Genomic DNA, 53,766 nt, shown 5'->3' with positions numbered 1-53,766 from the left:
CAAATCTGTTAATAGAATCATTTATGCTTTAGTTTATACATTAAACAATGGAGAGGTACCCAACAAATTTACACAACTTTCTTGACATCAGCATTTTTACTTATAGGGATCATTTTCAGTAAGTTCATATCATCTCCTATCATCCTCAAAATCAAAACCCAGCTGGAATTCTTTTCTTTTTTGAATAAAAAGATCTATCGCTTCATCGAGTTTGTTCGACGAAAATAATCTTTCGAAAGTTTTTTTAAGATCACTTCCAACAGCAATTTTACCGTTTTCAAGTTCTCTTATGTATAAACACCCCAATATATCAAAAGATATACCAATCTTTGTTTTTAAAGCGATTTTTATAGCCTTTTTTAATTCTTGATCTATATTTTTTTTAATGCTGATCATCTTTACCCCGATTATTCATAGACTAACATAATTCTAGCAGAGTGTTGAAAATTTTCCCAGGTATGAACCCCGATTTTCTAATCGGGGTGAATTATCGGGGTTTATTTTCTGCAAAGCTAAACCTATAAAAGATATTATACACCAACAAAACAATGAAAATTTGTATTTATACGGAAATTCTACTTTCTCACAGGCAAAGAGATAATTCCTGTACGAATTTTTTTAAGGATGAATAATAAAAGTAAATAAGTTATAATAATGGCATTCTTAGGTGAGGTTATAAAATTATATTTTCAAAGAAAATTATATGAAATTAACTGTTAAATCTATTTTAATACTTGTTGCGTTTCTTATTATTTTTATTAACTTTGTAGATGGATCAACTTCTTTAAAAAATTGGACTTTGGCAAAACCTTTAAGCAGCTATGAGGGAGATGCGTATCAACCTCAAATATCGATAAACAGGAATGGAGACGCAATTGTAGTTTGGGCTCAGCAAGACGGATATTCGGAAAGATTTAAAATCTGCGGAAGCTATTATACAAAAAATAATTGGAAACAACTGAAAGAAGTTAAAACTTTGCTAACCGATGGCATTAATATCGCGGATTTGCCAAAAGTTGCAATTAATGATATGGGAAATGCTGCTCTTGTTTTTACACAAAGTCATAAAGAGGACGATTTATCTTATGGTCAGATTAACGTATTCTCCGCTTTTCTTTCGGGTAAAGAATGGTCACCTTTAAAAAAAATCAGTTCCAATATGACATGGGATGGTGTTTTTTCGCCGGCAATCGCGATTGACCCAAAAGGAGATGCGTTTGCCGTTTGGATGCAAACAACAACTCCTAATAAACATATTTTTTCCAATCATTATGCTAAAGGTAAATGGGAAAAATCCGAACTTATAAGCGATATTAACGTTAAAGATTCTTACAATCCACAAATAGCAATTAACTCAAAAGGAGATGCGTTTGTTGTCTGGGATCAGCTTGACAAAGACGTGTATAAAGTCTTTGTCAACTCTTCCTCAGGCGGCCGCTTTCAAACCCCTAAAACAATAAGCAATAACACTACAGGACATGCTTACGACCAACAACTGGCAATTGATAAAAATGGGAATGTTTTTGTCGTTTGGACACAATGGAAAGACAATTTTTATAAAATTTATACAAGTACCTGCTCTCTTGGAAATTGGACCCCTCCAAAAGAAATCAGCTCAAATTCTTTGGGAAGTGCGTATTCTCCGCAAATTGCCGTCAATTCAAGCGGGGATTTTGTAGTTGTCTGGATGCAATGGGAAGGAGATTATTATAGAATATATGCCAGAACTTTTTTTGAAAACTCTTGGCAGAAAGAAGAAATTATAAGCAATAATAAACTCGGAAATGCGTATATTCCAAAAGTAGTCATTGATAACAATAACAATGTTATTGTCGTTTGGAAAGTATTGGATGGCTCATTATATAAAGTCTATGCAAATAATTATTCTTCAGGGAAATGGGGGGAAGAAAAATTAATTAGCAACAATACACTCGGAAATATTGATCAACCTCAAATTGTTATGGATGAAAAAGGAGATGCCATTGTTGTCTGGACCCAATCTGACGGGTCATACTATAGAATATATTCAGCGCAATATAAATAAATATCTCCCGTCAATAGTTTAACCCCAATTATTCTTTATGAAGTATTTTTTTTGCCTGTAAGAATTTATTAAGACATATGAAAGAAGTTTAAGGCTTTCGTTATTAAATCTGTCATACTTTTTCTTTAATGAGGTTAAAATTATTCTATCGGCGACTACGAGAAGAGGAGAAGAATCATCAAATGGTGAGTTCGGTTGATAGGAGACTGATTGCCTCGCTATACTTGGCTGTGGGATGTTTAACCTTTTCAACCTTTCCAGCCAGCCTATTAATCCCTCTTTTGATTCCTCAATCATTTTTTTTATGCGAGAGGTTGTAACAGGAAGACCGAAACGTTTTATATCATTTGCACATCTTTCCAAATCAGCAGTTAATGTAACATCTAACATCCGTAAAGATGCTATTAAATTATCAAGAGAAGACCTCTCTACTGCTACATCTATTTCAAATGAAATTATTTTAAATTTGATCATTTTAACACTTGATCTTACTATACTATTTTATCGATTTAAAAAATTCAGAATTTCAAATTATTAACCCCAATTATTAGGAGGAATTTTAAGCCCCGATTATCATAATCGGGGTTAATATAAAAAAGGTTAATCTATGCCTCTTGCTTTTTCGTAAAATTCTCTGTAATCTTCCTTGTTTGCGCTATTACGTAAAGCCATCGCAGTGTTTGGATGTTCGTTTAACATACCTGTTATAGCATAAGGAATTATATAGCCCCACTCTATCTTTTCCCTTAAAGGGATAAACTCTTTTGATATAAGATCAAGAACAGGCCTGATATCAAATTTCGGATTTTTTAAGAAACCCAAAAGCAATTCCATCGGACAGTTTCCTGCCGCCCTGCCAATGCCAAAAACCGTGGCATCCAAATAATTTGCTCCATGAATAATCGCCTCTATGGTATTTGAAAAACCAAGTTGCTGGTTGTTGTGACCATGAAATCCTATCTCTTTTGTTTTTATTATTCTTTTTGCCTTCTTTACTAGATGTTCTACTGTCTCCTGGTATAAATAACCAAAACTATCAACTATATATATTACATTCGCGCGGCTCTCTCTCTCAAATTGATGTAATGCCTCATCCAATTCGCTGTCCTGCACTTTTGAAATAGCCATAATATTAACAGTTGTTTCATATCCCTTATCGGCAAAATGATTGACCATCGCAATTGCCTTGTCCGTATCTTTTACATAACACGCAACTCTTATCATATCAACAGGGCTCTCACTTGCAGGTTTAACATCATCTATATCTACTCGTCCAATATCAACCATTACTGAGATCTTAGTTTTTGATTCAACTCCGTCAATTACCTCTTTTATATCTTCATCATCACAAAACTTCCATTGCCCATACTCTTTAGGAGAAAATAATTTTCTGGAATTCTTATATCCCAATTCTATGTAATCAACCCCTGAAGAGGAAAGAGCTTTATAAACTTCTTTGACGAATCGAATATCAAAATTGTGCTTATTTATAAGCCCTCCATCCCTTATAGTGCAATCAAAGACTCTGATTTTTTCTCTGAACATGCAAATCTCCTTTGTTTTATTATATTATACCAAAATTCAGGGGATCAGGCAGGCATTTTAATCTTTCGCAACAGTCACTAAAATAGACTTACTTGATTGTCTTCTTCACGTTTAAACCTGGATTTTCCGATTTTTTTTAATGTAAATGCTTCTTTTGATCTTGAAGAGTTTTCTCCTAAATTATTTTCTACCATCTCAAGGGTCGAATATATCTCTTTTGACCGTAACACAACTTCCACAGGCAACCCGGCTAACCTTGCCACTTGTATGCCATAAGATTTGTCTGCAGGCCCGTTTATAATTTTATGTAAAAATGTTATATGATCATTCTCCTCTTTAACTGCTACATTAAAATTTTTCATTCCGCGATGCTTGTCCGCAAGCTGGGTAATTTCATGATAATGGGTGGCAAACATTGTTCTGGCCTTAATGTTTTTATGAATATATTCCGCAACTGCAGCGGCAATTGACATGCCGTCAAATGTAGAAGTCCCCCGCCCTATCTCATCAAGAATAATAAAACTTCTATTAGTTGCATTGTTTAAAATATTGGCAGTCTCTGTCATCTCCAGCATAAAAGTAGATTGGCCTGAAAATATATCATCCATGGCGCCTATCCTTGTAAAGATTCTGTCAGTAACGGACAAATTTGCCTCTTTTGCTGGAACAAAAGATCCCATCTGTGCCATAATTAAAATCAGGGCCGCCTGTTTCATTATAGTACTCTTGCCTGCCATGTTGGGGCCAGTAATTAATAAAAACCGGCTCTCTTCATTTATCTCAATATTGTTTGAAATAAAATTATGTTCCCCTATGCTCTTTTCGACAACAGGGTGCCTGGAATCTATCAAATGAATATAAGGATGTAAATTATCAGCATCAGAAGAAAATTTCGGTCTGCAATATTTTCCGTATGATGCAATATCCGCAAAAGCAATAAAAACATCAAGGGCAGCCAAAATATGCGCTATCTCCTGTAACCTCAATGTATATTTAGAAACCTCCTCTCTTATTTCACAAAACAAATTATATTCAAGTTCTTTTATCTTTTCATCGGCGTTTAAAACAAGAGCTTCCTTCTCTTTTAACTCCGGAGTAATATATCTTTCACAGTTTGTAAGAGTCTGTTTTCTTATATAATTTTGAGGAACCTGGGACAGATTGGAAGTTGTAACTTCAATGTAATAACCAAAAACTCTGTTAAATCCGACTTTTAAAGATTTAATGCCCGTCTTTATCCTTTCACTATTTTCAAGTTCCGCAATAAAGCTCTTCCCCCCACGCGTCACTGTTCTTAACTCATCGAGTTCCAGATTATATCCATCCCTAATTAATCCTCCATCTTTTATTTGAAAAGGGGGATTGTTGACTATCGCCAAATTTACAAGTTCTTTGACTTCCGGAAGATCAGAAATACAAGAAGCTCTTGATAAAACAGATAAAGAATCTTTGGAACAGGAAAACGTAGGGATGGCTTCCAAAATAAGGTTTTTTATAAATGGGATCTCGTTTAAGGAATCTCTTAGCGCGACCAAATCTTTTGCGTTGGCAGATGATGACGCAATCTTGGTGGTAAGCCGCTCTATATCGAAAACTTTTTTTAGTTTTTCCGAAAGTTCAGCGCGCAAAATCGTATTTTCTTTTAAATCAGAAACAGCATCAAGTCTCTTATTTATTTCATCAACGTTCATAAGGGGCATAAGCAACCAATTCCGCAAAAGACGGCTCCCCATGTTTGTGCAGCAATGGTCCAACACCCACAAAAGGCTCCCCCTGAAAGATTTGTCTTTCATTGTTTGAACAAGTTCAAGGTTTCTCCTTGCGCTAGAGTCAATAAACATGTATTCCCCTATCCTATATGGAACAATTTTATTTATATGTAAAAGAGCTGTTTTTTGAGTCTCTTCAAGGTAATCTACAACATAAGCAGCGGCAGATAATCCAACCGAGTAGTTATCTATCCCAAAAGAAGCAAGAGAAACAACATTAAAATGTTTTTTTAATCTGTCTGATGCCGTCTGTGCATCATAATTATCCTTAAATTTACTGATTCTTAGAGCAAGATTTTCCGGAACTTCCTCCTGCCACATATCGGAAAATAAGATTTCGGAAGGATTTATCCTGTTTATCTCATCAAATAAAATCTTATTCTCTTCTATTTCCGTTACTTTAAATTCTCCAGTTGAAACATCGACATAAGAAATTCCAAATTTCCCTTTTTCATAAGATACCGCCAAAAGATAATTATTTGCCTTTTGTAACAACATAGAAGATTCAATAACCGTTCCTGGAGTGTAAACCTTTATGATTTCTCGTTTAACAAGCCCTTTAGCAAGCGCGGGATCTTCAACCTGTTCGCAAATTGCCACTTTATAGCCCTTGGTAACAAGGCGGGCTATATAGTTTTCTGCCGCGTGGTAAGGGACTCCGCACATCGGCATTTTGTTCTCTCCCTGCCCCCTACCTGTCAAGGTAAGTTCAAGTTCACGTGACGCGAGATCAGCATCTTCATAAAACATTTCATAAAAATCACCGAGACGGAAAAAAAGGATAGAATCTTTATTTTTAGATTTAATCTCAAGATATTGCTTTACCATGGGGGTTTGTTGATCCATTTTTTAACTTCAGATCTCCTATTTATACAGCGTTGCGGATGAATTTTATAATAAATAATTATAACATAAAAATACCCGTCTACCGGCAGGTGATTACTTACAGCAAGTTATTTTGTAAAGCTGTTTTGAGAGTGCGATTTTTTAGATACCATTCAAAAATATCTCTTGTAATAAGAGCAGAAACCCTATCGCCATGGGCTCCATGCGCAATAAAAGCTACAACAACAATTTTTGGATTATTATAAGGGGCATAAGCGACAAACCATGCATGTGCGACGCCCCTGTTTTCTGCCGTCCCTGTTTTTCCCGCCGCTTCCATGCTAGCAACAAAAGCATTAATCCCTGTTCCTCGAATAACAACTTTATGTAAAGCATCCCTTATTAATCCCAAGGTACCACTTGAAATTTCAATAGGAGATATTTCATATGGCTTATTTTCAAACACAGCTTCACCGGAAGAAGTGATAATCTTTTTAACAACAAACGGTTTCATTCTCTTGCCCAACGCTATCTGGCCATACATACATGCCAGCTGAAGCGGAGTTACCTGGATATAGCCCTGTCCTATTCCGATATTTATGGAATCCCCCACATACCACTTTTCTCCAAACCTTTCTTCTTTCCATTCAGGGTCAGGAATAAAACCATTTTTTTCCCCGGGAAGATCCACCCCTATTTTTTCTCCCAAACCAAATGCTTTTGCATATTTTTTTAGTTTTGTCGGACCAAGCCTTCTTCCCAACTCATAAAAAACAACATCACAAGATTGAACCAACCCCTCCAAAACAGAAATACTTTTATGCCCCTCAAGTTTCCAGCATTTTGCAATTCGAGTTCCAAGTCTATATGCTCCGCTGCAATAAAACATTTCATCGCTTCGAGTCACTTTTTCTTCCAACGCAGCAGATAGTGTAACAGGCTTAAATGTTGACCCCGGAGGATATGAAGATATAGCCCTATTCATAAATGGGTGATTTTTTTTGCTTATTTCCTCCCATTTTTTACTTGAATCATAAGTAGGGCTTGATGCCATTGCCAGTATTTCACCATTGTTTGGATCAAGAACAACAACAGCCCCTTCTTTATAACCAAGCAAATCCTCAACTTTTTTTTGAAGGTCATTATCTATTGTCAAAACAAGACTATCTCCCGGTATCGGGTTTAATTTCTCCAAAATCCTTACGGGATAACCTAAGGCATCCACCTCTAATCTTTTTCCTCCCGGGGTTCCTCTTAAGTATTCATCATAAACCTTATCCACGCCATCTTTGCCAATTAAATCCCCCAACCTATAACCATCATCTTTAAGTAATGACAACTCCTCTTTTGTAATCTCCCCTACAAAGCCTAATACATGGGCTGCTAATTGTTTGTTTGGATAGGAACGAAGCGGATACTTTAAAACTTCAACCCCCGGCAAATCAAAACTCATCTCGTCTATTTCAGAAACAACAGAAACAGGAACATCTCGTGCGATTAAAATCCCCTCAAAAATAGGGGTTTTTCTCTCCTTAAAACGCTTTAATATAACTCCCTTGGGAATTCTAAGTATATTTCCCAGTTTTTCAAAAACAGGATTGGGATTTTTCGGCAATAGATGAGGCAAAACATATACCATAAAAACAGGTCTGTTTTGAACGAGAATGTTTCCATTTCTGTCAAAAATAACTCCACGAGGAGCAAGAACGGGAATCAAACGAGCAGCATTATCCAAAGCCAACTTGGAATTTTTTTCATAATCTAAAATTTGCAGTTGAATTAATCTAAAAGTAAAAAAAATAAACATCAAAACAAGGAGAAGTAAAAAAATCCTCGATTTATTCATCATTTGTTATAAACCTGTCAAACAAAAAATAACATAAAGGAGTAAATAAAACATTTAGCATAGTAGAAACAATCATCTCCCAAAAAGGAAAATAAGCTGTTCCCGATGAATAAAAATAATGTGTAATAAAAAAAGAAAAGATAAAAGAACAAGGCGTAAATATTGCAGTTAAAATTACAATCAATTGTTTTTCTTCTAAAACAAAAAAAGTCCTAATATATATAATAATAATACCAATAAGAGTGCTTACAAAAGTAAAAACAAAACCCAAAGAAAAAAGGATGTCCCGCAAAAATCCGCCCCAAAAAGCAAAGGAAATTGTTTTTGTCTTATCTTCTTTAACAGCCAAAAAAACAATAAAAATCAACAGAAAATCGGGATTTGTCCAAAATCCCATCCTCCCCTGAAGAAGTAAAACAAATATTAATATAAAAAATAATTTTAAGGTTTGCATACAAATACAACTCTTAACCCGGAAAAGTTAACAATAGGTTTTGCTTCAATAAATTGAAATATGTTGTTTACGCTGTTTTCAACTTTTGAAACATAAGCAAGAGGAACCCCTGGTATAAAAACGTTGCTTGCGGGAGAAACCATGATTTTTTCGCCGAGAGAAACATCTGCTCCTTCAGATACATAATCTATAATCAATTTATCAGCGCCAAATCCACCTCTTGCAATTCCAAACGTTTTTTTATTTACCATAATGACACTTACCGAACTGCGGAGCGAGGTTATAAGCATAACTTTGGAAGAAAAATCATCCACAGCAACAACTCTACCAACAAGCCCTTCTTCAGCTATAACAGTATTGCCAATCCTTACTCCGTTTTTTATCCCAACATTTATAACTATAATATTATTCCAACTTTCACTTGCACGTTCGTAAACAAAAGCAGGGATTAACTTAAAGTTATAAGCTGAATTGTGAGAAAAATTTAAAGCTTTTTTAAGTTCTGCATTTTCGTTTTTTATCCCTTCAAGCACAAGCAATTCAGCTTTTAACTCTTTTTTTTCTAAAGTCATCTCCCTGGATATATTTTCAAATTTATAGGCGGTTGCTAAAAAAATAAATGAGCGAGGGATTACATCTACAATAGAATTAAACACAAATTGCACAGGATAAAATACCCATCTGATTGTTAATTGCACAAATTGCATAAGAGGTGAAGACCCAATAAATTGTAAATTTAATATTAGGGCTAAACTTAAAAATAAAATTAAGAAAAAGCGATAACTCACTGAATCTTTTTTTACGACCCTTTTTTAGGCATCATCAAAACTCTTTTTAAAGTATCTATCTCTTCCAAAATTTTCCCTGTGCCATAAGCAACACAAGAAACAGGATCATCCACAACATAAACAGACATATCAGTTTCCTGCGAAAGGTGTTTATCAAGCCCCCTAAGAAGAGACCCCCCTCCAGCCATTACAATCCCCCTGTCCATTATATCAGAGGCAAGTTCAGGAGGTGTTTTTTCAAGAGTCATTCTAACAGCATCAACAACAGTGGCAACAGGTTCTGCAAGAGCATCTCTTATCTCCGATGAAGTCAATGTTAACGTTTTTGGAAGTCCCGTAACCAAATCCCGCCCTCTTACTTCAACGGTTTTTTCTTCTGCCAATGGGTAGGCAGAGCCAATATCAATCTTAATCTGTTCAGCGGTCCTCTCGCCTATAAGTAAATTATAGTTTTTACGGCAATGGGCTACTATCGCTTCGTCCATTTCATCGCCCGCAACACGAATAGATTTACTGACAACAATCCCACCTAAAGCTAAAACAGCAACTTCAGTAGTTCCGCCCCCTATATCTACTATCATAGAACCTGCCGCCTCAGAAACGGGAAGGTTGGCTCCAATTGCAGCCGCCATAGGCTCTTCTACTAAATAAGCTTCTCTAGCTCCAGCATGCATGGCAGCATCAAGAACTGCTCTCTTTTCAACTCCCGTAATACCCGAAGGGACACCAACCACTATACGAGGCCTTACAAAAGTTGATCTGTTGTGGCTCTTGTTTATAAAATGTCTAAGCATCATCTCCGTAACTTCAAAATCAGCAATAACACCATCTCTCATGGGGCGAACAGCGACAATGTTCCCGGGAGTTCTTCCTAACATCCCTTTCGCTTCATTTCCAATGGCTAAAATCTTATTGGTATTTTTATCTAATGCCACTACACTGGGTTCACATAAAATAATCCCTTCACCTCTGGCAAAGACAAGTGTAGTCGCAGTCCCCAAATCAATGCCCAAATCTCTTGAAAACTTACCAAAAATAGCATCATAAAGACCCATAATTAAATTCTCCTATTCTTTTTTGACCTTGTTAGTCTGACTTAATGATAGCTTCAAATCCTTTATTTTTCAAGTGGCTTAAAAGTCTCTTAGCATCTGCCCGATCTGTAGCATGTAAGAAGACCCGAAAATAGTATCTGTACTTTTCAATTTCAGGGTTAAATTCATTTTTTAAAAGAAGATCTTTCAAGTCAACCGCATTCTTGTAAGCAGAGAAGACCCCTATTTGAACTTTATACTTATAGCTGGGAGAAACCACTTTACTTACAGAAACATTTCCGCTATTGGAATTATTAGTTAGCTTAGATGTTGTACTAGTGGATATTGTATCAAATGTGACAGACTCATTGCTCCCTTCGTTATAATCATTTAAAGAGGCATCAAAGGGTTCTGTTTCCACTTCAAAAGATATAGGGCCTATCTCTTCTAATATTTCACTTGCTTCTTTTGTTAAAGAATCAATAGTTTCAGGCTCTTTTACAACTGGATTCAAAATGTTTTTTCCAAGCAAAAAACTGATCCAGAAACTAAAAGCTATAATTATTATAAGAATAAAGACTAAAAATATATTTTTAATTACTTTCATTTGTATGTGCGGAAATTTTACAATGAATAGAAGACAAGAGTCAAGCGGAAAATTTGACTATACATGTCTCTTTATGTTAAAATTTTTCAAATTTCCCAAAAAGCATAAGGAGAAGGTTTAGGTGTATTTTTTTAACGTTCCAAAGCTAGAATTTAAACAAACTTTACCCCGATTATTCACCCCGATTAGGAAATCGGGGTTCATACCTGGGGAAATTTCCAGCACTCTGCTAAAATTCTGTTCGTCTATGAATAATCGGGGTTTATTATTTTTCTTTATATCAATAATTATTATCTTCTCGTTGCAAAATATTTTACCGGCACAATCTTCTTCTCTTGAAATTTTTCTTAATGCTGACACTATTGCAAACGTAGTTACAGAGGTCGGACCGGCAGTGGTAAATATTGATGTAGTAAAACTAGAAAAATATAGTTTTTTCAACCCTCTCTCACATTTTGACAATGAATTTGGTTTTGACTTGAATCCCAAATATAAAGATTTTTTTAGCGATAAGATTATCCCTTTAAAAGGAGCGGGTTCAGGTTTTATTATAAATAAAGAAGGATATATTTTAACAAACGAACATGTTGTACAGGATGCAAATAAAATTAAAGTTACACTAAAAGACGGCAGAAATTTTGACGCAAAATTAATTGGAAAAGATATAACCCTAGATATTGCTGTAATAAAAATTGACGCGCATGACCTTCCTATTGTGGAAATGGGAGATTCTAACCTGATAAGACCAGGAGAATGGGTTGTTTCCATAGGAAATCCTTATGGGTTTTCCAATACAGTAACAGCAGGAATAATAAGCGCAACAGGCAGAAATTTAAAAGATTTAGGAAAAAGAGATTTAATACAAACAGATGCGGCCATTAATCCCGGAAATTCAGGAGGCCCATTGCTTAATATAAAGGGAAAAGTAATCGGAATCAACGTCGCAATCATAGCTCAAGCGCAAGGAATCGGTTTTGCAATACCAATAAATGTAGTAAAAGATATATTACAAGATTTAATAATAAAGGGGAGAGTCTCTCGCCCATGGCTCGGCATATACATGAGGGATGTAAATGAAAAAATTGCCTCCTACTTAAACCTAGCAGAGACCGAAGGGGTTGTTGCCATGAATATAGTTCAAGACAGTCCTGCGGATAAAATGGGAATTAAACAATATGATGTTGTAAAGAAAATAAACTCAAACGATGTTTTAAATACTTCAGATTTGCAAGAAATCCTCGCAGAGATGCGGCCCGGAGAAAAAATTTCAATGATGGTTTATCGCGGTGGGAAAAATATTAATTTAGAAGGAAGACTGGGCGAAAAAAATAATTAGAATAGAGAGGAGTTATATAAATGACAAATTTTGAATTGGGAAGAGGAAGATCGGTTCGCAGGGTATACGGTTTTGATGAAATATCTCTTGTCCCATCGATTGTAACAATAAATCCTGACGACACAGATGTATCATGGGAACTAGCAGAAAAGAAATTTAAAATTCCCATCATTGCCTCCGCTATGGATTCTGTTGTCAGCCCTAAAATGGCAGTAGAATTAACCAATCTAGGGACATTTGGACCTCTTAATCTTCAGGGAGTCTGGACAAGATATGAAAATGCGGAAAAAATATTAGATCAAATCGCCGCAGTCGAAAAAGATGAATATGTGGCGCTTATGCAAAAGCTTTACGAAGAACCTATAAAAAAAGAATTGATTATTAAAAGAATAAAACAAATTAAAGAAAACGGAGGATTTGCTGCTGCATCATCCATCCCTCAACAAGCAACAGAGTTTGGAAAAATCGTAAAGGATTCAGGGGCAGATATGTTTGTCCTCCAATCAACTGTAATTTCCACAAAACACAAATCACAATCGTCGCCCCCGTTAGATTTAAAAAAATTCTGTGAAGAGATAAAAATTCCTGTAATAGTAGGCAACTGCGTAACTTATGAAGTAGCTCTAACTCTTATGGGAACAGGCGTTAAAGGTGTCATGGTAGGCATAGGCCCCGGAGCAGCCTGCACCTCACGAGGGGTCTTGGGAGTCGGAGTTCCAATGGCAACAGCAATAGCAGATTGCGCAGCCGCAAGAGATTCTTTTTATAAAGAAAACGGAATTTATGTCCCTATAATTGCCGACGGGGGTTTGGTTTCCGGAGGGGATATTTGCAAAGCGATTGCATGTGGAGCAGATGCCGTAATGACGGGATCTCAAATAGCAAAATCAAGAGAAGCTCCAGGCCGCGGATTTCACTGGGGAATGGCGACTCCAAATGCCACCCTCCCCCGCGGATCAAGAATAAAAGTTGGAACTTTAGGAACATTAAAAGAGATACTCTATGGTCCCGCAAAACATGATGACGGATCAATGAATTTAATAGGGGCATTAAAAACCTCAATGGGAACTCTTGGCGCTGAAAACTTAAAAGAGATGCAAAAAATTCAAATTGCAATTGCCCCGTCAATTTTAACAGAAGGTAAAGTTTATCAAAAAGCACAACAACTTGGTATGTATAAATAAAATAACCAGTATTTCACTACAAAGAAGACTGTTAACTTTTTGGTAATTAATGTGAAAAAGGAGAGCTATGGAAAAAAAACATGACTTGATAGTAGTCCTCGATTTTGGCGCACAGTATTCACTCCTTATTGCTCGTCGTGTTCGTGAATGTAACGTCTATTGTGAGGTGCTGCCATACGACACACCGATTTCTGAACTTAAAAAAAGAGATGTAAAAGGAATTATTCTTTCCGGCGGGCCCGCATCTGTTTATGAAGCTTCCGCCCCTATGCCTGATATTAATCTTATTAAAAGCGGAATACCGATTCTGGGGATATGTTACGGGCTTCAGCTTATAGCAAAAGATTTTGGTGGGGAGGTAAAACCGGAGACAAAGCGCGAATATGGTAAAACCCCTATTACAATAGACGACGAATCAAACCTTTTTGCGGGGCTACCAAAAGAGACTGGGGTCTGGATGAGTCATGGTGATTCGGTGCTTAAAATGCCCGAGGGTTTTAAGAGTCTTGCTCATACGGCAAATACTCCAAATGCCGCAATCGGCAATCACGACAAAAAAATTTATGGCGTCCAATTCCATCCGGAAGTAGTCCATACTCCAAAAGGGATTGAAATAATTAAAAATTTCACCTATGTTGTTTGCAGTTGTAAACCCACTTGGACAACAAAGAATTTTATAGAGAGAGCTCTTGAAAAGATAAAAACAACAATAGGAAAAGAGAGAATCCTTTGCGCTCTTTCAGGAGGCGTTGACTCTACAACCGTTGCAGCGCTTGTCCATAAAGCTGTTGGAGAACAATTAACATGTATGTTTATTGACCAGGGTTTTATGCGCAAAAATGAGGCTCAAAAAATAAAAAAGCTTTTTACGGAAAAGTTTCAGATAAACTTTATTCATATAGACGCCTCAGAAAGATTTTTTGCAAAGCTCAAAGGGATAACCGACCCTGAAGAAAAGAGACACAGGATAGGAAATGAATTTATAAGGGTTTTTGAAGAAGAAGCAAAAAAACTGGGAGATCTCCCTTTTTTGGCACAAGGAACGCTCTATCCTGATGTTATTGAATCTGCCGCTCCCGGAACCGGAACATCAAAAAAGGCAGCTAGAATTAAAACACACCACAATGTTGGAGGTCTTCCAAAAGATATAAAGTTTAAGCTGATAGAACCTCTAAGAAAACTCTTTAAAGATGAAGTAAGAGCTCTTGGAAGTGAACTTGGCGTTCCGGAAGAGATTATCTCCCGCCAGCCTTTTCCCGGTCCCGGTCTTGCTATAAGGATTATCGGGGAAGTAACGCCCGAAAGAGTTAAAATCTTGCAAGAAGTCGATGATATTGTAGTTTCAGAGATAAAAACAGCCGGTTTTTACAAAAAAGTATGGCAGTCTTTCGGAGTTCTTCTCCCCATTAGAACCGTCGGCGTTATGGGCGATAAACGAACTTATCTTAATACGGTGGCTATTCGCGCTGTTTCGTCAACTGATGCGATGACTGCTGATTGGGCCCAACTGCCATATGATCTTTTAGAAAAAATTTCAAACAGAATAATAAATGAAACTCCGGAAATTAATCGTGTCGTATATGATATATCTTCCAAACCGCCTGCCACAATCGAATGGGAGTAACGCAAAGTTAAAATGGAAAAATATTTAATAACAGGGTTTTCCGGATTCGTAGCTAAACATTTCATAGAATACCTTGAAAAAAACAACATCAGCGCCTTTGTATTAGGAACTGATTTAGTTGCCCCTGAATTTAATATAAATAATTTTAAATCAATAAAATGTAAATTAAAAAAATTAGACCTTTTAAATGAAAAAGGGTTAAATGATTTGGTTGACAATTTCAATCCAGATTATATTTTACATCTGGCATCTCACAGCAGTGTTAAATTTAGCTGGGAGAACCCGACAATAAGCTTTAGAAACAATACTAATATATTTTTAAACCTGCTGGAGAGTGTAAGAAAAACAAACATAACCTGCAGAATTTTATCTGTCGGTTCTTCTGAAGAATATGGAAAATCCGCAACAGGAGTGCCCCTAAAAGAAGAAACAATACTAAAACCTTTAAGCCCCTATGCTGTAGCAAGAGTCTCTCAAGAGCTTTTATCTAAAATTTATGTTGAGGGTCTCGGCCTTGACGTTGTAATGACAAGATCATTTAACCACTTGGGCCCGGGGCAAAAAAGCAGCTTTGTAATAGCCTCAATTGCCAAGCAATTGATAGAAATAAAGAAAGGAAAAACAAAAAACAAAGCCTTGTATGTTGGCAATATTCACATAAAAAGAGACTTTCTTGATGTAAGAGATGTTGTAGACGCTTATTATAAACTATTAAAAAAAGGGGGGAAAGGAAAAATTTATAATGTGTGCAGCGGAAAATCTACATCATTGGAAAATATAATAAATATGATGTGTAAAATTCTTGATTTAAATATAGAAATTAAAATAAATCCGGAGCTTATAAGGCCCAACGAAATTGATGAAATAGTAGGTTCTAACGAAAAAATAAAAAGAGAGACTGGCTGGATAAATCAAATTTCTTTAGAAAATAGTCTGAAGGATGTTCTAAGTTATTGGACAACCATTTAAAATATTCACCCCTAGATTATCATAATCGAGGCTGACTTCTGGTTTTATCGTGAATAATCGGGGTGAACTTATCATTTTTTCTGATACTACGAATAGACTTTGATCCTTGTAAGAAAAAAAGTAAACCCGACAAAAAAAACAACCACAATCATCGACAAAGCGATAAACTGTTGTAAATTAGCCCGCACCATGGATAATGCTATTGCACCTAATATTATTTGAATTGCATAAAGAGACAAAACTGTATCTCTATGAGAAAATCCCATAAGGTGAATTCTATGATGAGAATGGTCTTTCCCAGGCTGACTGAATTTTATCCTGTGAAAAAAACGATTTGCAAAAACAAAATATGTATCAAAAATAGGGATCCCTAAAATAATTAAAGGTATAAAAAAAGATATTAACTGCAAACGCTCAATCCCCAAAGGAATTGCAATTTTCCACAGGTCATACAAATTAATATTAATTGCAAAAACAGCAAGAATAAAACCCAGCCACGTAGATCCGGATTCTCCCAAGAAAATAGAAGCAGAAGCAAAATTATATTTTAAAAATCCTAAAGTTGCCCCCATTCCAGATGCCGCTATAGTCAAAAGGCCTAATTGCCCGCTGTTTAAAGCCAAAAAACCAAAAAATATAAACATAAAAAAGGAAAGCCCTGAAACAAGTCCATCCATACCATCTAGCATATTCATTGAGTTTGTCATAAAGGTAATAAAACAGGCCGTTATAACAATATTTATCAGATCTAACCTGAAAAAATCAAATGACATACCTGTTAAGTAAATCAGCAAAAATGAAAACGCTAAGTGAGTCCATATTTTATATCTAGCTTTTATTTTTATCCCTGCATCATCAAAAAGTCCAAAAAAAATCAAAAAACATCCGATTATGGAAATATTCCAAAATTGTCCGGGCAAAGCTTCTCTTCCAAACCAATTTGCCAATAAAAATGAGGGGAAAACAACGAAACCGCCCATTAAAGGGACAGGATGTTGATGTATTTTTCGAAACCCCGGGTGGTCAAGAACATTAAATTTATAAGCAAGAAATTTAATAACTGGAACCAGTAAAAGGGAAGATATAAAAGCAATAAGAAAAGATATAATATATTTAAGCATCATAATTCTTTTAAAAAGCTCCTTATATCAAGTTCAATTAACATCAATTCCTTCGTTGAAAAGTAAAGGCTATTAAAATATATCTTATTATTATCTTTATATCAAGTAGAAAAGACCAGTTTTCTATATAATATAAATCATACTTTATCTTTTCCTCTGTCGGCATGTTATAACCACCATGTAATTGAGCCCAACCGGCAAGACCTGGTCTAATCTGATGTCTATCCATATACTTGGGTATAAAACTTTTAAACTGCTCAACAAATACCGGCCGCTCAGGCCTCGGTCCCACAAAGCTCATATCTCCTTTTAGAATGTTAAAAAGCTGAGGGAGTTCATCTAGGTTTGTGGACCGCAAAATTTTGCCAATAGGAGTTTTCCTTGTATCATCTTCTGTAGCAAAAACAGGGCCTGTCCTTTTTTCCGCATCAGGGATCATCGTCCTAAGTTTATAAAGTTTAAATATTTTTCCATGCAAGCCTACCCTATCCTGGGCATATATAGACGGAGCCCCAGGAGATAAAAATTTTACAAGAAAAACAATAATAAAAATTGGCAAAGAAAAAACAATAATTCCAAACAAAGAGAGTAAAAAATCAAAGACTCTTTTTAAGAGTCGATTAAAATAAGTAAATCTTGTATGTTTTAGTTTTACAAGAGGCATTCCATCTATATCCTCAACAGAAGGAGATGTAGTTAAAATCTGAAAAACATCAGGAATGGTCCCTAACTCCAGATCCTTTTCATCGCACAAAGCCGCAATATGAGCTAATTTTTCTCTGCTTATAGTTTTATCTGTAACATATAAAGCCTTTATATTGTTTTCATCGATAATTTTTTCCAGGTTTTCAAGGTTGCCCAAGGTATCTTCGGCCTCCCCATTTATAAATCCTACAAAATAAAATCCATACGATGGATGCTGTTTTATTTTATCCGCAACTGATTTTGCTAATTCTCCAGAACCAATTACAGACGCTTTTTTTGCTCCATAACCTTTTGCCCTAGCTATTATTTCAAGCCTTAAAATAATCTCTCTTGAAATTAGTATAAACAAAAAAGAGAGCGGAAAGCTGCGCAGGATAATCGGCCTTGCAAACTCATATTCACCTCTAAAAAAAGTAAAAACAATTAAGGCAATCCATGCGGTAAAAACAGAAAACAAAACCCCTATAAATTCATCAACGTATAGAAAAAATCCTCTTTTAGATTTATACAATCCCCAAAAATAAAAAGATAAAAGATAAATTATTGAAACAATCAACAGATAATTCCAATAATAACTGAAGGGGAGTAAAAGAAGTCCGGATAAATTTAAAAGATTAAATTTTATAAGATAAGCTGTCACATAAGATAATAAAATGAAAATAATATCAAAAAAAAACTTAATTAAAATGAACATATGGTCTATATTTTATCTTAATTGTCCGATCTCTTCAATAGATTCCCGCGTAACCTATTTAGTTGTTCCAAGTAAGAATTTTTTGACAGCAGAAAACTTCTGAACCCCGATTATTTAAAATCCTAAAAAAATATTTTTAACAAGCCCAATATCCCCTGTTTCCATGGAACTCTGTGAGAGATGCCAGATCTTCCTTTGAAATTTTCAAGGTTTTCAAGATACCATTTAAAATTTCTAATTAAGGCATCTTTATTTGAATGCTTTGGAGAAAATCCGAGTTGCTTTTCTGCCTTGTAAATAGAAACAAAAGAATCTTTAGCGGCTGTTTCATACACCCATTTATAAAGGGGAGACAAACGCAAAAGCTCAAGAATTCTTAATGTCCAAATTAACGGCCAAGACGGAAAAGGGATTATCCTTTTATTAAAACCCGCTTTATCAAGGACTGCCTGATAGTCTTCCTTCATTGTAGCAAAAACTTTTGCGCCTATATTATATGTATCATTTGCTACTTTTTTATCCTTTACCATGCAAAGATAAATAGCGTCACACAAATCTTCAACATCTAAAAGCTGATAACGGTTTTTACCGCTTCCAATCATTGGAAAATTTCGTCCGTCTTTAGCCCAATCGTAAAAAAGGGCAAAAACACCTAATCGTTCCGGCCCTATAAAAGATTTCGGCCTTATTATTGAAACAATCATCCCCTTTTTTCTAAAGGCAAGACATACTTCTTCCGCCTTTATTTTAGCTTCTCCGTAAGGCCCTACCCCATCTAACATATCTTCTTCAAGTAAAGGATGATGATCCGGAATACCATAAACTGCTGTTGAAGAAATATGTATAAACCTATCAACCCTATTTGTAAAAGCTTCTTCTAAAAGATTTTTAGTCCCGTAAATATCTGTAGAAAATATATCTTCTTTTTTATACAAAGGAAGAGCAGCCGCGGTATGAATAACAATATTAACCCCCTTCATAATTTCAGAAATTGTTTTTTTGTCCCTTATATCTCCCCTAACAACTGTTATTTTATCCTTTTCCGGATAATCAAAGTCAACAATATCAAGAGAAATAATATTAGTAATCCCTTTATTTAAAAGGTGTCTTATCAGATTAATTCCCAAGAACCCGGCACCCCCGGTTATTAAAACCTTCATAAAAATACTCCTTTCTTAGGAATTAGAGAACGGATTAACATAACAAATATATTCTATCATCTAACACCAACCCTACCTATAATAAAGAACAAGAAAAACAACAAGAAGCCATGCAAACATATCAAAAATTAATGGTTTGTCAGAAAGCATAATTTTTTCTGCGCTCCCCCCCCCATCTTTTTTATAAACCAGATAAAGATAACGAAATAACCCAAATAAAACAAATGGGATTGTAAAAATCAAGTTCTCGGTATGAAACTTCAAAATTGTTTCAGGAGCCACAGTATATAAAGAGTAAGCCACAACGGTTGAGGCGGCAACAATCGAAATAAATTGATCCAAAAGGAGCGTATTATATTCAACAAGTACTCTTCTATGTTTAATGGATTCTGCATCTAAGATCAAAAGCTCATGCCTTCTTTTGCAAAAGACTATAAAAAGAGCTAAAAGGGAAGCGCAAATAAAAAACCAGAAAGATATTTCAACGCTTACAATAACAGCGCCCGCAACACCACGGAGAACATAGCCTGTGGAAATAATAAAAGCATCTAAAATAACTATCTCTTTTAGGTAAAAGGTATAGGCAAGCATTAAAACAAAGTAAATAAACACAACAATACCAAAAAACAAATTAAACCAAAAAGCCAAAAACAAAAATAAGGGGGTAAAACAAATAAGAAATAAAAGGGCTGGACTTTTTGATAATTTTCCCGATGCTAAGGGTCTTCTGCTTTTATCTGGATGCAATTTATCTTTTTTTATGTCTTTAAGATCATTAATTAAATAAATACAACTAGAAATTCCACAAAAAACAACAAAAGCAAAAACTGCCCTTAAACTCAATTTTAAAACTAAAGCTTTTTGAGCGAAAATAAGCGCGGCAAAAACAATTAAATTTTTAACCCATTGTTTCGGTCGAAGAGATTCAAATAAATAGAAAAATTGATTCATTTTTATTGATTATACCATGTTAACCCCGATTATTTATAGCAAACTCCGATGGCCTCGGGGTAAAATCAGCAAGCGATAATCGGGGTTAAATATATTCTATAACATCAAATAACGATTTTTTAGGATCAAATGGAGGATTAACATATTTTAATATATAATCCTTTGCTTTTTTTATGAACCTTCCTCTAAACAAAACAAAAACCTTCTTATCATAAATAAAAAAAAGATGCATAATAAATGAGTCAAAAGAAACACCATACTTTACGCTTTTTTGTGAAAGCAAATAGAATAAATCTTGAGGAGTTGTTTTCCCTCTTAAATCCAGAAAAACAAAATCGTATTTATTTATGTCTTTTTCTTTATCTCTTTGTGTCCCTACATGAATTACTTTTAAGTTTTTCTCCTCCGCAAATTTCTTACAGAATATTGCCAGTTTATCGTAATGCCGTTTTGTAACCCGATGAAAACCAGAATCAATATAATTATTAAAGAGAATATATTTGTAGCTATCATCGAGCTTTATATTACCTACACATTCAGCTAACTTTGAGGGCTTTGCATAAAACCCATCGGCATTTAACGACAAAAATTTTGCAACTTTATCAACAATATCCTGACAAAGATGTTTTTTAATTTCCAAAGAAGTGGTATCTATAAATAAAATATTATTTTTTAACCTCTTAACAGCAGGGAAAAACTCAAGACGAGTAATTAATAAATCAGCATTTTTTATATCTTCACTTGTTCCTATTAATGCACCGGCACTAATAAAATAAAACTCCATTTTTGAGGTCGGGATCACTTTTAGATTAAATCCCTTTTCTTTCAAAAAACGAACCAATGGCTCAAAAAAGAGATGATCGCCAAAGTGCATATACTCGTAATCAGGAAAATACAACACAATCTTTTTAAATGAAGAAATAAGGTTTCTATCCCCAAGGAAAAAAAGATTATCATCTACTTTATGCTTTTTCAGCCCCAGAATATTGATGAAATTAAATCCCTTTTTTATGATACTTGAAAGTTTCAAGAATCCTCCTTTATAACAGAAAAAATATCTTTCACCTTACCAAAAACAGAATCTACTGAAATAGCCATCATACATTTGCCTTGTTCACATACATACGCACACCCCTTTACCCCATCAACAGGATTGTAACAAGGAGAACAATCTAATGTAGATTGGACAGCTATATGTTTGTCTAAAAAAGGATTAATCAATTCTGCATTCGTGGGACCAAACAAGCCAATCGTAGGAATATCAACAGCCGACGCTAAAAAAAGAGGGAAAGAATCATTCCCAATAAACAATTTGGCTCTTTTTAGAATCAAAGCGCTTTGATTTATTGAAGTTTTGCCTGTCAGGCTTATAAATCTTTCTGAATTGACCGCAGAAGCAATCTGTTTGGCATATTGAAGATCATTTTTGTCACCAAGCATAACAACAGTAGTTTTTAATTCGACTATTATTCTTCCTGTTAGCTCTGCATAGTTTTCAATTGGCCATTTACGGGTTTCCATCTGCGACCAGAGATTATTCCCTCCTCCAGGAGCAATTACCACATAAAAATCCTTAATATTTAAAAAATCTTCTTTATTCTGAGGTTCAAAAATCAACTTTAAATCTTTTTCTTTCCACCTTAGATTAGAAAATTCTAATTTAATAAGTTCAAAAGATCTTAATATTCTATGTTGTTTTAGGTCAAATAAAACGTGTTTTTTCAGAAAAATGTTTAAAAAAGGAGAAAGAGAATAAGAATATATTATATTTCCAAAAATCAGTCTTAGAATAATGTTTAAAAGCCCCGATCTATGAAAAATAAAAACAGAACTATATTTTTTTCTAAATTTAAAAAGCATGATAAATAGTTTTATTATCTTAAAAATTTCTAAGAATAAATTTTTTGAGGTTAAAATAGGATCTATTTTAATAATTTTATTAGTAAAAGGATTATTCTGCAAAACTTGGGGACAGGAGGTAAGATAATCAATTTCAATCAAAGGTTCATTTTTTTTTAATACAGTTATCAGAGGAGTAGTAAGTAAAACATCTCCTAAGCTTCCTAATTTAATTAATAAGATCTTATTCATGTATTAACTAACTCATCTACTTTGGGCAAATTATGCACAGAATTAAACAAATCCAAAACTTTTTGCGCTGATTCTTCCCAGGTAAAAAGCTTTACCCTATTAAGGCCTTTTTCTATTAATAAATTTCTTAAATTTTGATTTGATAGTACTGAATTTAAAGCATTAACAATATTTTCTATATCATAAGGATTGATGTAGAAAGCCGCATCTCCACAAACCTCGGGCATTGAAGAAGTATTTGAAACAATCACCGGACAACCGCAAGCCATAGCCTCAAGTGGAGGAAATCCAAATCCTTCATAAAGCGATGGAAAAACAAATACTTCTGCAGAAGAATAAAGTCTTTTTAGGTCATCATCTGAAATGTGTCCTAAAAATCTTATGGCGTCATCCTTAAAATTAAATTTTCTTATTGTGTCGAAAAGTGACGAATTAGCCCAACCTCTGGCGCCTACAACAACAAGCTGAACCTCAGAATCAACTCTTTCCTGATATTTTTTAAAGGCTTTTACCAATGAAATAATATTCTTCCTTGGTTCAATAGTGCCAACTGTTAATATATATTTACAAGAAATATTAAATTTACCTTCGATTAAGTTCCTCCTCCTGGTAGCGCCAAAAGATAATTCAATTCCATTATGAACTACCGAAATACAATCTCTTTTGATATTAAATAATCTGATAAGATCATCTGCAGTAGATTGGGAAACAGCCATAAAACAATCCGATATTTGTATGGATTTTCCGGCAAATAATCTATTCACATATAAGTTATAAAAAGTCATAGTCTTAGGAAAAAAGCGCCAAACAAAATCATGAACAGTCAAAATTTTTTTACACGGCAAGAAAAACGGCAAAATATTTTGCGTCCCCCAAAAAACATCAATTTGATCTTTTTTAATTTGTCGAGGCATTGCTAACAATAAATATAATGTACCAATTTTTGAAAAGAACTTGCTTCCGACTCTTTTATGCCAACGCAAATTTTTAAAAGGAAGAGAAAACTCCTTATGAGAATATAAAAAATACTCATTTTGTTTATCAATCTCTTCTAAAGCGTTAATTAAACCATACAAATATCTTCCGATCCCTGATCTTTGTGAAGATAAAGGCCTTGCGTCAATTCCTATTCTCATATATCTCTCTCCAAAATCATTGTTTTGTAGCAATCTGCTTTATAAAGCCAGGTACAAAGTTTAAATAATTTGAGTTTTTGTATTTATTAAAATCATATTCCTTAAATAGAGATAAATTTGATTTCATATCATTATTACTTAAGGTTTGTCTGCTTAACAAAAGAACATCGTTCTCGAAAAATATTGGCTTATATTTACTGTTAAATACTATTTTTTTCAAATTATTTGCGCGCTTATCTAATTCATTAGTTCTCTCTCCTCCATCATAAAAAACAACTCTAAAATTAATCAGTATATAATCCGGATCATACTTTGCAACATCAGCAGGGTTAAAATTGTAAGTAACATATATGTTCTTTCTGTCAGAACAGTAAAAGCTTGATATCGAATGAGTTAAAACAGACGCATCATAAGGAATTAATTTTACAACGCTAAAAAAGGCCTTTTTATTGTCCAAAGGCTTTAATCTTTCATAAGAACCCCTCATATAAAATGAAAATAAGGAGAAAATCATGTTAAAAATTAAAACAAAAAAAGTTAAGCCATATATTATTAGTTTCTTGTTTTTCAAAAAAATGTTCAACTTTTCCATGGCAAATATATAAGCAATAAAAATATATGGAATAACAGGCAGGGCATAATGATCTGCGTAGTCCAATTGAGGTAGTTTAGAAAAATATGAGTATGCAATAGTAACCAGGGGTATAAATAAAACAGATAAACTCATAAAAGGCAAAAAGAATAATGGTAAAAACAAACAAATTAAAGCAATTAATTTTCTCATATAAAAAGGCGGAAAAAAAACAGAAAAAGGTTCCCTGAGGATTTTGGTTAAGATCACAGATAAACTTGATCCTAAATAATCATATCTTTCCCAAAGGAGATTGCTTTGTCCCCCACCAAATAAAACCGGCATAATAAACTTAACAACAAGAATAAACCCTAAAACAGAAAACACAACAAGCCATAAACCCTGTTTTTTTCTATGGAAGAAAAACATATACAAACCAAAAGCGATACCAAGTAAAAAAGTTTCTTCTTTGATTAAGAATGTAAACATAAATAAAAACAGAGATAACCATACTTTATTTTTCATAAGAAGATAAAACGAGAAAACAAAAAATGGCAATGCTAAAATTATTTCATGAAAATCCCAAACTATATTATGCAAAAACGGAGCATAACAAATAAATGTCAAGCCAATCAAAAATGAGAGTTTACCATTTTTTGAAACTTGATTTACTATAAAATAAACACCTATTACAGAAAATAAAAATGATAAATATGATGCAATGATTAGAGTATAATTTGATAATAAAGGATAGAAGGGCAAAAGAATCAAAAGAAACGGGGAAAAGTGCATAGAAAAATGGTTTATCCCTTCTATAGAAGAAAAACCTATATTCCCATGTAACGAATTAAATAAAATATTATTAAAAATAGCAGCATCAATTGATATTTTATAAGAAAAATAATGGATAAAAATCAAATATCCAATTATTACTGCATAAAAAGAAAAATATAAAACTTTTGCTTTTTGGCTCATGATGACTAAGTTCCTTTTGAATATGGTCTTTCTTTAATTAGTTTACTTTGCACCTTAGGTAAAGCAAGCAACATACCCCATATTATCCAAAAATAAAGGAAAGTAAAATCAGGAACAGATGTAAACATCATAAAAATCTCAACTAAAAATGCAAAAAGAACAGCTATTATGATTTTTGAAAAAAACGGAAGATCATCCTTATGCTTTTTATAAGTTTGCCAAGAGTATTTTGAAATAAAAAAAACCATAAGAATAAACACTACAAAACCCGTTAAGCCAATATCCGCCAAAAGGGTGCTCCCCATATCTTGAGTCCGGTTGCTTGCCCATCCACTACCCAAAAAATAGGTGTCAAAAAAATTGTTCATTCCTATTAAAAAATAAGAAAAACGAACGCATCCCGAACTGTCCTGCATTTTAGTAATAGTCAGGGATCTAAATATATTGAGCAAAGAATCCATTTGCATATTAAATATATTTATTATTAAAATAAAAGCAAAAAACAAAACAATAAAAGTAAACCCTATTAATTTGGCAAATCTTATCATTTGCCCAGTCACTTTAAGTCGAAATAAATATTCTAATTTTTGAGAACTCAAAAGATATATAAAAAGAAGCACAAATAAAAAAACATAGGCAAAATAAGCTGTGGTGCTTCCACTTATTAGCCCAGCCAACATTAAAAGGAAAAAAGATAAATTTTGAAACCATTTAGGTAGAAAATATATATTTTCAATTTTTAAAACAATCAATATCGCAATTATAACCATAACAAAAAACGCATAAAATGAAGGTTCAGGAGCAATAGAAGATATTCTGGGGAAATAAAATCCAACAGGCCTTCCCTGCACACCTTGCCATAATTGTCCATACCCCATATGATTATTAAATAACCAGTGTGGATATTCATACCCAAAAATAACGCTAGGAAATTGGACAAAAAGCCCCCAGACAGCAGAGAAAAAACCGGCAAACAAGATATACTTCAAAGCATTGATGAGTTTATTTATGGAATCAACTTCAAACATCACCGACACTAAAATCATCAAATCAAAGGTCAAATAAATAATCGCATTAACCACATAAAAATGAAAGTCAGAAACACTGCTAAAAGGAGGGGCGGCAGGACTAATTAAAAAAGCCTTAACGTTTAATGCTGATAAAATTATAGGAAAAAACAGGCTGATTATATTTATCCCCCAAAAGATAATTATTAACAATAAAAATTGTTTTTGCGTATTAGTAATACTAATTTTTTTCTTGGCTAATTTTATAAATGTAACTAATATAAAAATGACACCAACAAAATAAGATGGCTGTATTCCAAAATCGGAATTATGAATCACCACAACAGAAGAAGCCGTAAAGGCAGAAAGGAAAATAAGCAGATATAAGAGTTTCTCGCTTTTTCCAAAAAATAAAAAACTTAATATTATTGTAACTATACCTATTAATGTTATCTGCATGATAATAAGCCTTTCACAACAGTAAAAACTTCATCTACCTTGATAGAGTCCATGCAAACATTATTTTCTTTTGCACATTTATCAACGCCATATTTCTGTTTACAATTGTTATTTGTCTGATATTCACACGTTTCATGCCTGATTATCTTAGGCATATTAAAAGGATTATAAGGGGCAAACCTTGGATATTCTCCGGGCCCCATTAATACAACTAGCTTGCTTCCAATAGCTGCCGCCAAATGTGCAGGCCCGCTATCACTGCCGATGAATAAATCGGCTCTACTTATTAAAGCAGCTGTTTCAATCAAACTCAGCTCACCTGAAAAATTTCTTACGCGTTTAGGATCAGTCGCTATCAACTTATTATTTTCTTCTATCTCAGCATTACTACCTATGATGATAACTGTTAAATTATTTATATTATCCAACATTTTCTCAATCAATTTTTTATAATTATTTATTCCCCAATTTCTGGGTTTCCATAAAGTTGTAGGGTGAATTACAACAAAACGATTAATATTTGATTTTAACAGTTTGTTTGTGATTGTTCTTAACTCCTTTTCTGGAACAGGAAACTCATATCCAGGAAAATCAATTTTTGACCCTTTACCCCGATTATTCACCCCGATTAGGAAATCGGGATTCATACCTGGGGAAATTTCCAACACTCTGCTAGAATTCTGTTCGTCTATGCATAATCGAGGTTTAATCTTTTCCAATAAAGCTAACAAATTCAATGCCTCATAATCATCATAAGCTCCTGATACATAGCTGTAAGGGAAATCATACCCTCCAAAATCACGACCTATTTTGAATCTGCTCCCGGAAAAAAGATTAATTAAAGCACTATTTAGATTCCCTTTTAGATCAACCGCTAAATCAAACTTTTTATGCCTTAAAACTTTTAAAAAACTGAAAGTTGCTCTTGCGGCCGTAAAAAAATTTTGTTCTTTTCTTATTTGCCATGGATGATCAAAGATTATTATTTCATCAATATTCTTATTAATCGTAACAAAATCCCCCCCCCAGTCTCCGCATACAAAAGTTATTTTGGCATGGGGAAATATTTTACGCAGCTCCTTAAGAAAAGGAAAAGAAAGAACTATATCCCCGATATGTCCAAACTGTAAAACAACAATACTTTTGATTTTTGATTTATCAAAACCTGACCGAACAGGAAAAAACATATGCAATAAAAAAGAAATTAGTCGTTTCATTTTCTCTCCCTAAGCACAAAGTCTTTCATCTTTTTCAAGGACGAATAACTAAAAACCCTAAAAATGATAAAAGATAACCAAAATAAAATCTTATCGTAAAGTGAAATATAAAAATAAACTGCAACAAACTTGTAAATAGGGAAAACCCTTGCCCAACAAAAATCCCTTCCAATAGTTAAAAACCGTCTTCGAAGATTTAATCGATAAAAATTCTTTTTAAAACGGACAAGATCTAAGCTTTGGGAAGATCGATCAACAACAAAAGAAAATTGATCCACAAAGGTACTCCAAAATTTTTTAAAAGAATAGTTAGTGTTCCCGACAGCGGGAAATATAACTTCGGTTTTAACTATCAAAACATTTTTTTTATGCCTGTTTAATAATTCTAAGATTTTTATTAATATTTGCACCTGTATCCATTCTTTGGAAATGGTCTCGGAATTAAGTTTAATATCGTAAAAATACTTCATGTTAATAATATTCGAAGAGATAAGAGTAGCCTTATGCAAATATACATCCAAATACTCTCGAGAAGATATTTCCTCTATCTTTAAACTATTCTCCTCTTTTTTATGCGCATTTTTATGGGGATAGATAAATGACAGAAAAAAGATTCCGATATCACTTCTCTCTCTCACTAAATCGATAATTTGATCAAAAAACAAAAAATCAATATCATCATCATCCCCAAGTAACCAGACAAATTTCCCCCTGACTTCACCTAAAAGTTTTAATACGTTTTCATCGAAACTAAGATGATTTTCACTACGTAATGATCTAAAGAAAGCTTGCTTTTTAAAATTATTAAGAAGGGCCTTTGTTCCGTCAACGGAAGCATTGTCTGACACTAATACCTCTATGTTGTTACCATAACAAGCCGGAATAAGCTTATTTAACATCTTTTCAAGATGTTCACTACGTCCTATGGTTGGGATAGCAATTGTTAAGTCATACATATATTTATTATAATTCCTGAGTAATCAAGATGCCAGAGCCTTGATTTCATAGCTAAAAATCTGAGGACTGCTTTTGTGGTATGCAGTAGATGTAATTCTCAACCAAAAAGCTTTATTTAATTTATAAAGTTTAAGCATTATAGATTTAAATATCTTCTTAGATAAAGAAAGCCCTTCTAAACAATCGGGGTCAATAAATAAGATGGTTTTAAAGCCTGAAGCCTTCAATACATAAAATAAACTTCCGGAGGTAAATATTGTTGTGTGAGTAAAATCTTCATAACGCCAATAAGCGCCTGTCTCTGACTGCGCATTAGGAACTATCAACAATAGTTGTCCTTTTTCTGACAATAAATTATCTTTAATTGAAAATAAAATATCAATAATTTCATTTTTTTCCATATGCTCAAGCACATGACTCATAATGATAAAATCAAATTTTTTATCATTCTGTTTTACATAGTTAAGTAAATCCACCTTTAACGCTCTTATTTTATTTACCTGGCAATGTTTAACTGCTTGATCCGATAAATCAATGCCAGTTAAATTAAAATATCCTAAGGCTTTTAACTCTCGCAATAATTGTCCGAACCCACACCCTATTTCCAAAATCTCAGACTGTTTATCTATTGGTAATACTTTTTTTATTGACAAAGGAATTTTAAAGTTAGCATAAGCCTCATCAGAAAGATTTCTTAACTTAAAATAATCGACTATTTCTTTCTTCACGAGAAAAACCTCTTTTTTATATGTCTTAGTATCTGTTTTAGATCAAAAATCAATCGATAAAACCTTCTAATCGGCCAAAATGAAGCTAATAACAATAATGGATAAATATATAAAATAAATTTTAGTTCTCTTTTGAAATATTTAAAAAACGTACGACGCATCACAGCGATTTCCCGATCAGTAAAAACATAGGAATCTTTGGCAATAGCAAAGGGGATCCATGATAAAACTAGTTTTTTACGATATTCCAAATCTTTTCGAGTAATTAATCCTTCAGAATAAAATTCTTCATAGAACTCATAGTAATCAAGACATCCGTTTTTTAAGACATTATAATCAACCGTTTGAGGATCCCTAGTTGCCAACTTACGTTCACCAATAAAAAAAGACGGCAAGTTTGTCCCTAGTGTAAGTCTAACAACTATACTAGAAATTATCCCTCTATGTTTTTCATAATAAGTAAGAGGGTGAACAATTAATATTTTAGGAAGCATTTCCTTGGCTAACTTTGTGTTAAAAATAAATCCGGAAAAATGTCCTACCGAAGGATAGTTCATAATATCATAAGCCCTTTGGAATATAACATCTTTTTCAGGGGCAAAGTTAATAAGATGCGGCTTATCAACATTTTCCCTAAATGAATAATAATTCAAAGCAATAAATGCATATTCATTTTTTTTTATAACTTCCAAAATTTTTTGGACTAATCCATGAGTATAAATATCATCATCACATAAAATCGCAAGATAGTTCCCTTGGGCATGTTTAATACATTCAATCTGATTGCCAGCATAGCCAAAATTTCTAGAATTGCGGAAATATTTTATATTTTCTCCAATATATTCTTTGACAATTAAAGCTGTTTCATCTGTAGAAGCATTATCTGAAATAACAACTTCAACACTGCTTAAATTTTTTACTTGAGGAAATAGATACTGTAAACATTGTTTTAAATAGATAGCCCGATTATAAGTTGGTATACAAATTGATAGTTTAAGCATACGGCTTTGCCTCTTTTCCATAAGCTCTCTTGTAAAAAACATTCCTTATTTTCTTAAAGGTTTGTTCACTAAATAACATCCCTAGTATTACGGCTAAAATAATTTTCAACTGAAAGAAGAGAGGAATTATTTCTGAGGGATAGTCGTTTTTTGATTTTAAAAGAAACTTAAAGGCTGTCTTTTTGTTGTCTGATAAAAAATTATAAAACGCTGTTTTAAAAAAACCCTGCAGCCGCTCCTTTCTCAACTTTAATAATTTTTTTTTCCAAGTAGGATGTAGTTGTAATGCAAAGTTAAAAATATTAACATAAGATTGATAGTTCCCGTAAAGACGTTCAAAATTGACATTATAGCTGTCCCCTTCACTATGAATTCTATATGCAACAGCAACAGTATCAACAAAACAAACCGTTCCTGACAATAATAGTTTTGAGATTAATTCCGTTTCAGCCCCAATAACATCCAGTGCAAAAGCTTTGTTTTCTATCGCCTTACAACGATCAAACAACATACAAACAACATGGATACTTGAGCCCTTTTCATAATCCCAAAAGTACCATGTCCCGTCCATCACAGCAGGAGATTTATTTATCCTATCAAAACTGCTCCCGCCATCTTCATATAAAATTCTTATATTCCCATAGCATATTACACAATTTGAGACTTTATTAATTGACTCAACACACTTTGAAATAAAATTATGATCAATTAAATAATCGTCACTTCCCAAGATCATCATCCATTCACCCGAAACATACTCATATACAAGTTTTTGCCAGTTCTTCTGCGGTCCTATGTTAATTTTCTGCCTATGATAGACAAAACGTTTATCTCCTATATACTTTCTTACAAGTGCTTCTGTTCCATCATCCGAAGCATTATCAGAAACAATAACCTCTAAATTACAGTAATCTTGCGCTAATGCACTTTCTATTGCTTGTTCCAGATAAGAAGCGCGATTATAAGTTGGTATTGCGATAGAAACCTTTGGCATTAATTTATCATCTGTCATGCATTAAATCCTTCTTTATTTCATTAACTATTGCCTCTGAAAAATATTGAGTAGAAAATTGCCTTGCCTTTTCACTCTTTAAAAAATTCTCAATATTATCAAGATATCTCAAATAATCACCCTCCGACATTTGTTTCAAATAACAATATAGTTTATCATAATCTGAAAAGTTTCTTTTATCTATAAAACAATTATCAGGAATATGACTTGAAACATTATCGGCCCCTAAATATATAGGTACACATCCTGCGAATAAACAATCAAGTATCTTTTCTGTTATATACCCGGATATATCACGACAGTTTTCGTAACAAATCGAAAAACGATATTTTGACAAAAGTGGAGCTTTCCGCTCAACAAACCCTTTATAAGAAGGATATTTTGCAGTTAAAATTTTCTTTATAAAAGAGAAACGCGAAAGGATTTTTATAGCCTTGTTTAGGGTACGATTCTTTGTCCAAATTAATTTCCCATCCCAATCAATTCCATAGAGATCAAATTCATCCGGATGATATTTTTCAAACCATCTGATAGCTTTTAAACGCTCAGAATAAAGCTCCTGAGGATGAAGAAAATATTTATTCCCCGCGATCATTATACAAAAATTAGATCTAGCGGATAAATCTTTATTTATTTTGGCGGGCAATCTAAACGAATAATTAATTTTAAAATATTTGACATTGTCCACCTGTTTGTCATAATAAGTAAAAATCTTTTTAAAATAAATATGACACTTTGGATTAAGATTATCAGATGCCATAAGTCCATTTTCTGAAACCAGCAAATAACTGGGAACATTCTTCTCTATGGCAAACTTAAAATATTTATTTTTTCTATGCGGCATATCATTAAAAATGAAGGCGTCTATTTCTGCCAAATCAACAGTATCCGGAGTACAAACATCAATGCCAAAAGTTTGAGCATAAGAATAAAGATCATGCCAAGATTCCAAAAGATTATCTCCTGCTGAAACATTTACGTTTTTAAACAAATAGTTATCAGTAGTAATATTTTCATGCACATTGGAAACAGCAATTAACATTTAGGCTCTCCATATCGCATTAGTCTATAATAATTAATAATACTTTTAAGCACGGGCTGCATAAATGGAAAGAGATTAAATAAAAAACGATACACATAACCCGCAAGAAAAGAGAATGGTTTTCTTTTAAAGTTAAACCAGTTAATTCTTTGAGAATAATCGGGATTAACTCTTTCAGGCTGCAGAGATAATAAATCATACCTGTTTTTAAGCCAATTTAAATAATTTATTTGATTCATCTCAAGCCTTGCAACATATTCAGGTTCGGGCGCGTCTTGTGTTGCACGTGTATCCCTTACAATCAATGTTGGCGCTTGAGCAAATGTAATTGACGCATCTGTTTGATATAAACCATCGATCATCCCATAAAAATGACCATAATTTTGTTTAATCATTTTCAATGCTATTTCTTTATTAAAACAATCTTTTCTGATAATATTTGCAGAAATAAGTGAGTGTGCTATTAATAAATGCGGATTATTTTTCTCTGCAAACAAGCAAAATTCTTTATAATTTTTAAAATAATGAGGTATTTTAACCAAGGTATTATACTCTATAGATTTATTTACAATCAAACCAGGTTCATACTTTTTAATTAAATCTAGTAAATAGGTAAGCATATTTGGTGGAATAAGCTCATCATCCCCTATAACCCAAATATATTTTCCTTTAGGCTTTGTATATGCGTGGAATATATTCGGATCTCCGCCAATATCCTTTTCATGTTTTTCATAACAAATTTCAAACCCTGCAGAATCAACAATCTCTTTAGTGGAATCATCAGAATCGTTGTCATAGACATATACCCCAACCTTTTGACAGCCTTCTGCTTTTATCAACTCTTTTAAATTAATTTTTATAGACTCTAATAATTCTTTTAAATATATAGATCTATTTCTTGTGGGAATCGATATTGATAATAATTCTTCTGTCATAAATAATCACTTTTTAAGAGATTTTATAGTCCAGGAAAAGGCAGGCATCAAAGGTTGCTGATATCCCAATGCTATTTCAGTGGTAGGCATAACATCACGATAAAATTCAATCTTAATTCTTGATTCATTATCTACAGGTAATATCCACCCTGCCATATGCACAACACATAATACTTCCATATAACAATGACCCGTGGCAAACAATTCAACAGGTATATCAGTTTCCAATCTATATTGCCCAGGCACTAATTCATCAATTTCTATGTTTTTTTCATCTATTAAATTATTTAAGAATATCAATGATCCGTTTAGAGCGTAATATCCAATTGCAATAATAATATTTGGATCAGGACGTATCAGTTTAAATTCGATAACAGCTTTATAAGATTTACTGACAAGCATTGCCCCATGATACCTGGCCCCTTCTTGATTATGAATATAAAATTTTTCAACGCGTAAATACTTGTTTAGCGGAAAAACTCTCTCTGGCGACGCCGCCCATTCCATTAAAGTATTGTTTTTTTCTCCTGAGGCTGAAGCAAGGTAAAAATTAACTGCTTCAGAAACTTCTCCGGCATATATAATTCTTCCCTGTTCCAAAACAATACATCTTTCACATAAAGTTTGAATTGCACGCATATCATGGCTTACAAATAAAATCGTCCTTCCTTCTTTCTTTGAAACATTTTCCATTTTCCCTAGACATTTCTTCTGAAATTGTACATCTCCTACAGCTAACACCTCATCTACAACCATAATCTCAGGTTCAAGGTGAGAAGCGACAGCAAACGCCAATCTTACATACATTCCTGAAGAATATCTTTTAACCGGTGTATCTAAAAACTTTTCAACCTCCGCGAAAGCTACAATTTCGTCAAACTTATGTTTAATTTCACTGCGACTCATTCCAAGGACGGCTCCATTTAAATAAATATTTTCCCTTCCGGTAAGTTCCGGGTGAAAACCTGTGCCAACTTCTAAAAGGCTAGCAACTCGCCCATTAATCGATACTCGGCCGATGGAAGGTTCTGTAATACGGCTTAAGATTTTTAAAATTGTCGACTTTCCTGCCCCATTTTTACCAATAATTCCAAGCCTGTCTCCTTTTTTAACCTCAAAATTTATATCTTTTAACGCCCAAAATTCTTCTTTTGAAAAACTATTCTTATTTCCACGTTTAAAAATGTTGCTAAAGCCATTTGCAATCACATCACGCAATGCAATGTATTTTTCCTGTTGATGCCCTATAATATATTTTTTCCCTAAGTTTTCTACTTTAATAACAGTATTCATATCTCTCCTGTTAAAATTAAATCACATCCGCAAATGTCTGTTCCATTTTTCTAAAATACCAAACACCAAACACTAAAAATAAAAAAGCGATAAGCATTGACAGCAAAAACCCTGGCAAATAAATAAAGGAATTACCTCCTAAAATCGCCCAGCGAAAACCATCAATTACTCCCACCATAGGATTTAAAGAATAAATCAAACGCCAGTTTGCAGGAACAACACTACTGCTAAAACCGACCGGTGAAATATATAATCCAAACTGAACAATAAAAGGGATGATATAACGAAAATCACGATATTTTACATTAAGGGCAGCAATCCATAGGCCAACCCCAAGTGAGGTAATTAATGCAAGAATTAAAAAGAGTGGTAACATTATTATTCTCCAGCTTGGGATAAAATGGAACCAGATCATAAGAAAAGCCAACATAACAAATGAAATCAAAAAATCTACTAAACTTACAATAATTGAGCTTGTTGGCATAATTAATCTTGGGAAATAGACTTTGGTCAACATATTTGCATTAGCAATCAACGAATTGCTGCTCTCTGTCAATGAATTGGCAAAAAGCTGCCATGGCAGCATTGCGGAATAAACTAAAATCGGATAAGGAACGCCATTTGAAGGAAGTTTTGCCAATCCGCCAAAAATAATTGTAAAAACAACCATTGTCAAAAGAGGACGAATAACACTCCATGCAACACCGATAATTGTCTGTTTATAACGAACTAAAATATCACGCCAGGCAAGAAAATAAAACAATTCTCTATAAAGCCAAAGATCACTCCAATAATTTTTAAAACCCCTACCCGGTTCTATTATCAGCTCAAAATCTTTACTGTTCAATTAATATCTCTCCCATGTCTATTTGCATAACACCCTTATATTATAAGCTATAAGTAAAAACCATTAAAAACAGTTGTTTTTTTTAAAAGTAGTCAAAAGTTGAATTTTATCCCCGATGTAATTGTCGATCTTTTTTGCTAATAAAATCTTCTTTAGTAAAAACTTTATTATAAGGTACAGGAAGAGGTTTCCCATATACCTTCTTGGCCTCATAGTTTTCAATAAAATCTCTATCTTCAGCTATAAAACACGTATCACAATATTTACCGAAAAACTTAATATCTAAACCTCTTTCAATAATATCTTTCAACGGCTCTTCAAAAAAGTTTCCAAGTGAAACATGTATATAAGGGCATGGCATTACATCTCCATATTTTGTGATTGAAACCATTCTTTTAACAGCAATACAACCTATATCAAGTCCATAAGAAGGTGTTAAGTGAGTAAAAACATTATATTTCTTTTCAAGTCCCCGCATGTAGTCCATATCATCCTTATTTATCAGAATGTCATATTTGCCTTCCCATTCCCCGACAGGCTTAGCATAAGTTACAAACACCCCAACCCCTTTCCCGTTTAAAAACTCCAGAAAATTAATAAATTCTTCAGACCTGATTCGCTGTTTTGTAACTACAGTCTGGACTATAATGTTTAGTCCTGCATCAAGCGCCGCATCAATTGCTATTAAACACTTTTCATGCGATCCAGGTTTGCGTCTAAATTCATCATGTTCTGTTACTGAAAGGCTATCAAGGCTCAGTTGAATTTTATCGACACCTATACTTTTAATATGTTTTGCTCTTTCATAATCCAAATTCCAACCGTTAGTATCTGAGGATATATAAAATTTCTGAGGATCAATAGCTTTAACAATATCATCAAAATCAGGGAAAATGAGCGGCTCGCCTCCTGTAATTACTATATGAGCTAGTCCCATTTCATCTGCCTGTCTTGAAAGCTCTTTAACATCATTAATTGTAAAATATCTGTTCGGATTTTTCCCTCGCAATCGTGTTATATCACAGTGCTGACAAGCAAAGTTACATGTATAATCATATTGAAATTGCAATATGGCAATGCTTTCTCCATTCTTAAGCTTATCATCATACTTCATTATTTTTTCATAAACATAAGGTTTCTCCTTTTTAAGCTGATTTCTTTTATCTGTTTCAGTAGGTTTTAATTGTTCTGGTTGATTTGACATAATAAGTACCCCCATTTTATTTAATTATAACCCATTTAATAACGTTAAAAAACCTCCAATCCAAAATCTCTTAATATCGCAATATTAATATTTATGCCAAACTTATTTTTTATAAGCTTTGCAACCTCATCAGAATAACTTGCGGCCATAACTATTATTGCTTTTACAGGATCAGCTTGAAGCACATCAGGAGAAACAATAGGAAGATGTGTCGCCGGGGTATATTTACCCTGTTTAAATGTAGCAGAATCAACAACATATCTAATTTTATCAGAAATATTAGTCATAGAAATAATTGCAAGGGCCTGATGTCCTGCCCCCCAAATAGCTACATTTTTATGCCCAAACTGATCAATATATTTTTCTATTTCAGCTTTCAAGCTTTCCTGATATTTATAGAACGGAGATATATTTATTTTGCCACGTTTTTTTACAACTGCAGAAATTATGTAATCGTACCAAATCTCATTACACTCAAGAATATCAAAACCATTAAGATTTAATGCAAGACTCAAAGTCTCTTTGGTAAAATAAAAAAGGTGGTCTGGTATAAACTCGGAAAAAAGTTTTTTCCTTAAGATCATGTCAAAGTTTGGAACCTCAACAAGACCTACACCACCTTGTTCCAAGTTATTATAGATCCCTTTAAGTATTGAATTTGGATCAGGAAGATGTTCAAAAAAATTAAGTATATAAAAAGCAGCAAATGGGGTATTTTTTATGAAATATACTTCATTATCAATAAATCCCTCAGAAACAGTTAGCCCTTTTTTTATACATTTTGTAACAGATTCACTTAAATGCTCTAACCCATAAGCTGTAACATTACACTCTTTCATAAGAGAAAGATACTCTCCAGCGCCACAACCAATTTCAACAACCTTTTTCCCTCGCAAAGAATACTTTTTTACAAAAGAATCAAACTGCTGAAGTCTAAAGGTTTTCATTTCATCCGAAAAGGCGGCAGCGCGGATAACATCTTTATAATAAAAGACAGGCTCACAATCTAATTGGACCAAACCACAACCTGAGCATTGATAAATATCAAGATTTACCCCGAACTCATCTTTGAGATCGTTTGTCCCAGGCAAAAATTGAGCCCCCTTTGGCATGTTCTTATATTGAAGGAGTGGCTCTTTAAAAAATTTATTACCACATACTCTGCAGTTATTTCTCTTTGTCATAATATCTATATGTACTCCCTATATGTCTCATGTACTTTTATCAGATTTTTGGGACAAACATCGTGCCACAAAAGATACCCCGCGTCATTTATCGATAACCCTTTATTTTCAAGGAGATATTCGCCTGAAAGAAAACACTTATACAATATAGAGATAAAATGCCCCCGTAATGTCCTCTTTTCACTTATAATCTGCTTAATTGTAATAGGAACAGGATCAAATTCAATCTTAGCTCCAATTTCTGTCTCTGCAACTTTTAGGATTCTGTTTTCAAGGGTCTCTTTGAATCTTATAATTCCACCGGGTATATGCCAACCTTTTCCATGAATAGGATCATCCCTCCACGATAAAAGGGTTCTCCCCTTTTCATCTTTTATAAGAAGGTCAACATTTACCATCGGAACTATTTTGGAGAAGAAGGAAAAGAGCTCCTCAGCCAACCCCTTTGAAGGATCAGGTATCTCTTTTTCTAAATATTTAATTGCTTCGTGTATATTCATATAATTTAATATTAAGTCACCCTTCGACTAGCTCAGGATGACAAGGGTGTCAGGCTGAGCCTGTCGAAGCCAAGCTCGTCAAACCATCAAGACAACAAAAGTAACTTCCTAACAACCTCTGCATGTTTATCTTTATGAAAAAAAAGATAATTTGTCTGGATTGTTGCTTCGTCAACATATCCAAACTTTTCAAGCTTATCATTATTAATAACATAACAGTCATAATCAAGGTCTAAAAATAAATTAATAATATCATTAGGATGATAACTAAATTTCTTGGACCATTTCCTTAATATTTCAGAAAATACAATAGGTTTATATCTCTTTATAGTCTCAATCGCCCCTTTAAAAACAAAAAGCTCCGAACCTTCCACATCACATTTAATAAAATCGAGTTTATTGAAACCTGATATCGACAATATAAAATCATCCATTTTTTTAACTTCGCATTCTTCCATAATTGTCGACCCTCTCTCCCTGAGATCTGCCATAGATGAAGCAGCCGTACATTCCATATCAAAGTAAAATTTAACTTTTTTGTTTTCATCTGACAACCCAAAGTTGTATGTCCGATCCGCCCTCTGATTATTAAGCTCAAGATTCTTTTTTAAAAGCTGATATGATGATTTTATAGGCTCAAAAGAATATACAACTATATCATTATGAGAAAAAAGGATATTGAGTGTGTACCAGCCTATATTGGCGCCGATATCGAAAACAACATCCCCTTCTTTAACAAGTCTAAGTATCATGTTAGTTTCAACTGTTTCATATGCTGAAAAATTAAGATATGACATCGGAAGAGAATGTGAATCGTTTTTATCACAGCAAATTTTTATATCTTTGTTTGCTCCCTGAATCATAAATACTACCTGATCTTGTGTTATTTCTATTTTTTCTATAGGAGAATCTTTTATTAAAAGAGGATATTCAAAAAGATGTCTATGAGATTTAAACATCTCTTCCATATATTTATTTTTATCGATTTTTCCTTTAATATATTCTTCTTTTTTTTCTAAGAACAAAGTGTAATTTCCTCCTAACAATCAGACAAAAAACTTTCTACTGTACGCTTAAGCCCCTCAGGGATGGGAAAAAAACATTGCCATCCAAGTCGCTCAATTTTTTTTGAGGACATTAACATTTTATTTTCCCGCTTATCAATAACAGTATTATCATTCTGCATGATAAGGCTTAACTTATTGTCTTTAAAAGTTGAAATAAATATTTCCGCAAGTTTTTTCACAGACATATAAGCATTGTCATTGCCTATATTGTATGCTTCCCCTCCTGCGCCATCAAATAGAACCTTGAAAAAAGCCACAGTAGCATCAGCGATGTAACAAAAGGATCTCCAAGCAGAACCATTGCTTTTCATTACAATGTTTTCCTTTTTGACAATGTTCCTTACAAAACTAGCAAAGACTCTGCTGTCATTATCTATATCCATGGTAGGTCCGTATATATGAGCCGGTCTTACGATTTTAACAGGAAGACCAAACTGGTCATGCCAACATTTGCACATATTTTCAGCCATTCTTTTACTCTCACTATAACAACTTACCATATCAAGAGGATTTAAAAAACCATAATCATTCTCTGTCACAACTTCAGTTGCATTCTTCCCATAAACAGCTCCGCTGCTAAAAAACAGAAAACCTTCAACCTTCTTGGCTTTTGCAAGCTCAAGCAAATTATACGTTCCTATAACATTCGGCAAAAGGACATCAACAGGCTTTGTTTTAAAATAATGCGGACTCGCATAACTTGCACCATGAACAATAAAATCTATGTCGTCTGAAATATCAATCGAAGAAGATAGATCATGTTCAAAAATCTTTAAATCTTTGCTGTTTATAAAATCTTTAAATCTTTGTTTCGCCTTTTCTTTATTACGCACTAAAGCAATAACTTTTATGTTAAAAGAAGGATCTTTTTTATTTAACCATAATAAAACATATGCCATATATGATAAAAGCATTCCGTAAGCGCCGGTTATTAAAAAAGTTTTGTCTCTAAACTTTTTCCAATCGATAATATTACTGTTTACAATAAAATCCAAATCTTTTGCAATAATCTTGTTCATGAAATTTGTCATTCTAAAAGACTCCTATTTGTATCATAAAAACGATATAATTTTTCAAGAGCTTTATCCATCAAAGTAAAATCAGATCTTTTAATTTCAGATAACAACAATAAATTATCTCCACTATACTCTTTTCCAAGTTTTCGCTCTTTAATCACTATCTTTAGCTTTTTGCCTGATATTTTGCAAACTTTTTGAGCTATTGTTTTAAAATCTATGACATTTCCCGAACAAATATTGTGTATCTTGTGAAGAGGTTTATTTTCAATGAACCATTTAATAATTTTAATAAGATCATCAATATACATAAAATCATAATATTTGTTCTGGTTTATGATAATAGGTAAATCTAAAACTGCATCCCTGCAAATGCTGGAAATAACACGTACACGCCAATCTTCATACTTGCCAAAAACAGCAAAAAGCCTTAAATTATATAAATTGTTGTTCAATTCTACATATTTACTCATAAGATATTTTGAATACCCATATTGATCTGAAGGCACATGTTTGTCAAAATAAGCTTCTTTCATCTTAGGCTTCCAATGTTCACGGCTATATTCTGCGCCGGATCCGAAATAAATCATTTTCCCAAAATAATCTTTACATCTTACTATGTTAAAAAACATCCTTAAGTTATTTTCCAAAACTTTTGAGGGATCTTTTTTAGAATGTTTTGGTGCGGCATCATAAGTAGCAGTGTGTATTATTACATCAAATTTTGATTTTTTTATAACAGCCAAAACTTTAGATGAATCTAAAAGATCAAGCTGTTGTCTATTATAAGAAAAGATATTATATTCTTCTCCTAATTGTTCAAGTAAGTTTTTCGCAATAAACCCATATCCACCTGTTATTAATATCTTTTTCATTATTCTTTGTTAAAATCAGACTCTACAATCATATTGTTTTTTTGTTCTTCTTCATCCAAAAATGGCCATAAATCTTCAAGAGGTCTTGATACCATTCTGCCGTCAGGCATTGCTTTTGATGCCAACTTGGGAGCCATCTGCAAATCAGGATCAACCATAACTTCACAAATAACTGTCCCTTCCATATTAAGCACGTTTTGGACATCTTCTCTTAAATGCTTCTGGCTGGAAATCCTCATTGTCTGTAATCCATACGCAGAAGCAACCTTGCAAGTATCAGGAAAGGTAAGCCCGCTTGAGGGATCACAACAGACTAAACGCCCTTCAAAAAATTTACTATGCGTATTTCTTATAGCGGCATATCCATTATTATTTAAAACAAAAACTTTTATGGGAAGCTCTAATCTTTTTAATGTCTCAAATTCTTGAATATTGTGCTGTAATCCTCCATCACCAATTATACAAACAGTTCTCTTCTTTCCGCTTGCAAGACAAGCTCCAATACTCTGAGGAATACCAAACCCCATAGACCCAAGTCCCGGAGAATTTAAAATCCTTTGTCCTTGTTTTACTTTAAACGCCTGAGGTGTTATTTCAGCAGCGCTTCCTGAACTTTCAGGAACAAGCAAATCATCTGAATTCATTAAGTTCGAAAGGGTATCTATTAGAGCATAGGTGTTTACAAAATTTTTCAACTCAAAATATTCTTTTAAGGCAATCGGATATTTATCTTTCCACTCCTTACACTTTACAATCCAGCTCGATCTGTCGATTTGTTCAACTTCATCTAATTTTTGGATAAATTTTTCCAAAAAGGCTTTAATATCAGCCACAATAGGAATATCAATTTTTGTATCAACCTTTTTTATTTCATTTTCATCTATATCAACCATAACTTTTTTAGCATGAGAAGCAAAATTAGGATAATTATGTCCCACCTGAGGTAAATCCAAACGAGCGCCAAGCACTAATATAAAATCTGCATTTTGTTGTACAAAATTAGCATATCTTGAAGCAATAGATCCGGGACGTCCAAAAAACAGTTCATGCTCCTCGGGCAATATATCCATCAATCTCCACGTGGTAAGAACCGGTATTTTTAACATCTCAATTACTTTTAAAAACTCTGCATTAGCTTTTCCGAGACGTATCCCTCGTCCAGCAAGAATAACCGGTCTTTTTGAATCATTTAAAAAGGTAATAACTTGTTTTACTAATTGGCTAGAAATATTTTTTTCTGATTCCTTAGGAGGGATAAATCCTTCAATATTATTTTCATCAATCATAGCACCTTGAACATCAAGGGGAATATCCAGCCAAACAGGGCCTGGACGGTCATTTTGTGCCGTATAGACAGCTTTTTCCAAATAATATCTTATCTTCCCCGGATCTAAAACAGTAACAGCATATTTTGTAATAGGCTTTACTATAGAGACAATATCCACCTCTTGAATTCCCATTTGGCGAACTCCCCGCCCCTTAAGAAGATCCGATCTCTTAGTCTGTCCGGACAATACTAAAAGAGGTGTAGAATCAATCCAAGACGCGGCAACACCTGTTATAGCATTGGTACCGCCAGGCCCTGTCGTTACAAGAGCAACACCAATATTCCCGTTATATTGAGCATATCCATCCGCGGCAACAGCAGCCGCCTGTTCATGCAAGCATCCAATAAATTCTATATTCTTATTTTTACCAATAGAATCAACAAGATGCATACACCCCCCACCGGGGAGGATAAAAATATGCTTTACTTTAAGATCGGCAATAAACTTTATTACATAATCTGATAGTTTAATCATAAAATTGAAAATAAAACCTCTTTAATAGATTTCTTCTCGCTATTCCATGGTCTTGGAATAACAACTGTTTTAACTCCCACTTCTTTCGCCAATCGAATATTTTCAAGATTATCTTCTACTATTATATCAACTTTTTTTATCCATTTTAAGAAATCACCTTTATTATCATCATATCTGAGATGTCTCTTATCTTTTCTTTTAGATGGGACAAAATGAAATGTCCTTATCCATTCTCCGAAATATTTAAAAACCCAACCAGCAGAAACAGAAGCACAAGCAAGAGGGACAGCGGTCAGCGCAATATGCCGAAAATTACTTCCGTTTTCTTTTAACCAATTCATACTCTCTTTTACAGGAAGCATCTCGGCAAATAAATGAGAACCCCTAAATTCATCCAAGGAATTTTGATATTCTTCCAAGGTAGCGCCCAAAAGCTTATAAGGCGGATTCTCTCTAATATCTTTATAACTAAGCTTACATTCCGGATGGTCTACCTTCCATTTTTTTTCAAACCAGACCCGCATTAAATCATTTAATACGTCATCAACATCCCAAGCAATAGTTTTCATTAAACATCCATCCAGTAAGTAATAGTCGTCTTTCTCTGCTTGTTTTTGGCAATATCAGGATCGGTATAAAAAGAATCATCTTTATAATGGGTAGATGATATCTCTTCAATCACAGCCCCTGTCTTACTGCTGAAAATATGCCTCATCCCTCTCTCCACAACAACAATATCACCTGGTTTACCGGTAAACTTTTTATCATCTAAGACAAAATCGACATCACCATGTAAAACATGGAAAGTTTCCTCTTTCTTTTGATGATACTGCTCGGGATGGCTTTGCCCCGGAACCAACACTATAAGCTTTTTACAATATTCCCTGTTAATAAAGTTAATAAGTGTACATCCCGCCTCATGAAAACGGTCAACCCCATAATGATGGGAAATTTCAAGATCAAGCATCCCCGGGACATTGATATGTCCATCCTGCAAAACCTTTTTTACCAATTTAACAATTTTATATATCTTTTCACGATTATCAATCTGACTGACAGAAGAAAAAAGGATAGGCTGATTTACATGTATATCCTGTTTGACAGAATAATCGATATACTTTGAAAAATCATTCGCCGTAATTTGATCTTCAACTGTCGGAATAGCAAAAAACAGGTCATCTGAATTAATCTGTTCCCCCTTTTTAATTTCTCTTTTTGCAAAAAGACCCCGACCCAAAGCCCTTAAGCTTGAAATTTCATCAGGAGTAAACTGCAATCTCTTGCCGGAAACCCCGCACATCTCATATGCTTTTTTCGCAGCAGAAAGCCACTCTTTAACTTGAGAAGGAGCGCTGGAATATCCATTGATTGGATACTTATCTGTAGAAAGAGCAACATGTCTCTCAAGAATTTTTGCCCCTTTAGCAATAGCTATTTTAACAGCATCAAAATTCTGAGGCCCTTCATGGGTTGAGTAACCGATAACAACTCCAGGGTATCTAGCTTGAAACAAATCTATCTGGTTAAGCTCAATATCTTTGTCCGGTGTGGGATAAGCCGCAACACAATGCATTAGGGCAAATTGTTTTTTCCGGTGTTCGAAGAATGAAACAACTTTATCGATGTTTTCCAGTGAAGCGCCAGCTGTTGATGCAATAATAGGCTTATCTGTACCCGCAATCCTTTCCAAGAGAGGCCAATCGGTAAAAGAACAACTGGCTATTTTAACAATTTCATAACCATGCTTCTTAATCAAATCAACAGATGCTTCATCAAATGGGGTACAAATTGTAATAAAGCCGGCGTTCACAACAGCTTCTTTTAAGCGTAAAAAATCAGACTCACTAAGTCTTGTTTCACTAAATCGTTTAACATATTTAATATCTTTCCTCTCTTTGTAATCAGGATGAATAAAAGAATCAAGATTGCGATATTGGAACTTGAACGCAAACTGAAAATCAAAATCTTGGGTTACATTTTTTATCTCTTTTATTATCTTCAAACCATGCTCAACATCTCCCATATGATTATTAGCCATTTCAAAAATAAACAATTTATCAAACAAATTATTTTTCATTAAAAAACCTCCAAAAAACAAAGTTAACCCCGATTATTAACCCCGATTATGATAATCGGGGTTAATAATTAATCCCAAACCTTCCATAAAGCCTCGTTGCAGTTCCACATATCATTTAGCAATACAAGATCTCTGTAAGTATCCATACATTGCCAAAATCCCTCATGAGAAAACATCATAAGCTCTTTATTTTTTGCCAATTCTTCCAAAGGCTTGTCTTCTAAGATACAGTTGCAATCAGAAGATAAATAATTAAAAAGCTCTTTTTTAAAAACAAAAAAACCGCCGTTAATATGGCGATTTGAAACTTTTGGCTTTTCATTAAACCCAACAATTTTATCATTGTCCGACGATATCTCACCAAATCTTGATGGCGGGCTTACACCGGTTATTGTCCCTATCTTCCCATGTTTTCTATGAAAGGCTAATAATGTATCAATATTTATCTGTGCTAAGCCATCTCCATAAGTTAGCAAAAATTCTTCCTCATCCTCAAGAAATTGTTTAATCTGGGCAACACGGCTTCCGGTCTGCGCTTTAGGCCCCGTATTTACAAACGTTATATTCCAATCTTCAAGGGCTGAATTATTATGATGAATAATTCTCTCTTTTTTCGATCTTAAATTCAAAGTAAAATCATTCATCAACTCTTCAAAATTGAGAAAATAATCTTTTATCATGTCACCTTTATAGCCTAAACAAAGAATAAAATCTTTATGACCATAATATGAATAAATTTTCATTATATGCCATAAAATCGGCATACCTCCAACAGGAATAAGAGGCTTTGGTCTATATTCGGTCTCTTCTCTAAGCCTCATCCCCTGACCACCGCATAAAATAACAACTTTCATTAGAAACAACCTCCTTTTAAAAAGGATTCAAGGATTAAAGTTTTATAAACTTTTCCAAGAAGTCTGAAACCTTTCTTACCATATAATCCAATTTTTCTTTTGTCATTCCGGGATATACACCAACCCAGAAAGTATTATTCATTATTAAATCTGTCTTTTCAAGATGACCGACAATTCTATAGCCACTTTTTTCCTTGCGCATTTGATCAAAAGCCGGATGGCTCACCATGTTACCTGCAAAAAGCATCCTTGTCTGTATTTTATTATCCTCTAAATAATTAACAATATCATCCCTTGCAAACCCGGCATTTTCTCTCACGGTTATAAGAAATCCAAACCAGCTTGGTGAAGCAGCAGGCAAAGACTCTGAAAAAATAAACTTATCAGAATATTTAATCAATTTTTCCAAAAGATATTTGTAATTTTTTTTTCTGGCCTCGATAAATTTAGGGAGCTTATCAAGCTGCGCGCAACCGATTGCCGCCTGCATATCTGTAACTTTCAGATTATAACCAAAATGTGAGTAAACATATTTATGATCATAACCATATGGTAATTCTCCAAACTGTTGTTTAAACCTATTTTTACAGGTATCATCCTTGCCGCTCTGGCACCAGCAATCCCGCCCCCAATCCCTAAACGACTCTATAATACGTTTTAAGTGTAAATTATTTGTGAGAAGAGCTCCCCCTTCCCCCATTGTAATATGATGTGGAGGATAAAAACTGCAAGTGGCAATATCTCCAAATGAACCGGTATATTTTCCTTTATATTTTGAACCTAAAGCATCACAATTGTCCTCTACAAGCCATAAACCATGTTTTTTACAAAAACTTTTAATCTTATCTATATCAAAAGGATTGCCTAAAGTATGGGCAATCATTATAGCTTTTGTTTTTTTAGATAAAGCTCTCTCTAATTTATCACAATCAATATTATAAGAAGGGAGTGTCACATCAATAAATACAGGAATAGCGCCAAACTGAACTATCGGAGCTATAGTTGTTGGAAAACCTGCAGCAACGGTTATAACCTCATCACCTCTTTTAATCTTTCTTTCCCCAAGTTTTGGCGAAGTAAGCGCCATAAAAGCCAAAAGATTAGCTGATGAACCTGAATTTGTAAGGCTGCAGTATTTAACTTCAATAAAAGATGCCAGTTTTTTTTCAAATTCCACAGCATAATGGCCTGCTGTCAACCAAAATTCAAGAGATGAGTCAACAAGATTAATCATCTCTTTCTCATCATACACGCGACCCCCGTAGTTCACTTTGGATATCCCGGGAATAAATTGTCCATCTGTTTTGGACAGAGCATAATATGATTTTACTTTCCTTAAAATTTCTTTTTTTAATTTATCTTTTTGCTTTTGTTTCATTTATTTGATACCATTTTATAGTTTTTTTAAGCCCTTCTTCAAAAGAAGTCTTTGCTTTAAAACCAAATTCTTTCTCGGCTCTTGAGACATCAAGCATTCTTCTTGGCTGTCCGTCAGGTTTTGTTTTATCCCAGACGATTTTTCCTTTAAACCCCGTAAGTTTTACAATTAATTCAACTAGGTCTTTTATCTTAATTTCAAAACCTGCCCCCAGATTAACAGGATCAGGTTTATCATATTTCTCGGCTGCAAGTAAAATGCCTTCTGCGGCATCTTCTACATAAAAAAATTCACGACTTGCTTCTCCCGTACCCCAAACCACTACCTCTTCTTTTTTTGCTTTGGCAGCTTCCACACACTTTCTAACCAAAGCAGGAATAACATGTGAAGTTTTTAAATTAAAGTTATCTCTTGGTCCATACAAATTAACAGGTAAAAGATAGATAGAATTAAAACCATATTGCTCCCTGTAAGCTTGAGATTGAACTAAAAGCATTTTTTTTGCAAGTCCATAAGGCGCATTTGTCTCTTCCGGATATCCATTCCATAAATTCTCTTCTTTAAACGGAACAGGCGTAAATTTGGGATAGGCACAAATTGTCCCTATAGCAACAAATTTCTTTAAATTATTCTGCCTCCCCTCCTCAATCAACTGGACACCCATCATCAGATTATCATAAAAATATTTTCCGGGGTTTAACTTATTGGCTCCTATCCCTCCAACTACCGCAGCTAAATGAATAACTATATCAGGGTTACCATCTTTATACATTTTTTTTACATCTTCCATACAAACAAGATTATAATCTTCTATTTCCGGAACAAAAACATCTCTGCAGCCTCTATCTCTTAACTTTTCTACAATAAAAGATCCAAGGAACCCTGATCCGCCTGTAACAGTAACTCTTTTATTTTCCCAAAAATTCATAATTTACCCGCTTGTTATCCTGTTTTTTGTCCAAGTAATGCCTTTTGATTCCAAGATTTTTGCGCCATCACCAATAGGCGTTAAACCTATCTGTTCCATATCCGCATCAACCATAATTTTTACAAGTTCATGAACTTTTACTTTCGGTTCCCATTTAAGAATATTTTTTGCCTTTGAAATATCCGCGCAAAGGAAATCAACCTCTGTCGGCCTAAAATATTTTGGATCAATCTCCACATATTCCTTCCAATCCAAATTAACATAAGAAAAAGCCTCTTTGACAAAATCTTCAACAGTAACACTCTCTCCTGTGCCTATAACATAATCATCGGGCTTATCCTGTTGCAATATAAGCCACTGGCAAACTACGTATTCAGGAGCATATCCCCAATCTCTTTTAGCTTTCAGATTTCCAAGATATAATTTTTTTTGTTTCCCTGCTACAATATTTGCAACTGCACGAGTTATTTTTCTTGAAACAAAAGTCTCCCCTCGACGAGGGCTTTCATGATTAAATAATATCCCATTACAGGCAAACATATCGTAGCCTTCTCTATAATTAACTACCATCCAATAAGAATAAACTTTTGCCACAGCATAAGGACTACGTGGATAAAATGGAGTTTTTTCATTTTGGGGAGGGGGAGAGGCTCCAAACATTTCAGAACTCGACGCCTGATATAATTTGGTCTTTATTCCACTGCTCTTTATAGCTTCCAGTAACCTTGTAGTCCCTAACCCTGCTATATCACCTGTATACTCAGGAGTATCAAAACTAACTCTAACATGACTTTGCGCTCCTAAATTATAAACTTCATCAGGCTTAATATTATAAATCAGATTAACTAATTGACTTGAATCAGAAAGGTCTCCATAATGCAAAAAAAATTTAGCTTTTGGCAAATGAGGATCAATATAAATATGATCGATTCTATGGGTATTAAAAGTACTGGCCCGTCTGATTAATCCATGGACATCATATCCTTTTGACAATAGAAATTCTGCCAAATAACTTCCATCTTGACCTGTAATACCGGTTATAAAGGCTCTTTTAGGCATAGAAACTCCTTCTTAAATACTTATTTATAAGCTTTCTATAACTTTTTTATAAACACTCTTTACTTTTTTAGGCAGACTCGGGCTGAGAAGAAGTAAAATTTCCCTGCCTAAAACCCTGTATTGCCCACCAATTTTAGCCGCACGAAGAACACCTTTTTTAACAAGACGACGAAAAGTTGAATCACTTATTTTAAGGAGTTTTTGCGCTTCTTCAGAGGTATAAACTTCAGATTCATTAAGTTGCATATACTTGCCTTTAAGTATATCAAAATATAAAATTTATTCAATAGCAGTCAAAAGTTGTCAAAAGCTATTTATTGACCTCTTTGTACAATAAATATACAGTTACCAAGGCAGTAGCTGCCTGAGCAAAAGAATTTGTTGCATTCGCAGCAGATTCCCAGAACTTATTCCAGTCAAATGGATCCTGGTAACGTACTAATTCAATTGTTTTTGCAGGAATAAAAACGGTATCTCCCATCCCAACAGAATAACTGTTTTCAATTTTACCATTGGCTTTAAGAACCAAAATCCGACCTCTATCTGCAAAATCGGTCCTTCCTCCACACGCATCTATATAATAATCGACAGATTTTCCATTCTCATACAAGATGGAGCCAGGAAAGTATACCTCTCCCATCACATCAACAGAATAAATCTTCTCAGGGATTTCCAGATAGTCGCCATCTTGAAGAATAATATCATTATTAGCGCCGCTTTTTAAATCAGACAAATTTAAAATAATTCTTCCGGAGGCTTCCATAGATATCTTTTTCAACGAAAATTCATAAGCCCCTTCAACCTGTTGATGTCTAAAATCTCTCTCTTCCTTAGGCAATCCTACAGGAATTTGCGCAAATTCCCAACCTTTTCTGATCTCTAGCTCTTTAATCATTTTAGCAGCCTTTTCCGTCTGCTGTAGTTTAACAGATTCACGAATAAATACTGCCCCCGCTAAAAAAGCTTTTTCCGTGAGCCCTCCCGCCCTTTCAATTAAAACGCTTAGGCGTTCTCCTCGAGAAATAACATATTTCCCAGGATATAAAACATTTCCTTTGATTGTTACCTTTTCATTAAATCCGTAATCCGGAATTTTTCTTATAAAAAGATAATCATTTTCTTGCAACAAGAAATCTTCTTTCTTATCTTTTTCTTTTAATATCTTCGAAAGATTAATTTCGTAAGACTTAGAAATATTTTTTTCATCGGTTCTAACAAGTTCAGCTTTATTTAAAAATGCGCTACTTTTTACTCCGCCAGCCAAAAAGATTAAGTCACTAATCCTCATATTTTTTACAAGAGGAAATGCCCCAGTTCCCTCATTTACAGCTTCATCATTAATTTCTCCGCTTATATAAACCTTTGGCTCTCCTTTAATTTCAGAATCAGCATAAACACGGATCTGATCAAACTCTTTAAGTAATGGATTATTCTGAGGGTCACCAGCCTTCATCTTGTTTAAATTTACAACCAAAATTTCCGGTTCCCTTTTTGGCGGCGCGGCACGATAAATTTGGGCGCGTTCCATATAAGTATAAGGAGCAAGCCCGTCCGCTTTTATAAACAAATCCATAAGATTCATGCCATTTGAAAGTTCATAACGTCCAGGTCTTTTAACATTCCCCTTAAGATAAACCACATTTCTAATCTCAGGCTCAATTGAGAAAATAGAAACATAATCCAAGCTATCCACATAAATAGGTTTATAATTTTTAGTTTTCAAATAATCAGCATAATTAATGTCAACAACCGTCTCTTTAACATTATTAACCTTTCTCCCAATCTGTATTCTTTGCAGATAAGAAGTGGGGGTGACTCCTCCTGCTAAACTTATAAGATCACTTAATTCCGTTTTATTTTTTAATTCATATATAGCAGAACGATTAATATTTCCACTTACAGCAACAACCTTTTGTATGGGAGAAATTTTAATCACATCACCGCTCTCTAATAAAATGTCATTTTGATTTTTCCCTTTAAGGATAAAATCATAAAAATCAACAGTAACAATTTTCATGCCATTACGAATTAGCTCGATTTTCCTTAAAGTTCCATTTTTTGTCGGGCCACCACCAATAAAAACAGCATCGTATAGCGAAGTATTAGCTAAAATTGTATAGGCTCCCGGATTTTTAAATTCTCCTACCATATATACTTTAATCGATCCTATCTCTTTTATTGTCAAATCAATATTAAAATCAGCAACAAAAATTTTAGCTAATCTCTGATACAACAGATCTCGGGCTTCCAATATCGTTAATCCAACAACAGTAACAACTCCAACCTTTGGAATAGTTACAGATCCTCTCTCATCAACCAAGAGAGAAAAAGAGTCATTTACATTTCCCCAAATGGTTACCAACAATTTATCACCAGGATTTATGCGATAATCAGGCCCTATCGGAATACTAGGGACTAAAGAAAACTTATCGTCTACCGCTTTTTTGAAAACTTCATAACCATATTGCCTTAAAAGTTTTTGTTCAACATAAGATTTATCAAAAACTTCTTCTGTCGGTTCCGCCTCATTATAATTCTTCTTATTTCTTTGCTGTTCTTTTATTTTTCTTATCTCTTCATCGTTAAAACTCTTTTCAATGGGAGATAAATTATCAATTAAAGCCTTAATTTCATCTGTTATCGATTTAGTTATAAGTACTTCTTTATCTTTATCTTTGTCTTGCTCCTTATTTTTATCCTCATTTTCCAAAGAATTATCTTTTTCCAGCAAATTTTTTATTTGATCTTGATTCCCTTTTTCTTGAATTAAAGATTCCGCCTGATTTTTTTGTTGAGGAGTTAATTTATTAAAAACATCATCAATGCTTGCCGCTAAAGCAGGCTCTGGCAATAAGCTTGAAACAAAACAAATCAGCAGAAAAAACGATATCTTTTTAATATATTTTCCTATCATTTAAAAACCTCTTTTCTATTGTTATTTTTAATATTAGTTTTAAATTCAACCAAATATTCTATTATAAAAGAAAGGAAAACAGCCCCAAAAAAAGATATAATTCCTGCTGTCATTACACTCTTTTTTACATCAGAATTAAAAGGACCGTTTGGAGAAAGGGCAGAATCAAGTTTTTGAAAAGATATATCTAGAGACCTTTGAGCTAAAAAATCACCCAATTTATCTACATAAGCATTGGCAATTTTTGTAACTAAAATAGGATCATTCCCAGTCACAGTGATATTTAAAACAACTCCATCTTGCGAAATATTCAGCATACCAATCAAATCTAAGGCAACTGATTCCAACGAAGGAGTAACCCCTCCAACCCAACCATGTTTTTTATCATCCCATTGACCCTTCTTAAGAGCTTTTAGTAAATCAAGTTCTTTTGCAACAGATTCAGCTAAAACCCTGCTAGTTAAAAGTGATTTCAACGCCGTCCCCTGTCCTCCACCAAAACCAAAAGGAGTTCCACTGAAAAGATTGGAAAACCCTCCTGTAGAAGTCTCTTTTGAACCTAAAGTTAATATAGTTGCAGTCGCTTTATACATTTTAGGCTGCCGAACAGCGGAAAAATGAATAAATGTAACTGCGACAACAAAAACCAACAATATAAAAAACTTATATTTATTTAAAATTCTGATTATGTCTGACAGACTTATTTCGCCTTCAGCAAAAAGTTCCTCTTTAACCATAGCTATATTGTTATATTATACAACCTTAGGATCAAATTAGGAAGAGTTTCAAGAAAGTTTGCAAAACAAAAGTCAGGTAATTAGAGTTATTTTTTGTTCTCCTGACTTTCTCCTAGAAAAAAGCATTTTTCAATAATTATTGTCATTAAGCCAAAAAAACGCTGTGCAAGAAAAGTTTTGTGATACATAAAATAATGACTTTGTGAATTTTCCATCCTGGATTTCTCTGCCCTCACCCAATCTT

General features: G+C 33.8%; 47 protein-coding genes and 1 pseudogene. 5 read left to right on the top strand and 43 right to left on the bottom strand.

Annotation, left to right across the window (positions count from 1 at the left end):
• Positions 1–129 precede the first annotated feature (129 nt).
• Positions 130–396, bottom strand: a complete 267-nt coding sequence (locus tag A2290_06225; protein ID OGC15653.1) for a hypothetical protein — start codon at positions 394–396, stop codon at positions 130–132.
• A 307-nt stretch (positions 397–703) separates the two neighbouring features.
• Between A2290_06225 and A2290_06220 the strand changes: the two genes are divergently transcribed.
• Positions 704–2,044, top strand: a complete 1,341-nt coding sequence (locus A2290_06220) for a hypothetical protein (GenBank protein OGC15652.1) — start codon at positions 704–706, stop codon at positions 2,042–2,044.
• Between the two features lie 18 nt (positions 2,045–2,062).
• Here the strand turns inward: A2290_06220 and A2290_06215 are convergent, their stop codons facing one another.
• From A2290_06215 to A2290_06180, 8 genes are all read right to left on the bottom strand, one after another.
• Positions 2,063–2,518, bottom strand: coding sequence for a hypothetical protein (locus tag A2290_06215; GenBank protein ID OGC15651.1), 456 nt, complete (start codon positions 2,516–2,518; stop codon positions 2,063–2,065).
• Between the two features lie 126 nt (positions 2,519–2,644).
• Positions 2,645–3,589 (bottom strand): nucleoid-structuring protein H-NS, encoded by a 945-nt coding sequence (locus A2290_06210; protein OGC15650.1) that lies wholly within the window; start codon positions 3,587–3,589, stop codon positions 2,645–2,647.
• Positions 3,590–3,666: 77 nt separating this feature from the next.
• A complete protein-coding gene (locus A2290_06205; protein OGC15649.1) occupies positions 3,667–6,204 on the bottom strand; it encodes a DNA mismatch repair protein MutS in 2,538 nt (845 codons plus the stop codon).
• Between the two features lie 97 nt (positions 6,205–6,301).
• A complete protein-coding gene (locus A2290_06200; protein OGC15648.1) occupies positions 6,302–8,029 on the bottom strand; it encodes a penicillin-binding protein 2 in 1,728 nt (575 codons plus the stop codon).
• Positions 8,022–8,483 (bottom strand): hypothetical protein, encoded by a 462-nt coding sequence (locus tag A2290_06195; GenBank protein OGC15647.1) that lies wholly within the window; start codon positions 8,481–8,483, stop codon positions 8,022–8,024. The genes A2290_06200 and A2290_06195 overlap by 8 nt, the downstream gene beginning before the upstream one ends.
• The gene (locus tag A2290_06190; GenBank protein ID OGC15646.1) at positions 8,471–9,190 is read right to left on the bottom strand and encodes a rod shape-determining protein MreC; all 720 of its coding nucleotides are present in this window, start codon (positions 9,188–9,190) and stop codon (positions 8,471–8,473) included. Before A2290_06190 ends, A2290_06195 begins: the two co-directional genes overlap by 13 nt.
• A gap of 92 nt (positions 9,191–9,282) precedes the next feature.
• Positions 9,283–10,326, bottom strand: coding sequence for a rod shape-determining protein (locus tag A2290_06185; protein ID OGC15645.1), 1,044 nt, complete (start codon positions 10,324–10,326; stop codon positions 9,283–9,285).
• Between the two features lie 31 nt (positions 10,327–10,357).
• A complete protein-coding gene (locus A2290_06180; GenBank protein OGC15644.1) occupies positions 10,358–10,912 on the bottom strand; it encodes a hypothetical protein in 555 nt (184 codons plus the stop codon).
• 247 nt (positions 10,913–11,159) lie between these two features.
• Between A2290_06180 and A2290_06175 the strand changes: the two genes are divergently transcribed.
• The 4 genes from A2290_06175 (at position 11,160) to A2290_06160 (ending at position 16,025) form a co-directional block, all read left to right on the top strand.
• Positions 11,160–12,248, top strand: a complete 1,089-nt coding sequence (locus A2290_06175) for a hypothetical protein (GenBank protein ID OGC15643.1) — start codon at positions 11,160–11,162, stop codon at positions 12,246–12,248.
• Between the two features lie 20 nt (positions 12,249–12,268).
• Complete coding sequence (locus tag A2290_06170; protein OGC15642.1) at positions 12,269–13,432, top strand: inosine 5-monophosphate dehydrogenase; 1,164 nt, start codon at positions 12,269–12,271, stop codon at positions 13,430–13,432.
• A gap of 67 nt (positions 13,433–13,499) precedes the next feature.
• Entirely contained in the window at positions 13,500–15,056 is a 1,557-nt protein-coding gene (locus A2290_06165) for a glutamine-hydrolyzing GMP synthase (protein ID OGC15641.1), read from the top strand.
• Between the two features lie 12 nt (positions 15,057–15,068).
• Positions 15,069–16,025 (top strand): hypothetical protein, encoded by a 957-nt coding sequence (locus A2290_06160; GenBank protein OGC15640.1) that lies wholly within the window; start codon positions 15,069–15,071, stop codon positions 16,023–16,025.
• Between the two features lie 86 nt (positions 16,026–16,111).
• Here A2290_06160 and A2290_06155 read toward each other — a convergent pair whose 3' ends face one another.
• From A2290_06155 to A2290_05990, 34 genes and pseudogenes are all read right to left on the bottom strand, one after another.
• Positions 16,112–17,149 (bottom strand): hypothetical protein, encoded by a 1,038-nt coding sequence (locus A2290_06155; GenBank protein OGC15639.1) that lies wholly within the window; start codon positions 17,147–17,149, stop codon positions 16,112–16,114.
• A 40-nt stretch (positions 17,150–17,189) separates the two neighbouring features.
• Positions 17,190–18,545: a hypothetical protein gene (locus A2290_06150; GenBank protein ID OGC15638.1), complete on the bottom strand. Its 1,356-nt coding sequence runs from the start codon at positions 18,543–18,545 to the stop codon at positions 17,190–17,192.
• Positions 18,546–18,667: 122 nt separating this feature from the next.
• Positions 18,668–19,705, bottom strand: coding sequence for an epimerase (locus A2290_06145; protein OGC15637.1), 1,038 nt, complete (start codon positions 19,703–19,705; stop codon positions 18,668–18,670).
• 72 nt (positions 19,706–19,777) lie between these two features.
• On the bottom strand, positions 19,778–20,656 hold the full coding sequence (locus A2290_06140) for a hypothetical protein (protein ID OGC15636.1): 879 nt from the start codon (positions 20,654–20,656) through the stop codon (positions 19,778–19,780).
• A gap of 85 nt (positions 20,657–20,741) precedes the next feature.
• Positions 20,742–21,686 (bottom strand): hypothetical protein, encoded by a 945-nt coding sequence (locus A2290_06135; GenBank protein ID OGC15635.1) that lies wholly within the window; start codon positions 21,684–21,686, stop codon positions 20,742–20,744.
• A complete protein-coding gene (locus tag A2290_06130; GenBank protein ID OGC15634.1) occupies positions 21,683–22,747 on the bottom strand; it encodes a hypothetical protein in 1,065 nt (354 codons plus the stop codon). Before A2290_06130 ends, A2290_06135 begins: the two co-directional genes overlap by 4 nt.
• Positions 22,744–23,883 carry a hypothetical protein gene (locus tag A2290_06125; GenBank protein ID OGC15633.1) on the bottom strand — a complete coding sequence of 380 codons (1,140 nt, stop codon included), beginning with the start codon at positions 23,881–23,883 and terminating at the stop codon, positions 22,744–22,746. The genes A2290_06130 and A2290_06125 overlap by 4 nt, the downstream gene beginning before the upstream one ends.
• Before the next feature lie 16 nt (positions 23,884–23,899).
• Positions 23,900–25,429, bottom strand: coding sequence for a hypothetical protein (locus tag A2290_06120; protein OGC15632.1), 1,530 nt, complete (start codon positions 25,427–25,429; stop codon positions 23,900–23,902).
• Positions 25,430–25,434: 5 nt separating this feature from the next.
• The gene (locus tag A2290_06115; protein OGC15631.1) at positions 25,435–26,895 is read right to left on the bottom strand and encodes a hypothetical protein; all 1,461 of its coding nucleotides are present in this window, start codon (positions 26,893–26,895) and stop codon (positions 25,435–25,437) included.
• A complete protein-coding gene (locus tag A2290_06110) occupies positions 26,886–28,112 on the bottom strand; it encodes a hypothetical protein (protein ID OGC15630.1) in 1,227 nt (408 codons plus the stop codon). The genes A2290_06115 and A2290_06110 overlap by 10 nt, the downstream gene beginning before the upstream one ends.
• Positions 28,109–29,068 (bottom strand): hypothetical protein, encoded by a 960-nt coding sequence (locus A2290_06105; GenBank protein OGC15629.1) that lies wholly within the window; start codon positions 29,066–29,068, stop codon positions 28,109–28,111. The genes A2290_06110 and A2290_06105 overlap by 4 nt, the downstream gene beginning before the upstream one ends.
• A 24-nt stretch (positions 29,069–29,092) precedes the next feature.
• Entirely contained in the window at positions 29,093–29,698 is a 606-nt protein-coding gene (locus tag A2290_06100; protein OGC15654.1) for a hypothetical protein, read from the bottom strand.
• Positions 29,699–29,793: 95 nt separating this feature from the next.
• Positions 29,794–30,840 carry a hypothetical protein gene (locus tag A2290_06095; protein OGC15628.1) on the bottom strand — a complete coding sequence of 349 codons (1,047 nt, stop codon included), beginning with the start codon at positions 30,838–30,840 and terminating at the stop codon, positions 29,794–29,796.
• Positions 30,791–31,810: a hypothetical protein gene (locus A2290_06090; protein OGC15627.1), complete on the bottom strand. Its 1,020-nt coding sequence runs from the start codon at positions 31,808–31,810 to the stop codon at positions 30,791–30,793. The genes A2290_06095 and A2290_06090 overlap by 50 nt, the downstream gene beginning before the upstream one ends.
• On the bottom strand, positions 31,800–32,852 hold the full coding sequence (locus A2290_06085; GenBank protein OGC15626.1) for a hypothetical protein: 1,053 nt from the start codon (positions 32,850–32,852) through the stop codon (positions 31,800–31,802). The genes A2290_06090 and A2290_06085 overlap by 11 nt, the downstream gene beginning before the upstream one ends.
• Positions 32,846–33,787: a hypothetical protein gene (locus tag A2290_06080; protein OGC15625.1), complete on the bottom strand. Its 942-nt coding sequence runs from the start codon at positions 33,785–33,787 to the stop codon at positions 32,846–32,848. Before A2290_06080 ends, A2290_06085 begins: the two co-directional genes overlap by 7 nt.
• Before the next feature lie 513 nt (positions 33,788–34,300).
• Positions 34,301–35,080: pseudogene (locus A2290_06075) on the bottom strand (hypothetical protein).
• A gap of 16 nt (positions 35,081–35,096) precedes the next feature.
• Complete coding sequence (locus tag A2290_06070) at positions 35,097–35,927, bottom strand: phosphate ABC transporter permease (GenBank protein OGC15624.1); 831 nt, start codon at positions 35,925–35,927, stop codon at positions 35,097–35,099.
• Positions 35,928–36,033: 106 nt separating this feature from the next.
• Entirely contained in the window at positions 36,034–37,131 is a 1,098-nt protein-coding gene (locus tag A2290_06065) for a hypothetical protein (GenBank protein OGC15623.1), read from the bottom strand.
• A 44-nt stretch (positions 37,132–37,175) separates the two neighbouring features.
• Positions 37,176–38,315, bottom strand: coding sequence for a methyltransferase (locus tag A2290_06060; protein OGC15622.1), 1,140 nt, complete (start codon positions 38,313–38,315; stop codon positions 37,176–37,178).
• A 5-nt stretch (positions 38,316–38,320) separates the two neighbouring features.
• Complete coding sequence (locus A2290_06055; protein ID OGC15621.1) at positions 38,321–38,815, bottom strand: NUDIX hydrolase; 495 nt, start codon at positions 38,813–38,815, stop codon at positions 38,321–38,323.
• An 86-nt stretch (positions 38,816–38,901) separates the two neighbouring features.
• On the bottom strand, positions 38,902–39,861 hold the full coding sequence (locus A2290_06050; GenBank protein OGC15620.1) for a hypothetical protein: 960 nt from the start codon (positions 39,859–39,861) through the stop codon (positions 38,902–38,904).
• Positions 39,855–40,913 (bottom strand): hypothetical protein, encoded by a 1,059-nt coding sequence (locus tag A2290_06045; protein OGC15619.1) that lies wholly within the window; start codon positions 40,911–40,913, stop codon positions 39,855–39,857. The genes A2290_06050 and A2290_06045 overlap by 7 nt, the downstream gene beginning before the upstream one ends.
• Positions 40,910–41,773 carry an NAD-dependent dehydratase gene (locus tag A2290_06040; GenBank protein ID OGC15618.1) on the bottom strand — a complete coding sequence of 288 codons (864 nt, stop codon included), beginning with the start codon at positions 41,771–41,773 and terminating at the stop codon, positions 40,910–40,912. The genes A2290_06045 and A2290_06040 overlap by 4 nt, the downstream gene beginning before the upstream one ends.
• Complete coding sequence (locus tag A2290_06035; protein OGC15617.1) at positions 41,773–43,575, bottom strand: thiamine pyrophosphate-binding protein; 1,803 nt, start codon at positions 43,573–43,575, stop codon at positions 41,773–41,775. Before A2290_06035 ends, A2290_06040 begins: the two co-directional genes overlap by 1 nt.
• The gene (locus A2290_06030) at positions 43,572–44,144 is read right to left on the bottom strand and encodes a hypothetical protein (GenBank protein OGC15616.1); all 573 of its coding nucleotides are present in this window, start codon (positions 44,142–44,144) and stop codon (positions 43,572–43,574) included. Before A2290_06030 ends, A2290_06035 begins: the two co-directional genes overlap by 4 nt.
• Positions 44,144–45,652, bottom strand: a complete 1,509-nt coding sequence (locus tag A2290_06025; protein ID OGC15615.1) for a spore coat protein — start codon at positions 45,650–45,652, stop codon at positions 44,144–44,146. The genes A2290_06030 and A2290_06025 overlap by 1 nt, the downstream gene beginning before the upstream one ends.
• Positions 45,653–45,720: 68 nt before the next feature.
• Complete coding sequence (locus A2290_06020; GenBank protein OGC15614.1) at positions 45,721–46,506, bottom strand: glucose-1-phosphate cytidylyltransferase; 786 nt, start codon at positions 46,504–46,506, stop codon at positions 45,721–45,723.
• A 34-nt stretch (positions 46,507–46,540) separates the two neighbouring features.
• Positions 46,541–47,884, bottom strand: coding sequence for a lipopolysaccharide biosynthesis protein RfbH (locus A2290_06015; GenBank protein ID OGC15613.1), 1,344 nt, complete (start codon positions 47,882–47,884; stop codon positions 46,541–46,543).
• Entirely contained in the window at positions 47,862–48,812 is a 951-nt protein-coding gene (locus tag A2290_06010) for a GDP-fucose synthetase (protein ID OGC15612.1), read from the bottom strand. Before A2290_06010 ends, A2290_06015 begins: the two co-directional genes overlap by 23 nt.
• 3 nt (positions 48,813–48,815) lie before the next feature.
• A complete protein-coding gene (locus A2290_06005) occupies positions 48,816–49,871 on the bottom strand; it encodes a GDP-mannose 4,6-dehydratase (GenBank protein ID OGC15611.1) in 1,056 nt (351 codons plus the stop codon).
• 24 nt (positions 49,872–49,895) lie between these two features.
• A complete protein-coding gene (locus tag A2290_06000) occupies positions 49,896–50,117 on the bottom strand; it encodes a hypothetical protein (protein ID OGC15610.1) in 222 nt (73 codons plus the stop codon).
• Positions 50,118–50,181: 64 nt separating this feature from the next.
• On the bottom strand, positions 50,182–52,785 hold the full coding sequence (locus A2290_05995) for a hypothetical protein (GenBank protein OGC15609.1): 2,604 nt from the start codon (positions 52,783–52,785) through the stop codon (positions 50,182–50,184).
• On the bottom strand, positions 52,782–53,522 hold the full coding sequence (locus tag A2290_05990; GenBank protein OGC15608.1) for a hypothetical protein: 741 nt from the start codon (positions 53,520–53,522) through the stop codon (positions 52,782–52,784). The genes A2290_05995 and A2290_05990 overlap by 4 nt, the downstream gene beginning before the upstream one ends.
• Positions 53,523–53,766: the final 244 nt, after the last annotated feature.

Source organism: candidate division WOR-1 bacterium RIFOXYB2_FULL_36_35, from assembly GCA_001771505.1.
Classification (GTDB): domain Bacteria; phylum Margulisbacteria; class WOR-1; order XYC2-FULL-46-14; family XYC2-FULL-37-10; genus XYB2-FULL-36-35.
The sequence above is the reverse complement of the archived record's forward strand: the minus strand, read 5'-3'. Positions and strand labels throughout refer to the sequence as shown.

Excerpts from the sequence above, each read along its gene's own strand:
- A2290_06225 (OGC15653.1), bottom strand. The coding sequence starts at position 396 with ATGATCAGCATTAAAAAAAATATAGATCAAGAATTAAAAAAGGCTATA.
- A2290_06220 (OGC15652.1), top strand. The coding sequence starts at position 704 with ATGAAATTAACTGTTAAATCTATTTTAATACTTGTTGCGTTTCTTATT.
- A2290_06215 (OGC15651.1), bottom strand. The coding sequence starts at position 2,518 with ATGATCAAATTTAAAATAATTTCATTTGAAATAGATGTAGCAGTAGAG.
- A2290_06210 (OGC15650.1), bottom strand. The coding sequence starts at position 3,589 with ATGTTCAGAGAAAAAATCAGAGTCTTTGATTGCACTATAAGGGATGGA.
- A2290_06205 (OGC15649.1), bottom strand. The coding sequence starts at position 6,204 with ATGGATCAACAAACCCCCATGGTAAAGCAATATCTTGAGATTAAATCT.
- A2290_06200 (OGC15648.1), bottom strand. The coding sequence starts at position 8,029 with ATGAATAAATCGAGGATTTTTTTACTTCTCCTTGTTTTGATGTTTATT.
- A2290_06195 (OGC15647.1), bottom strand. The coding sequence starts at position 8,483 with ATGCAAACCTTAAAATTATTTTTTATATTAATATTTGTTTTACTTCTT.
- A2290_06190 (OGC15646.1), bottom strand. The coding sequence starts at position 9,190 with ATGCAATTTGTGCAATTAACAATCAGATGGGTATTTTATCCTGTGCAA.
- A2290_06185 (OGC15645.1), bottom strand. The coding sequence starts at position 10,326 with ATGGGTCTTTATGATGCTATTTTTGGTAAGTTTTCAAGAGATTTGGGC.
- A2290_06180 (OGC15644.1), bottom strand. The coding sequence starts at position 10,912 with ATGAAAGTAATTAAAAATATATTTTTAGTCTTTATTCTTATAATAATT.
- A2290_06175 (OGC15643.1), top strand. The coding sequence starts at position 11,160 with ATGAATAATCGGGGTTTATTATTTTTCTTTATATCAATAATTATTATC.
- A2290_06170 (OGC15642.1), top strand. The coding sequence starts at position 12,269 with ATGACAAATTTTGAATTGGGAAGAGGAAGATCGGTTCGCAGGGTATAC.
- A2290_06165 (OGC15641.1), top strand. The coding sequence starts at position 13,500 with ATGGAAAAAAAACATGACTTGATAGTAGTCCTCGATTTTGGCGCACAG.
- A2290_06160 (OGC15640.1), top strand. The coding sequence starts at position 15,069 with ATGGAAAAATATTTAATAACAGGGTTTTCCGGATTCGTAGCTAAACAT.
- A2290_06155 (OGC15639.1), bottom strand. The coding sequence starts at position 17,149 with ATGATGCTTAAATATATTATATCTTTTCTTATTGCTTTTATATCTTCC.
- A2290_06150 (OGC15638.1), bottom strand. The coding sequence starts at position 18,545 with ATGTTCATTTTAATTAAGTTTTTTTTTGATATTATTTTCATTTTATTA.
- A2290_06145 (OGC15637.1), bottom strand. The coding sequence starts at position 19,705 with ATGAAGGTTTTAATAACCGGGGGTGCCGGGTTCTTGGGAATTAATCTG.
- A2290_06140 (OGC15636.1), bottom strand. The coding sequence starts at position 20,656 with ATGAATCAATTTTTCTATTTATTTGAATCTCTTCGACCGAAACAATGG.
- A2290_06130 (OGC15634.1), bottom strand. The coding sequence starts at position 22,747 with ATGAATAAGATCTTATTAATTAAATTAGGAAGCTTAGGAGATGTTTTA.
- A2290_06125 (OGC15633.1), bottom strand. The coding sequence starts at position 23,883 with ATGAGAATAGGAATTGACGCAAGGCCTTTATCTTCACAAAGATCAGGG.
- A2290_06120 (OGC15632.1), bottom strand. The coding sequence starts at position 25,429 with ATGAGCCAAAAAGCAAAAGTTTTATATTTTTCTTTTTATGCAGTAATA.
- A2290_06115 (OGC15631.1), bottom strand. The coding sequence starts at position 26,895 with ATGCAGATAACATTAATAGGTATAGTTACAATAATATTAAGTTTTTTA.
- A2290_06110 (OGC15630.1), bottom strand. The coding sequence starts at position 28,112 with ATGAAACGACTAATTTCTTTTTTATTGCATATGTTTTTTCCTGTTCGG.
- A2290_06105 (OGC15629.1), bottom strand. The coding sequence starts at position 29,068 with ATGTATGACTTAACAATTGCTATCCCAACCATAGGACGTAGTGAACAT.
- A2290_06095 (OGC15628.1), bottom strand. The coding sequence starts at position 30,840 with ATGTTTTTTACAAGAGAGCTTATGGAAAAGAGGCAAAGCCGTATGCTT.
- A2290_06090 (OGC15627.1), bottom strand. The coding sequence starts at position 31,810 with ATGACAGATGATAAATTAATGCCAAAGGTTTCTATCGCAATACCAACT.
- A2290_06085 (OGC15626.1), bottom strand. The coding sequence starts at position 32,852 with ATGTTAATTGCTGTTTCCAATGTGCATGAAAATATTACTACTGATAAC.
- A2290_06080 (OGC15625.1), bottom strand. The coding sequence starts at position 33,787 with ATGACAGAAGAATTATTATCAATATCGATTCCCACAAGAAATAGATCT.
- A2290_06065 (OGC15623.1), bottom strand. The coding sequence starts at position 37,131 with ATGTCAAATCAACCAGAACAATTAAAACCTACTGAAACAGATAAAAGA.
- A2290_06060 (OGC15622.1), bottom strand. The coding sequence starts at position 38,315 with ATGACAAAGAGAAATAACTGCAGAGTATGTGGTAATAAATTTTTTAAA.
- A2290_06055 (OGC15621.1), bottom strand. The coding sequence starts at position 38,815 with ATGAATATACACGAAGCAATTAAATATTTAGAAAAAGAGATACCTGAT.
- A2290_06045 (OGC15619.1), bottom strand. The coding sequence starts at position 40,913 with ATGACAAATTTCATGAACAAGATTATTGCAAAAGATTTGGATTTTATT.
- A2290_06040 (OGC15618.1), bottom strand. The coding sequence starts at position 41,773 with ATGAAAAAGATATTAATAACAGGTGGATATGGGTTTATTGCGAAAAAC.
- A2290_06035 (OGC15617.1), bottom strand. The coding sequence starts at position 43,575 with ATGATTAAACTATCAGATTATGTAATAAAGTTTATTGCCGATCTTAAA.
- A2290_06030 (OGC15616.1), bottom strand. The coding sequence starts at position 44,144 with ATGAAAACTATTGCTTGGGATGTTGATGACGTATTAAATGATTTAATG.
- A2290_06025 (OGC15615.1), bottom strand. The coding sequence starts at position 45,652 with ATGAAAAATAATTTGTTTGATAAATTGTTTATTTTTGAAATGGCTAAT.
- A2290_06020 (OGC15614.1), bottom strand. The coding sequence starts at position 46,506 with ATGAAAGTTGTTATTTTATGCGGTGGTCAGGGGATGAGGCTTAGAGAA.
- A2290_06015 (OGC15613.1), bottom strand. The coding sequence starts at position 47,884 with ATGAAACAAAAGCAAAAAGATAAATTAAAAAAAGAAATTTTAAGGAAA.
- A2290_06010 (OGC15612.1), bottom strand. The coding sequence starts at position 48,812 with ATGAATTTTTGGGAAAATAAAAGAGTTACTGTTACAGGCGGATCAGGG.
- A2290_06005 (OGC15611.1), bottom strand. The coding sequence starts at position 49,871 with ATGCCTAAAAGAGCCTTTATAACCGGTATTACAGGTCAAGATGGAAGT.
- A2290_06000 (OGC15610.1), bottom strand. The coding sequence starts at position 50,117 with ATGCAACTTAATGAATCTGAAGTTTATACCTCTGAAGAAGCGCAAAAA.
- A2290_05995 (OGC15609.1), bottom strand. The coding sequence starts at position 52,785 with ATGATAGGAAAATATATTAAAAAGATATCGTTTTTTCTGCTGATTTGT.
- A2290_05990 (OGC15608.1), bottom strand. The coding sequence starts at position 53,522 with ATGGTTAAAGAGGAACTTTTTGCTGAAGGCGAAATAAGTCTGTCAGAC.